This window comes from Pedobacter sp. PLR, from assembly GCF_026239675.1.
GTDB lineage: Bacteria > Bacteroidota > Bacteroidia > Sphingobacteriales > Sphingobacteriaceae > Pedobacter.
In genome coordinates, this window is the sequence record NZ_JAPIVQ010000010.1 from 115,344 (window position 1) to 173,014 (window position 57,671).

40 protein-coding genes (2 of these 40 cut by a window edge) are annotated in these 57,671 nt (G+C 42.8%); 9 read left to right on the forward strand and 31 right to left on the reverse strand.

Features of this window, described 5'->3' with window-relative positions; all coding sequences use genetic code 11:
* The 4 genes from OQX61_RS22000 to OQX61_RS22015 all read right to left on the reverse strand — a co-directional run.
* A protein-coding gene (locus tag OQX61_RS22000; protein WP_265843977.1) for an alkaline phosphatase family protein crosses the window boundary here: on the reverse strand, window positions 1-936 show its 5' portion. It extends 1,005 nt beyond the left edge of the window; 936 of the gene's 1,941 nt are visible here — the first part of the coding sequence; its start codon is at window positions 934-936; its stop codon lies beyond the left edge, outside the window.
* A gap of 217 nt (window positions 937-1,153) precedes the next feature.
* On the reverse strand, window positions 1,154-1,492 hold the full coding sequence (locus tag OQX61_RS22005; protein WP_265843978.1) for a helix-turn-helix transcriptional regulator: 339 nt from the start codon (window positions 1,490-1,492) through the stop codon (window positions 1,154-1,156).
* Between the two features lie 254 nt (window positions 1,493-1,746).
* Window positions 1,747-1,956, reverse strand: coding sequence for a hypothetical protein (locus OQX61_RS22010; RefSeq protein WP_265843979.1), 210 nt, complete (start codon window positions 1,954-1,956; stop codon window positions 1,747-1,749).
* Between the two features lie 209 nt (window positions 1,957-2,165).
* Window positions 2,166-3,518, reverse strand: a complete 1,353-nt coding sequence (locus tag OQX61_RS22015; protein ID WP_265843980.1) for a Gfo/Idh/MocA family oxidoreductase — start codon at window positions 3,516-3,518, stop codon at window positions 2,166-2,168.
* Between the two features lie 446 nt (window positions 3,519-3,964).
* Here OQX61_RS22015 and OQX61_RS22020 point away from each other — a divergent pair, with 446 nt between their 5' ends.
* Complete coding sequence (locus OQX61_RS22020; protein ID WP_265843981.1) at window positions 3,965-4,984, forward strand: LacI family DNA-binding transcriptional regulator; 1,020 nt, start codon at window positions 3,965-3,967, stop codon at window positions 4,982-4,984.
* A 79-nt stretch (window positions 4,985-5,063) separates the two neighbouring features.
* On the forward strand, window positions 5,064-6,143 hold the full coding sequence (locus tag OQX61_RS22025; RefSeq protein ID WP_265843982.1) for an aminoglycoside phosphotransferase family protein: 1,080 nt from the start codon (window positions 5,064-5,066) through the stop codon (window positions 6,141-6,143).
* Here the strand turns inward: OQX61_RS22025 and OQX61_RS22030 are convergent.
* From OQX61_RS22030 to OQX61_RS22060, 7 genes are all read right to left on the reverse strand, one after another.
* Window positions 6,088-7,803 (reverse strand): GMC family oxidoreductase, encoded by a 1,716-nt coding sequence (locus tag OQX61_RS22030; RefSeq protein WP_265843983.1) that lies wholly within the window; start codon window positions 7,801-7,803, stop codon window positions 6,088-6,090. The genes OQX61_RS22025 and OQX61_RS22030 overlap by 56 nt on opposite strands.
* A 12-nt stretch (window positions 7,804-7,815) precedes the next feature.
* Window positions 7,816-8,313, reverse strand: coding sequence for a gluconate 2-dehydrogenase subunit 3 family protein (locus tag OQX61_RS22035; protein ID WP_265843984.1), 498 nt, complete (start codon window positions 8,311-8,313; stop codon window positions 7,816-7,818).
* A gap of 74 nt (window positions 8,314-8,387) precedes the next feature.
* On the reverse strand, window positions 8,388-9,584 hold the full coding sequence (locus tag OQX61_RS22040) for an SGNH/GDSL hydrolase family protein (RefSeq protein WP_265843986.1): 1,197 nt from the start codon (window positions 9,582-9,584) through the stop codon (window positions 8,388-8,390).
* A gap of 37 nt (window positions 9,585-9,621) precedes the next feature.
* Entirely contained in the window at window positions 9,622-10,818 is a 1,197-nt protein-coding gene (locus OQX61_RS22045) for a hypothetical protein (RefSeq protein ID WP_265843987.1), read from the reverse strand.
* A 143-nt stretch (window positions 10,819-10,961) separates the two neighbouring features.
* Window positions 10,962-14,324 (reverse strand): DEAD/DEAH box helicase, encoded by a 3,363-nt coding sequence (locus tag OQX61_RS22050; protein ID WP_265843988.1) that lies wholly within the window; start codon window positions 14,322-14,324, stop codon window positions 10,962-10,964.
* A gap of 47 nt (window positions 14,325-14,371) precedes the next feature.
* The gene (locus tag OQX61_RS22055; protein ID WP_265843989.1) at window positions 14,372-14,956 is read right to left on the reverse strand and encodes a class I SAM-dependent methyltransferase; all 585 of its coding nucleotides are present in this window, start codon (window positions 14,954-14,956) and stop codon (window positions 14,372-14,374) included.
* A 72-nt stretch (window positions 14,957-15,028) separates the two neighbouring features.
* Window positions 15,029-15,604, reverse strand: a complete 576-nt coding sequence (locus tag OQX61_RS22060) for a 5'(3')-deoxyribonucleotidase (RefSeq protein WP_265843990.1) — start codon at window positions 15,602-15,604, stop codon at window positions 15,029-15,031.
* A gap of 91 nt (window positions 15,605-15,695) precedes the next feature.
* Between OQX61_RS22060 and OQX61_RS22065 the strand changes: the two genes are divergently transcribed.
* The gene (locus OQX61_RS22065) at window positions 15,696-16,445 is read left to right on the forward strand and encodes a DeoR/GlpR family DNA-binding transcription regulator (RefSeq protein ID WP_265843991.1); all 750 of its coding nucleotides are present in this window, start codon (window positions 15,696-15,698) and stop codon (window positions 16,443-16,445) included.
* 55 nt (window positions 16,446-16,500) lie between these two features.
* On the opposite strand, the gene OQX61_RS22070 is transcribed toward OQX61_RS22065, so the two are convergent.
* The 18 genes from OQX61_RS22070 to OQX61_RS22155 all read right to left on the reverse strand — a co-directional run bounded on the left by OQX61_RS22070 (window position 16,501) and on the right by OQX61_RS22155 (window position 43,118).
* Window positions 16,501-18,126, reverse strand: a complete 1,626-nt coding sequence (locus OQX61_RS22070; RefSeq protein WP_265843992.1) for an NADP-dependent glyceraldehyde-3-phosphate dehydrogenase — start codon at window positions 18,124-18,126, stop codon at window positions 16,501-16,503.
* 32 nt (window positions 18,127-18,158) lie between these two features.
* Window positions 18,159-19,526 (reverse strand): MFS transporter, encoded by a 1,368-nt coding sequence (locus tag OQX61_RS22075; RefSeq protein WP_265843993.1) that lies wholly within the window; start codon window positions 19,524-19,526, stop codon window positions 18,159-18,161.
* Window positions 19,527-19,568: 42 nt separating this feature from the next.
* Window positions 19,569-20,228 carry a bifunctional 4-hydroxy-2-oxoglutarate aldolase/2-dehydro-3-deoxy-phosphogluconate aldolase gene (locus OQX61_RS22080; RefSeq protein ID WP_265843994.1) on the reverse strand — a complete coding sequence of 220 codons (660 nt, stop codon included), beginning with the start codon at window positions 20,226-20,228 and terminating at the stop codon, window positions 19,569-19,571.
* Between the two features lie 57 nt (window positions 20,229-20,285).
* Complete coding sequence (locus tag OQX61_RS22085) at window positions 20,286-21,314, reverse strand: sugar kinase (protein WP_265843995.1); 1,029 nt, start codon at window positions 21,312-21,314, stop codon at window positions 20,286-20,288.
* Window positions 21,315-21,319: 5 nt separating this feature from the next.
* Window positions 21,320-22,720 (reverse strand): glucuronate isomerase, encoded by a 1,401-nt coding sequence (uxaC, locus tag OQX61_RS22090; protein ID WP_265843996.1) that lies wholly within the window; start codon window positions 22,718-22,720, stop codon window positions 21,320-21,322.
* Window positions 22,721-22,746: 26 nt separating this feature from the next.
* Window positions 22,747-24,399: an altronate dehydratase family protein gene (locus OQX61_RS22095; protein WP_265843997.1), complete on the reverse strand. Its 1,653-nt coding sequence runs from the start codon at window positions 24,397-24,399 to the stop codon at window positions 22,747-22,749.
* A complete protein-coding gene (locus OQX61_RS22100; protein ID WP_265843998.1) occupies window positions 24,399-25,931 on the reverse strand; it encodes a tagaturonate reductase in 1,533 nt (510 codons plus the stop codon). The genes OQX61_RS22095 and OQX61_RS22100 overlap by 1 nt, the downstream gene beginning before the upstream one ends.
* A 302-nt stretch (window positions 25,932-26,233) precedes the next feature.
* Complete coding sequence (pelA, locus tag OQX61_RS22105; RefSeq protein WP_265843999.1) at window positions 26,234-27,274, reverse strand: pectate lyase; 1,041 nt, start codon at window positions 27,272-27,274, stop codon at window positions 26,234-26,236.
* Window positions 27,274-29,217 (reverse strand): DUF4350 domain-containing protein, encoded by a 1,944-nt coding sequence (locus OQX61_RS22110; RefSeq protein WP_265844000.1) that lies wholly within the window; start codon window positions 29,215-29,217, stop codon window positions 27,274-27,276. Before OQX61_RS22110 ends, pelA begins: the two co-directional genes overlap by 1 nt.
* A gap of 132 nt (window positions 29,218-29,349) precedes the next feature.
* The gene (locus tag OQX61_RS22115; protein ID WP_265844001.1) at window positions 29,350-31,035 is read right to left on the reverse strand and encodes a glycoside hydrolase family 28 protein; all 1,686 of its coding nucleotides are present in this window, start codon (window positions 31,033-31,035) and stop codon (window positions 29,350-29,352) included.
* A gap of 126 nt (window positions 31,036-31,161) precedes the next feature.
* Window positions 31,162-32,931, reverse strand: a complete 1,770-nt coding sequence (locus tag OQX61_RS22120; protein ID WP_322973639.1) for a glycoside hydrolase 43 family protein — start codon at window positions 32,929-32,931, stop codon at window positions 31,162-31,164.
* Window positions 32,913-33,911 carry a pectinesterase family protein gene (locus tag OQX61_RS22125; RefSeq protein WP_265844002.1) on the reverse strand — a complete coding sequence of 333 codons (999 nt, stop codon included), beginning with the start codon at window positions 33,909-33,911 and terminating at the stop codon, window positions 32,913-32,915. The genes OQX61_RS22120 and OQX61_RS22125 overlap by 19 nt, the downstream gene beginning before the upstream one ends.
* Window positions 33,890-34,846 (reverse strand): pectinesterase family protein, encoded by a 957-nt coding sequence (locus OQX61_RS22130; RefSeq protein WP_265844003.1) that lies wholly within the window; start codon window positions 34,844-34,846, stop codon window positions 33,890-33,892. The genes OQX61_RS22125 and OQX61_RS22130 overlap by 22 nt, the downstream gene beginning before the upstream one ends.
* Entirely contained in the window at window positions 34,843-35,628 is a 786-nt protein-coding gene (locus OQX61_RS22135) for a rhamnogalacturonan acetylesterase (RefSeq protein WP_265844004.1), read from the reverse strand. The genes OQX61_RS22130 and OQX61_RS22135 overlap by 4 nt, the downstream gene beginning before the upstream one ends.
* Before the next feature lie 3 nt (window positions 35,629-35,631).
* Window positions 35,632-36,384, reverse strand: a complete 753-nt coding sequence (locus tag OQX61_RS22140) for a rhamnogalacturonan acetylesterase (RefSeq protein ID WP_265844005.1) — start codon at window positions 36,382-36,384, stop codon at window positions 35,632-35,634.
* A 9-nt stretch (window positions 36,385-36,393) separates the two neighbouring features.
* Window positions 36,394-38,001 carry a DUF4957 domain-containing protein gene (locus OQX61_RS22145; RefSeq protein WP_265844007.1) on the reverse strand — a complete coding sequence of 536 codons (1,608 nt, stop codon included), beginning with the start codon at window positions 37,999-38,001 and terminating at the stop codon, window positions 36,394-36,396.
* Between the two features lie 12 nt (window positions 38,002-38,013).
* Window positions 38,014-39,867: a RagB/SusD family nutrient uptake outer membrane protein gene (locus OQX61_RS22150; RefSeq protein WP_265844008.1), complete on the reverse strand. Its 1,854-nt coding sequence runs from the start codon at window positions 39,865-39,867 to the stop codon at window positions 38,014-38,016.
* 20 nt (window positions 39,868-39,887) lie between these two features.
* Window positions 39,888-43,118, reverse strand: a complete 3,231-nt coding sequence (locus OQX61_RS22155; protein ID WP_265844009.1) for a TonB-dependent receptor — start codon at window positions 43,116-43,118, stop codon at window positions 39,888-39,890.
* Between the two features lie 251 nt (window positions 43,119-43,369).
* On the opposite strand from OQX61_RS22155, the gene OQX61_RS22160 reads away from it, so the two are divergent.
* Window positions 43,370-44,383, forward strand: a complete 1,014-nt coding sequence (locus tag OQX61_RS22160; protein WP_265844010.1) for a LacI family DNA-binding transcriptional regulator — start codon at window positions 43,370-43,372, stop codon at window positions 44,381-44,383.
* Here OQX61_RS22160 and OQX61_RS22165 read toward each other — a convergent pair.
* Window positions 44,380-45,000, reverse strand: coding sequence for a metalloregulator ArsR/SmtB family transcription factor (locus OQX61_RS22165; RefSeq protein WP_265844011.1), 621 nt, complete (start codon window positions 44,998-45,000; stop codon window positions 44,380-44,382). The two genes, OQX61_RS22160 and OQX61_RS22165, sit on opposite strands and share 4 nt — an antisense overlap.
* Window positions 45,001-45,382: 382 nt before the next feature.
* Here OQX61_RS22165 and OQX61_RS22170 point away from each other — a divergent pair, with 382 nt between their 5' ends.
* The 5 genes from OQX61_RS22170 (at window position 45,383) to OQX61_RS22190 (ending at window position 56,234) form a co-directional block, all read left to right on the forward strand.
* Complete coding sequence (locus OQX61_RS22170; RefSeq protein WP_265844012.1) at window positions 45,383-46,543, forward strand: efflux RND transporter periplasmic adaptor subunit; 1,161 nt, start codon at window positions 45,383-45,385, stop codon at window positions 46,541-46,543.
* A 6-nt stretch (window positions 46,544-46,549) separates the two neighbouring features.
* The gene (locus OQX61_RS22175) at window positions 46,550-49,708 is read left to right on the forward strand and encodes an efflux RND transporter permease subunit (RefSeq protein ID WP_265844013.1); all 3,159 of its coding nucleotides are present in this window, start codon (window positions 46,550-46,552) and stop codon (window positions 49,706-49,708) included.
* Window positions 49,709-49,718: 10 nt separating this feature from the next.
* Window positions 49,719-51,110, forward strand: coding sequence for an efflux transporter outer membrane subunit (locus OQX61_RS22180; protein ID WP_265844014.1), 1,392 nt, complete (start codon window positions 49,719-49,721; stop codon window positions 51,108-51,110).
* 509 nt (window positions 51,111-51,619) lie between these two features.
* Window positions 51,620-54,712: a TonB-dependent receptor gene (locus OQX61_RS22185; RefSeq protein WP_265844015.1), complete on the forward strand. Its 3,093-nt coding sequence runs from the start codon at window positions 51,620-51,622 to the stop codon at window positions 54,710-54,712.
* Window positions 54,713-54,728: 16 nt separating this feature from the next.
* Window positions 54,729-56,234: a RagB/SusD family nutrient uptake outer membrane protein gene (locus OQX61_RS22190; RefSeq protein ID WP_265844016.1), complete on the forward strand. Its 1,506-nt coding sequence runs from the start codon at window positions 54,729-54,731 to the stop codon at window positions 56,232-56,234.
* 207 nt (window positions 56,235-56,441) lie between these two features.
* On the opposite strand, the gene OQX61_RS22195 is transcribed toward OQX61_RS22190, so the two are convergent.
* Window positions 56,442-57,671: the 3' portion of a TldD/PmbA family protein gene (locus OQX61_RS22195; protein ID WP_265844017.1), read on the reverse strand. Its footprint extends 108 nt past the window's final position; only the last 1,230 of its 1,338 coding nucleotides appear in the window; its start codon lies beyond the right edge, outside the window; the stop codon is at window positions 56,442-56,444.

Genomic DNA, 57,671 nt, shown 5'->3' on the forward strand with positions numbered 1-57,671 from the left:
CGTGGAATACATATTGGTAAACAACAAATTGGTATTTGCTAAAGAATCCAGGACTGGTGTTAAACCTTCCTTATTCCCAAAATGTGCCATAAAATCAGCGCTTAAACTCTCCACCGTAATCATGATCACATTCGGTTTACAGCCAGTCCCGGTTCCGCTAATATTTCTTTTTATGCTGGCATCAGCAGCTAAAAACCGTCCGTTACCCTCCTGTAGGGAAGACCTGATGACCCGGTAAGCTTCCGGTTTATCCAGCATCTTATAAAAATGATTGTAATTGAGTTCGTTGTTTTTGAAGGCAGAAAAAATAGAATATATACCGGCTTTAGCCAGTTCATTATGGTAACGGTTTGAACCTTCTTCTGCCCATGAATCGGGGACAAAAAATCCGTAAAAAAGACAGCTCAAAAAGATCATGCCGGTGATCGTGACTCTTTTCTTAAAAGTAGTAGCTGACTGAAAATGATGTTTAAATGCACCTGTTTTCATAAAACCAAACAACACCAACAGACTAATCAACACTACTCCACCGATCAACAAGGGCAAAGGATAGGATTCATTGATATTGTGGATCACCTCGTAAGTATAAACCAGGTAATCTACAGCGATAAAGTTAAATCGACTTTCAAATTCCTGCCAAAAAGTAAGTTCTGCAAAGAAAGAGAACATGGCAATTACCGTCATCAGGAATAAAACTGCATAGCTGAGCAAAATATTAAACCAGGACCTGACAAAGCGCTGCGGCAGAAAACATAAATAAAGGGCGTAAAATAGCACCAGAAACATGGCTACACCGAAATCGTACACTAAACCCTGACCGAAGATGCGCAGGATGGAAAGGAAGGAAAAACCAGTGTTTTCCAATGTAGCAACCATCAATCCAAGACGAATCAGGAACGACCCGGCAATAAACGTTGCCACATAGGAAAAAAGCACACTGTACCTTGATTTAAACAAAAAAGAAAGGCCCATAAAAACTATAAAATATAGTCAAATGTAATCGCCTATTCTGTAGTAAAACTGAAGATAAAAAACAGGAAGTATCAGCGTCTTTAAAAGCTTCTAAACAACTAATTGCTCATTAAATAAACAAGTAACAATCAATGAGTTAAGAGAACAATAAAGACACCGATACCTACAAATCTGCTAAAGATTAAACGCTTTTATTGCGCTGATCTTCTTTATCATATAAATCAATCAGTTTACTTTGCAAACGGATCACAGAACTCTCTAATTGACTGATTTTTTCCTTCAATTGTTCGATGATCTGAATGTGTTCACTTACGCCTTCTTCCCCAACGTCCAGAAACTCTCTTAAGCTCAATCCATGTACTTCAGCGATCTGATTGATGCGGCTAAAGTTCGGATCAGTAATACTGGTTTCCAATTTTGAGTATGCTGGAATTGAGATATCCAACAGATCGGCCATCGCTTTTTGGTTGACCCCTTTTTTTTGACGTAAAATTCTAAATTTCTCCCCTAATGTTTTCATAATGAATATTATTATTTTTTAATAACCCCTAATTGAAATAAATTTAAGAAATATTAAATATAATATTATCATATTATTACAAAATTTTGAAATAAATAATCGAAACTGTTTTTCGGAACTAAATATATTAGCAAGAAAAGAGCCAAAAAGCATCAATTTTCCGGTGTTTTTTTACGCTTTAAAGGGCAAAAAAACATCGGAAAAGCACCAGGCAATACCTGGTTAAGTCGCTGCACAGTAGTCAGATAGGTCGATTACTTTTTACTCTGTCTAAAGATAAAAGCACCCAGCATTAATGCCACTGCCAAACCCGAAAAACCAGGAAAAAGAATAAATAAATAAAATACCCCAGCAACGACAGCTAAAGCCACAATAAATAGAAATCCTTGTAAAAAGGACTCCATTTTAAAAGCTGCGATCAAAGCGAACAATAAAAACGTTAAAGCAAGAATGGTTAAAAACATATACAAAGATGCGTTTCCAATGTTAAGTTAACGTTAAGAAAATCGTTTTCTTCCTTTTTTTTTGTCAAAAAAAAGGAGCAATTATGAAAAATCATACTGCTCCTTTTATGAAAATATGCGAATTGAGGCTTTAGCAAATCCGGAGAATTTTGAGACTAAATTAATTCAGCTTCAAAATCCCCCGAAAACATGGCTAAAATTCAATAAGATTAATAATCGTCGTTTAAGGCGAAAATTGGTTTTCTAGTCATCCAGCTACCGCTGGTAAAATCAGGGAAATCAACTGTTTCATTTCCTAATTCTATAGATTGCTCACTTAATGGCGTAATTGCACTCCATGCTGCTGCATCATAAACGTCCATTGGTGTAGGCTCGTTTCTTTTTGCTGCTTCAATGAAAGCATGGATTACGAAGAAGTCCATACCACCATGACCTGCACCTTGTGCGTCATTACCGTATTTTTTCCAAAGTGGGTGATCATATTTCTCTAACCACTCTTTTGCTGGATCCCAGGCATGAGGCTTGCTTACACCTTCTACATATATGCTCTTGTTAACATCCATCCAAAGGCCTTTAGTGCCCTGAACTCTGAAACCAATAGAATAAGGTCTTGGAAGGTTAGTATCGTGCTGTAAGATAATCGTTTCGCCGTTTGCACAGTCGATAGTCGTAGTCACGATATCGCCCAGACGGAAGTTTACTTTCGCATTTGGATGGTTCTCGCCACCTTTCTCTACAATATAGTTATGTAAACCTCTTGCTTTAGTTGCAAAAGAGTTCAATTTTAAGAATTTGTTACCTCTGTTGATGTTGATACAATGTGCAACCGGACCGATACCATGTGTTGGGTATAAATCTCCATTACGGTGTACCGAGTGGTTAGTTCTCCATTTTGCTTCAGAGAAACCTTTCTCATTAAATTCTACACCACCACCATAAGGGCCTTTACCATCATTAAACTTAACCTCTCTAAGGTCATGTTGGTAACCACCTTGTAAGTGCATGATTTCACCAAACACCCCTTGACGTACCATATTTAACGCTGCTAACACATCTCTTCTGTAACAAACGTTTTCCAACATCATCACATGAGCATTGTGTTTTTCTGACGCTTGTACTACATCCCAGTGATCCTGAAGTGTAATACCTAACATTACTTCAGTAGCGATATATTTAAGACCAGCTTCCATTGATTTAATGATCATTGGCTTGTGCAATTCCCATGGTGTAGAAATTACAATTGCTTTTAATCCTTTTGTTTCCAAAAGTTTTTTCCAGGCATTTTCATCACCAGTGTAAATCTTTGGCATTGGTTTTCCTGATTTTGCAATCAGGGCTTTTGCAGAATTTAACATTCTTTCATCTACATCACAGATCGCAACCAAATCCACATCATCTCTCTTCAATAAAAGATCAAGGTGATTTTGGCCTCTCATTCCCACTCCAATCATTGCTACCTTAATCTTTTCACCCTTAGTGCCCGCAAAAACAGATTGCTCAGGTAAAACAGTTATAGCGGCGGCAGTGATGCCGCTATTTCTAACAAATTGTCTTCTATTCATAATATTCAGTTCATTATATATGTTCGGTTCAAAAGTATCGCTTTTATGACATACCATACGCGATTTTTCGATTACAAGGTATAGACTATATCCACAACCCATGCAAATTGCCCTTCAAAAAATACACGCAAACGTTTGATATTTAAAGATTCTATAATTTAAAAAATGGAATTGCCGGTAAAAATCAGCCATTCCCTCATTTGTAACAATTTCATGATCGTTATACTAAGCAAACCTTACATAAATTAACAAAATACGGCGATTAGACTCAATGAAATGCGATTTTCACTAAAAAAACACCCCTTGAAACCTAAATTCAGGCTTATATTTTCAAACAAACGTTTGCGCACATTTTACTCCTAAGCATCAAACAATTGGGTTTTATGCGAATTGTTTTTTCAAAATAATTGAAGGTTATTGAAAGTTTATACCAATATTTGAACATCATGTCTGATAAACCAACCACGATAAAAGAAATAGCCAAAATACTTAAGATTTCGGTTTCTACCGTTTCAAGGGCTTTAAATGACCATTCCAGTATCGGTTTAACAACAAAGATGAGGGTCAAAAAGCTAGCTGCAGAGCTAAATTATGAGCCAAATCAGAAAGCGATCCAATTTCTACAAGGGAAGTCACATATAATAGGTGTGATTTTACCGGAATTATCTGAATCTTTCTTTTCAACTGCCATTAGTGGCATTGAAGATGTTGCCTATAAAAGAAACTATACCGTTTTACTTGCACAATCGCATGATGATGCTGACCGCGAGAAACTATTGGTAGAGAAAATGAAAACCCAACGTGTAGACGGGCTTTTGGTATCTGTCTCTAAGACAACCAGTACTTATGAACATTTTGAGGTATTTAAGAAACTGAATATCCCTGTTGTATTTTTTGACCGCATCCCCCCTATTAAAGACATCCACTATGTGGCCTCTAACCTGGAGAACGGAACCTATGAAGCGGTAAACTTTTTGCTAAAGAAAGGTCACCGTACCATCGGGATGATCAACGGGCCTACCACACTGGTAGCCAGTCACGAGCGGAAAGAAGGCTATATTAAAGCCATGATCTCCAACCGCCTGAAATTTGACCCTTCTTTAATTGTGAGCTGCGATCTTTCCGAAAGCGGTACCATTGAAGTGATGAACACCATGCTGAACCACAGACGTAAACCGACAGCCATCGTTACCTTTAATGATTATGTCGCTTTATTTGCGATGAGACATACCCGTTCTCTGGAACTGGAAGGAATCGACTTTGTCAGTTACGCGAATCTGCCGATTATTAATTACATGGATTACACGCCGATTGCCTCTGTAGAACAGTTTCCATACAAACAAGGTAAGAAAGCTGCAGATATTCTAATAGATCTGATCAACAGACCTAAAAATGAAACCGGTACAGAACAGGCTTATTTCAACGTAGTTGTGGAGTCAGAATTAATTATTCCGAATCCTAAGTAATTTTGCGCAAACGTTTGCTCACTGGTTTTGATCACATAAATAATTACGTTTGAATTTGTAACCAATCTTGAAAAGACGCATGTTCGAAAATATCTTACCATTGTATGGCCTGAATTCTGATGACACGACTGTTAATTTATTTGGCGATGGCCTGATAAACCATACCTGGAAAGTGACTGCCGCTGAGCAAAGCTATATCCTGCAAAAGGTGAATACTGATGTATTTAAAGAGCCTTCAAATATTGATAAAAACCTAAGTCTGTTAAAAGACTTTTTAAATAAGAAAGACCCGGAGTACCTGTTTGTATCGCCAGTAAAGGCTTTATCAGGGGAATCTCTGCTAAATACCCCATCCGGATATTTCCGCATGACGCCATTTATCGAAGGCTCAGTTTCTTTAAACGCCCTGACAAAAAGAGAAGAAGCTTATGAAGCAGCCAAACAGTTTGGAAAATTCTCTGCGCTGCTGGCAGATTTTGACGCTGCAACCTTAAACATCACCATTCCTGACTTCCATAACCTGAGTCTGAGGTATGAGCAGTTTAAAACCGCCTGTGCCAATGCCAATCCGGAACGTCTGGAGCAAGCCAAAGAATATATTGATTTCATCAATGAGCACAAAAGCATTGTAAACACTTATCTTGATATTGTAGCCAATGACGAGGTGCCTTTGAGAGTGATTCATCACGATACAAAGATCAGCAACGTACTTTTTGATGCCAACAACAAAGGAATCTGTGTAATTGACCTGGATACGGTAATGCCTGGTTATTTCATCAGTGATGTGGGTGATATGATGAGAACCTATCTATGTGCTGCAAGTGAAGAAGAAACTGATTTGACGAAGATCAGCATCAGAAAAGACTTCTTTAAAGCCATTTACGAAGGTTATATGGAAGAAATGGCTGCTGTATTGAGTGATACGGAGAAACAGTATTTCACTTATGCAGGTAAGTTTATCATCTATATGCAGGCGATTCGCTTCCTGGCAGATCACTTACAGAATGATATCTATTATGGTGCTAAATATGAAGGCCATAATTTTAACAGAGCAATCAATCAGATCGCCCTGTTAAAAGAATATTTAAAAATGGAAGAAGAGTTTACAGCTCCCCTTTCTTCATCGAAAGAACCGCGTAATCAACCGCACGCGCTGTAAGCGCCATATAAGTTAATGATGGGTTTTGTGTTGACGTAGAGGTCATGCAAGCCCCATCAGTAACGAATACATTCTTGCAATCATGTAACTGATTCCATTTGTTGAGTACAGAAGTCTTAGGATCATGTCCCATTCTTGCCCCACCCATTTCATGGATATCTAATCCCGGTGATTGCGAGCCATCATCCGCTTTGATGTTCTTAAATCCGGCTTCCGTAAACATTTCAGTCATCTGTTCCAGGTAATCCTTTTTCATTTTCACATCATTGTCGTCATAATCAACGGAAATCCTTAACAATGGAATGCCCCATGCATCTTTTTGATCTGCATCTAACTTTACATAATTGCTTTCCTTAGGGATTGTTTCCCCCATCATGTGCGAACCCACCTGCCATGGACCGGGATTTTTATTGAGTAACTGCACTTTTAAAGCTGCCCCCATACCGGAAGTATCTCTCTCCGGACTACGGTAAGCAGAAAAACCAGCCGCATAACCGCGTTTAAAGTTGGTCTCCTGCTTCAGGAGGTTTCTAAACCTTGGGATGTAACCGCCTCCGGCAGGATTTCTGCCGTCAGTGCTAAATTCTTTTAATCCATCATATTCTGCACCAATTCTTGCGCTATAATTGTGGAAAGCCACATATTTCCCTAGCGTTCCACTGTCATTTCCCAGACCATTCGGGAAACGTGAAGAGGTAGAGTTCAATAAAATCAGGTTGGTATTGATCGCCGCTGCATTTACAAAGATCACTTTCGCATAATATTCGCGCACTTCTTTGGTATTGGTATCGACCACGCGAACGCCGGAAGCTCTGCCCAATTTTTCGTCATAAATTACAGATTCCACAACTGAAAACGGCTTCAAGGTCAGGTTTCCTGTTTTTTGTGCCCATGGTAAAGTAGAAGAATTGCTACTGAAATAACCGCCAAACGGACAACCCCGCTGACATAAGTTACGGTTCTGACATTTCCCTCTGCCCTGGTCAAAATGCACCTGTTTAGGTTGAGATAAATGTGCGCATCTGGCGCTGATCACATGGCGGCCTTCATACTTTTCGCGCATGGTATTCCTGAAGTAATCTTCGACTGCATTGAGTGGAAAAGCTGGTAAGAAATCACCGTCCGGCAAAGCTACCAAACCATCTTTATTACCGGAAATTCCTGCAAATTGCTCTGCATAAGTATACCAGGCGTCAAGGTCTTTGTACCTGATTGGCCAGTCTACCGCAAAATCATCACGCTTCGGTCCTTCAAAATCAAGGTCGCTCCAACGTTGGGTTTGTCTGGCCCAAAGTAGCGACTTACCACCCACCTGATACCCTCGAATCCAGTCAAAAGGCTTCTCCTGTACATAAGGATGCTCCTTATCTTTCACGAAAAAATGCATGGCATCTTCTCTGAAAGCATAACATTTACTCACCACCGGGTTTTCCTTTTTGATTGCCAGCGTAAGTTCTCCACGATGTTCAAATTCGTAGGGATATTTATTGGTTGTCGGATAATCGACGATGTGCTTTACGTCTTTTCCTCTTTCCAGCACCAGGGTCTTTAACCCCTTTTCTGTAAATTCTTTGGCTGCCCAGCCACCGCTAATCCCTGAGCCAATAACAATGGCATCATAGGTATGTTCTTTTATACTATCTATATTCAGATTTGACATGTGTGCTGTAAATTATGCTGATTTAACCCTGAAATAACCATTGTACCTGCCTGGAACGAGTTCCCAGATCAGCAGATTACTCATCACATATTTCGAGTTCAGGTATCCGCCAATCGTTCTTGATTTCATGATTTTGTAAAACTTAGAGACGGCTTCCGGAGTTCCGGATTTACCGTTGTTGGCATCCGATACCAATTGGGCAAGTTCTTTACCTGCTTTGTTTTCAAAAGTCTTCAATCCTGCGATAAATTGTTGCTGCTCTTCCGGTTCGTAGCAGTCGTCCAGCATCTTTAATACAAAAAGGTGGAGCTTTAGGTCTTTTGCGCCTGAGGTATCGGTTTTAGGAATAATCAGCTCTGCAATCTCTGCCAGCAGATTTTCCTGTGCGGTAGAAATATCGAGGTTTTTGAGTTGAATGGAGACTTTCCCTTCCTCTCTCAAACAAGAAGGCAACAATGCCACTCCTCCTGCAAATATCAATACCTGTTTTATGGCTAATCGTCTATTCATAGTTCATTTGTGTGGCGCTAAAATAATCCAAAATATGGAAACTCCTATGCCAGGTGTGGATTTTAAAAATGATTTCAATTACCCAGAAAATAAGCAATCCGGCAGGAATTCCCCAGACTGGATTCATTTTTTGAAGCGCTGATTTTCAATTTGAGCTGATGCGGCCCGTCATTCAGGTCAGTATCCAGTAAAAGGTACCAGGGTAAATGAAGGGATTTACTCCATTTGGTATACAAGTCCAGCTGCTTTTCCGGCCCATTATCAATTGAATAAGTCAGGATTCCGGCATCCGGACCGGAAACTACGGCAAGGCCGATGGCATTCCCTGTAAAGTCAAGGCTTAATTCGGATCCGGGCTCTGTACTACACAACATCGGGATATGTACAAAACCTTTGCGGGTACTCTTGCCATCTTCAGGCTTCCAGTTTTGCTGTAATGACCAGCGGTTAGAGATCTTTGCATTTTCGATACCTATATAATGTCCGTTTGAAAAGCTACCCTGGTTTAAGGCTGCTGGAATAAAGATCTTTGGTTTTTCATCCGTATCCGTCTGCATCTTAATTGCGTCTTGTAGCAGCCGCTGGATGGCCTTAAAATAGAGCTCCTGACCAAATGGCGAAGGATGTAAATCTTTGAAATCCTGTGCCCAGCTAAACTCCTGATTGGCCATCCGGTCGTGCACCGCTTTCGCCAGGTTAATGGAAGGCAATCCATAATGTCCCGCTACCAGCTCATGGTTATTAACGGGTACCGGAATTTTACCTTCACTGTAAGTTTTTGTTTTATCAGGATCGGCAAAAGACATCATCACAATGTCTATATCTGGTTGATTTTCTTTAGCATGTCTAACGATCCCTTCCAGTGAACGAACCTGGGTAAGGCTGTCTGTGCCATTGGCTTCATCATTTACTGCGGCTTCGAGAAATAACAGATCTACCTTTCCGAAGTCCAGCACATCGCGTTTAAAGCGAAATGCATGGGGCAAACTGCCTAAGGATGGGATTCCAGCTGCGATAAAATGAAATTTAGTTGCCGGGAAACGGCTTTGCAATTCTGCAGCTACCTTATTTCTCCAACCGGGATTGTAAGTTATCGATCCCCCTAAAAAGGCAACTGTTGCTGTTTTCTGCTGTTTAAAAACTTTAATGGCCCTGGCCAGACCAGCTCTTTGCTGAATGTAGTTTCCATCATCCAATGGTTTTACCTGAGCATATCCCATTACTATACTGTACAGCAAACTGCTGCAAAAACAAAAAAGTACTTTACGCATAAATATTTCCGGATTTTTCCGCTATTAAGATAGGAATTTAATGGTTTGGATCATACTGATAAACAACCTGGTAAGGAATACGCTTTAGCCTGGCAGAAATTGTCCCGATTGGAAGGTCTTCCTTTTGAGGCGTAGGCTCACATACCGAGTATAATTTTCCTTTATACACAATGGCATCCCCTATTGGCTGGTCAAACTGAACGCCCATGGTGATGTGTGTCGGGTACAGCATCGCGATCATAGGCAGGTTGTAGATTTCCTTCACCAGGTAGAAAAACAGCGCCACACGGTCGTCACAGTCGCTGTGACTGGCAAATAAGGTCTCTTCCGGAGAAAGGCGTTTCTCTGCACCAAAATTCTCCTCGTCATCTTCATAAAGAAAAGCATAACGCGTAAAGCGCATTAAGTAGTCCACGCCTTTTTTCTGATTCATCCCCGCTGTGTTTTTCTTAAGCAGGGGAATCAATGAACCATAGGTTTCTTTACTCAAAGGGATGTTGAAATAGGTTTCAAAATCTACACCCGGATAATTGGCAAATATGGCTTCCACATCTTTACTCAGCTTCACGTTGAAGTGATAGGCTTTATGTTTGTACACAAACTCCAGTTTTTTCTCCTGGTAGTTTTCCGGACTAAAATCAGGCAATTTTGTCACTTTATAAGAGAAAGATTTCGTCGCTTCAGGGATATTAATCTGCACTGGAACCGGTGGATCCAGGTTAAGGTCGGCTTTAGGATAATCATGGTAGTTTAAGCACATGAATTTCTTTTGATCAACCATAAAAAATGGAATATCAGAGATGTCTTCATCATTAAAGACGTAGAAAATGATCTTGTCCCGACTCAATGCCAAACGGGCATCATACCCTGATTTTGCCAATAGAAACCATTTGTAGAGTGTATAACGGCTATAGTTGATCACTTTCGGACTCAGTTGCTCCGCGGTTTTCCGGATCAATTGATAATATAACCAGTCGTTCAGCTCCTGTTTCTTCTTGTAAGCTAAAAGAGAGTCTATGATGGGTTGGTAATCTCCGGAATTTAAGCGTTGGTAAGCCTGTTTGATGGAGGAAGCAGAAAGCTCAGGAGCAGCAACAATGATCGAGGTATCAAGGTTGGTATGAAACTTTCCTCCGTAAAACTCAAAAGAAATGTCTTGTTTACGCTGGCCGTAAGTAGTGCTTAATGTCAGTAGTAAAGATAAAGTCCCGAATATTTTTAAGATATGGCCCATAGTCCCGGATTGCTTCTTATTAAATATACGTAAATTTAGTATTAAACTAAAGTAAATTTTACCGGAATATTCTCCCGAAGTACGGCAGCACCCGGGCGCATTCAAAAGCCATCAATTTCCACACAAACGTTTGCATGGGACCCTTAACTGAATAAGGCCAGCAGGTCTTTTTTCGATAAAGATTTAAAGATCGAAGTATCCGTTTTGATGAGGTCTTTGACCAGCTCCTTTTTAGAAGACTGAAGTTTCATGATTTTCTCTTCTATGGTGTCAGGACAGATCAGGCGCACTGCAATTACATTCTTCTGCTGCCCGATACGATAGGTACGGTCGATGGCTTGATTTTCTACTGCCGGATTCCACCAGGGATCAACCAAAAACACATAATCGGCCTGGGTAAGGTTTAATCCTACTCCACCTGCTTTTAAGCTGATCAAAAACACCCTGATTTCCGGATTATTCTGGAAGGAATCTACTACGGCTTCCCGGTTTTTAGTCTGCCCGGTCAGGTAGGCAAAAGCGATTCCACGGTCCTTCAATTCTTTTCTGATCAGATCCAGCATCCCTACAAATTGAGAGAAAACCAGAATCTTGTGATTGGAAGATTTGTTTTCAATCTGTTCCAGGAGTACTTCCATTTTAGCAGAAGAACTGCCGTAAAACTCATCTTCGCTGAGTAAGGCCGGAGAATTACAAATCTGTCTTAGTTTGGTGATTCCCTTCAATACATTCATGGTATTGCTTGCCACTTCTTCATCCGTTTGGTTGGTCAGGTAATCGCGGATTTCTTTTTCATAACCCTCATAGACTTTACGCTGATCAGCTTCCATCTCACAATAAATCACCATTTCCGTCTTATCCGGCAGTTCTTTTGCCACCTGTTCTTTGGTTCTGCGCAATAAAAACGGACTAATGCGCTGCTGTAATTGCATCGCTGCCCTCCGGTCTTTAAACTGATCAATCGGTGTAGAATAGATCTCCCTGAAATGCTGTTTGCTGCCCAATAAGCCCGGACAGGCAAAGGACAATTGTCCATACAGGTCAAAAGTATTGTTCTCTATCGGCGTACCGGTTAGCACCACTTTATTCCTGGACTGCAGTAATCGGACGGATTTATAGCGCTGTGATTCCGGGTTCTTGATGGTCTGAGATTCATCTAAAAAGATGTAATTAAATCTATAATCTTTTAAGAACCTGACATCGGTAAGCATCGTGCCATAGGAAGTCAATACCACTTCATACCGGTCAAAGTCTTTATGACTTTTTATCCGGTCGGCGCCGTAAATCGTCATGACTTTGATAGAAGGTGCAAATTTCTGGATTTCCTGCTGCCAGTTGAATATTAAAGAAGCCGGCACCACGATTAAGTTGGTATTGTGGTGTCCTTTTTCTCTTTGTGCCAGAATAAAGGCGATAATTTGTATGGTTTTTCCGAGTCCCATGTCGTCTGCCAGACAAGCGCCGAAATTAAACTCATCCAAGAAGCTCAGCCAGTTCAGCCCTTCTTTTTGGTATTGTCTTAAGGTGGCATTCAATCCTTCAGGAACTTTTATGTCGGTAATTTTGGCTGCAGAGCCGGAAAGTTTGCTTTTATACAAGGCCAGCTGGTCTTTTACAGATTCATCCAGCAACTGCGTTTCGTACAATTCTTCAATCGCCGTAAAACTGATTCTTGGGGTTTGAATGTGTTCTTCTACCACTTCTCCGGCATTAAAATACTTGCTAAACTTTTCAATCCATTCGTCGGGAAGAATCCCCAACGTACCATCGTCGAGCTTTACAAATTTGTTTTTATTGCGGATAGATTTATGCAAATGCCTCAGCGAAACCACCTGATTGCCATACTTAAGCTTCACGGCGGTTTTAAACCAGTCGATTCCACTCATCACATTGATTGAAATATTGGCCTTATGTGGATTAAGGTTATTGTCTTTTAACTGATTGAAACCAAGGATACTGATATTCTTATTCCTCCATTCTTCAAAAGCATGAAGAAACCACTGGTCTTCTAAAAGTCTGGTTTTATGCAGATAGAAGCAGTCGTTACTTTCCATTTGATCCTGGAAGTATGGGTGTTGCCGGATGATATTGGTAATAAATTGCAGCTCGGTTTCCGAATCCCTGTTAAGGGTAAATAAATTACCATTTCTATCCCGCGACTGGATTTGCTTCCTGGACAAGACCGGTATTTCCAGATTTCCATACCTCATTACCGGTGTCAGTAAAACAAAATCTTCAGATTCGGAGAGGTAAATGATTTGTTCATTCTCCAGGTCAAAGCCTTTCTCTACCAGCTGTTTCTTTGTAGCAGGTTTCAGGTAATCGTAAGTCACCTTAATCTTGTTTTCCAGTTTGGAAAGGATTTCCACCTGGAAGGCTTCAAATTTAGAATGGTGGATCAACATCTTATCATGATGTTGCTTAAAAAAATCTATGATCCGTAAAAAATTGGGATTATCAATCAGATGAAGACATTGGTCCATCTGGATAAAATAGTTGTATTTGAGCTGAATCTGATCCAGGGCATAAGCAGTTCCATTGAGGGTTAATTTTCCGGAAACCTCATAGAATTCGTGCCTCTGACTCACATGGAGTGCCATATCTACACTTAACATGTTTAGCTGTACCGGAATGATTGCATTGGCCGTTATGTTGGTTGATATTTTGGCATCATGCAGGAAGACTTCCATTTTCATGGGATTCTTTGCCACGGCCCTCAGGGCATCCAGGTCAGAATCGCTCCGCTCCGCATTATAATTGTTCTGAAACTTTAAGATGCCGCTATAGAATTTTATCGCTGCGTTGTCTTCCGTTTTCCAGAGTAGATCTGATGGGCTAATGGTTTGAACAGGGTTTTTAAACTTCCCGTCCAGTGTGGTTTGGGCTTCGATTAATTCCAGGGTCATGTGACTATAGAAACGATGCTGACCAAACACCAGCCCCATTTTATGCTTAGGTTTTAGTCCTCCGGAAGCCGGTAATTGCAGTCCTTCTTTAGGCAGAAGGTTCTTTTTAAGATCTTGCTTACTTATTCCGTTTAGGGGGTATAACTCCCTCATTTTTGCTTTAATCAGCGTCTGACCTTGCTGATATTCCAGTTCAAAGAAGTCACTGAAGTTTGTTTCTGCTTCCAGCCCATAGTCTTTGGCTTGCAGTTTCATCTTTTCTGCACGTAACTTCTGGTCAAAGAAAAGACGCAAAGCAGAACGGTTCAGGATATTATGGAGGGCTTGAGCCTGATGGCTGCATAGTTTCGGATTGGCATCCGTACAACCGCAGGTAATCACCGTTTGGCGACCCCTCTGACTAATGCCTACCCCCGGAAAAGGAATAATGCTATTGGGTTGGGTAAAAAAAACAACGTCAATGTCTAGGTGTTCCGGAAGCAGGTCATAAAACCCTTTTATCCCTGTGTCTACCCGCTCATTGACGTGTTTTAATATATATAAATCTGTTAATTCTGAGAAATCAAAATCTGTTAATACGTATTCTTTTCTAACCTCCATTTGCTCCGGCAATTCCAAGCCTTAAAGGTAATTGAATTTTGAATGTACTAGGGTGCTTTTTTTGTGGCAATTACAATTCCCGTTGCCCAGCATTGTTTGGTCAGGACCAGATCTTCGCGTTGCTCCAGGTCTTCGATGAGGCGGAGGGCCTTCTCTGCATGTCCTTCCGGCCAGTTTTCCTGAGGAAGCATGTCATCAATAATGTAAAATGCACCAGGTTTTAACATGTCCAGTACTTCATTCAGCAAGAGGTATTTCCCATGCCAGGTATCCGCAAAAATATAGTCGAACTTCTGGCCTTTATTTTGAAGTACCCAGTCCTCTCCTTCTATACATTCCAGTTTTAAACGGTTATCCTGTCCGAGAAAAAGTTCGGCGATCGCTAAAAACTGCGCATCATTATCAATAGAGGTTAGTGTAGCCTTCGTGTCCATTCCTTCCAGAATCCAGGACGTCGACAGCCCGGTTCCTGTACCCAGTTCGAGAAAAGCACCACCAGGTTTTGAAGCAGCCAGTGTTTTTAATAAGGAACAGGTCATTGTTGCAGAGGCCATCGTAAAACCTGCATCCCTTGTCGCTTCATCGATGGCCAAATAGGCCTCAGGGTACTTTTGTTTTATTTCTTCTATCATATAGCTGTGGTTCCTTTAGGAATTTGAAATATAGATAAAAGAAATAATAGTCAGTAACTTATTGGGTATTAATTAGGCAATTGCAGCATTTACTGTGTTTTCTTCGCTTGATTTCTCCTGCTCTAAAAAGGCTAATATTTCTGTCCAGCTATTTACTCTCAGGTGATGATGTTGGTTCACATTATGAGAAGCATCAAACATGATTGCCTTTCCTTTACAGAAATCCAGGTTTTTACAGTGATCATCAATCAGGTAATCGGTCACTACCACACGCTTATCTCCACAGAATATGATGTTTCTCCAGCTGATGGAAGGGAAATGTTCCGCTAACCATTCCTGTTTTTCTGATAAACATTGTGGGAATTCCATTGCAGCAGACACGATATAAACGTCGTAATCTTCCATCAATTTCTTCACCGCTTCTATTGCGCCTTCCATTACCGGAATGGTCCTGAAAAAACCAGGTGTGTTTACATAACGTCTGATTGCACCTTTTTCAGGGAAGCCTTCTGGTTCTAAAACACCTAAACGCTCTGCTCTTGGCACTCTCACACCATACTCATTTTCGTACCAGTCCATGAATTGTTGTTCTATATCTGCAAGAACCCCATCCATGTCAATTCCTATAGTCTTTCTTATCTTGTTCATATGTTATTGTAATATCTTGCAACAAAGATAGCATTATTTTGCAAGATATTGCATTATATTGCTCAGATTATTTACTTACATTTGCAACAAGATGATAAAGGAAGAAAGATTACAACTCATCATAGAGCACATTCGTAAAGAGAGAAAAGTGCTGTTGGGAGACTTGAGCACCCTATTGGGGGTTTCTGAGGACACGGTAAGACGTGACATCAAGGAGCTTTCTGACCAGGGTTTACTAAAAGCCGTACGTGGCGGTGCAATTTCCAGATCACCTATCCCCCGCCATTTTCGGGAACGTGAGCATTATGATGTGAGTCATAAAGGGATTATTGCGGAAAAAGCGTTAAAACTGATTAAGAACGGCCAGGTAGTTTTGTTCGATTCAGGAACTTCAGCATTGGCAATTGCCACCCTGCTACCCCGTGATTTACAAATTACAGTCATCACCAATAGTTTCCCTGTCGCGACCGTTTTAGAAGATCACCCTTGTATAGAAGTGATATTTTTGGGTGGCCGACTGAACAAAACCTCCTTCTCGACTACCGGTTTCGAAGTGATTCAAACCATTCGTGGCATTCGTCCGGACCTTTGTTTTCTGGGTATTTGCAGCATAGACCTGATTTCTGGTATCACCGGAATAAACTATGAAGATTGCCAGGTTAAAAAAGCAATGGTAGAGACCTCTAAACAGATCGTAGCATTGGCCACAGTTGAAAAACTAGGTACAACAGAACCTTATTATATTACCAGTATCAGCGATATTGACATGATTATCACGGATATCGATCCTGATGATGAAAGCCTGAAAGGTTATAAAGAAGCCGGAATCAAAATGGAATAAAATCCATTGATTCCGGCTTGCTGTCCTGCTTTTAAGTAAAAACCAGTATTTATTACTAAAACAAGTACTTAGTACTTAAAAAGTTAGAATTGTTACTGTCTACAATTTCATTGATCAGGTGTTTATTGTTTTCATTTAGTTTCGTTGCTACTAGAGAACGGATAGAAAACGACCGCAATGCATCCACTACAGAAAGCGTGCCTTCGGCACTATCTTTTCTTCCGGTAAATGGGAACACGTCTGGCCCACGCTGGCACTGACAATTGATATTTACGCGACTCACCTGGTTAACTAATGGATCAATCAGGGAGGCGATTTCCTCATTGTCATTGCTGAATATGCTCACCTGTTGTCCGTGAGTAGATTCAATCAGGTACTCGATCGTTTCTTCCAGGTCATCAAAAGGCACAACTGGAATCACCGGTCCAAATTGCTCTTCGGTATACAGTTTCATATCTTTCGTAACCGGATACACAATAGCCGGGTAGACAAAGGATTCGTTTACCGCACCTCCGTTTTCATTGATTACACGGGCACCATGGGCGATTGCATCTGCAATACATTCCTGTAAATAAGCCGGTTTATGAGGTTCTGGCAGCGGTGTCAGTGACACCCCGTTTTCCCATGGCATTCCGTACTTTAATTGCTCCACAGCCGCAGTCAGTTCTTTTAAAAACACATCTGCCAGACTGCGGTGCACAAATATGATTTTCAATGCTGTGCAACGTTGTCCGTTAAATGACAAGGAACCTAATACCGTTTCCTGCACTGCTAACTGTACGTCTGCATTGGCCGTGATGATCGCTGCATTCTTTGCATCCAGCCCTAAAATAGCACGTAAACGATTTACTTTTGGATGTAGTTTTTTTAATTCATTGGCTACTTTACTCGATCCGATTAATGTCAGCACATTGATCTGTCCGGATTTCATCAAATCAGGAATAATCTTATTCCCACGACCATAAATCGTATTGACCACACCTTTAGGAAAACAGTCGCGGAAAGCCTCCAACAGTGGATAATGCAATAGCGTTCCATGCTTAGGTGGTTTGAACAACAGGGTATTCCCCATGATCAAAGCCGGAATTAATGTGGTAAAAGTCTCATTCAACGGATAATTGAAAGGGCCCATACACAACACTACGCCCAATGGAGAACGTCTGATCTGTGCTACAATTCCCTGCTCAATACTGAACCTCGACGATTGTCTGTCCAGATCTTTTAATGCATCAATCGTAGCATGAATGTATTCTACAGTACGGTCAAACTCCTTCACTGAATCGGCGTAAGATTTGCCAATTTCCCACATCAGGAGCTTCACTACAGTCGCTTTCTTCTCAATAATCCGGTGTGTGAATTTCTCCACACAGTGAATACGGTCTGCAACGCTCATGGTTGGCCATTCGCCTCTGCCATTGTTATACGCTGCTACTGCCGCCGCTAATGCTTCAGCAGCTTCTTTTTCACTACACAAAGGGTATGTTCCAATCACCTTACGCTTCAATCCCTCAGGGGTTTTGATGCAGATTGGCGATAAAACTTCATGTATTTCTCCATCCCATGCACGTAGTTCCCCATTGCTCAAATACTCGCGTTGGTGAACCTCTTCTGCCAGTTTAAATTCCTCCGGAATCTGATGCTCCTCTACAAAAATAGATTGGAGCTGGTCATTAAAATTCATAGTAATATGGTCGGTTAGGTAAATAAAACGAATTATAGGTCAGTAATCGGCGCGTATTTTGGAACCAATGATTTCATTACGATCCAGGCTAATAAATAAGCTACTGCACAAATTGCAAACATGATGGTATAGCCGGTCTGTGTATGCCCCAATTCCTTATAGTGGTCAAATAGTGCTCCACCAAGTTTAGACATCACTACGCCGCCCAATCCACCTGCCATGCCACCTATACCGATCACCGAAGCGATACTTTTCTTAGGAAACATATCTGAAACTGTGGTGAAAATATTTGCCGACCAGGCCTGGTGCGCTGAAGCACCGATACCGATCAGGATTACCGGAATCCAATAACTGTAATGGCCCAGCGGTTGTGCCAATAACACCAATAGCGGAAACAAAGCGATCACAAACATGGCACGCATACGACCGTCATACGGAGAATATCCTTTATTAATGAAGTACATTGGAAACCAACCTCCGCCAACACTACCAATCATGGTCATGCTATATAACACGGTTAATGGCAACATAATGTCTGTTCCCTGCAAATTGTACTGCACTTTCAGGTAAGAAGGCAACCAAAACAGGAAGAACCACCATACGCCATCAGTCATGAACTTACCAAAAGCAAATGCCCAGGTTTGTTTATAACCTAACAACTTAGTCCATGGTACTTTTTTACCTTCATCAACAACCTCTACAGGTGCTTCATCTGCCTGATCACTATTCACATAGGCCAGTTCGCCAGCACACATTCTCTTTTGATTTTCTGGTTTTTCATAGAAAACACCCCAAAAGCCCAACCAGATAAATCCTACAGCACCGATGATTAAGAAAGCAGCTTCCCAACCCCAAACGGTAGCGATCCAGGGCACGGTCAATGGTGCCAAAATAGCACCGACGTTAGCGCCAGAATTGAATATACCCGTTGCGAAGGAACGTTCTTTTTTAGGAAAATACTCGGCTGTAGCTTTAATAGCTGCCGGAAAGTTAGCTGATTCCCCAAAAGCAAGGACTGCTCTGGCGATGATAAATCCGACAACGGAAACCGGCATTGCGCCCAGTCCTACCCAAGCCAGGATTGTATTTGCACCTTCTCCGATCGGAATGGCCACGGCATGCATAATGGCACCGATAGACCAGATAATCAAGGCGATGATATAGCCCCATTTCGTTCCTAATTTATCTACAAATCGCCCTGCAAAAAGCATAGAGATCGCATATACGAATTGAAAAGCGGCTGTTATATTGGCATAATCACTGTTGGTCCAGTTAAATTCTTTCTCCAGCATGGGATGCAGGAGACTTAATACTTGTCTGTCAAGGTAATTGACGGTAGTTGCGAAAAACAGTAATGCACAGATTGTCCATCTGTAATTACTCATTTTATTCTCTTTCATTATATTTGGTTTTTGGTTGGTTGTGGTTCGATTGTAGGGGTATTATCTACCCGCTTTTACCAGTTCAATCGTTTTGCTGGTGAGGTTCGCTAGTTCGTTATAGTCTTTGTTTTCTAAAATGTCTTTACTGATTAGTTTGCTACCCATTCCAACGGCACATACGCCTGATTTGAACCAGTTGCTGATGTTGGTTTGCTCAATTTCAACACCACCGGTAGGAATGAAAAGCTGACCAGGAAAAAGGTCTTTAATAGCTGCCATATAGGATGGACCAAGGATATTTGCAGGAAATAATTTGATCAATCCAGCACCCATTTGATGTGCAGTATTGATTTCTGTCGGGGTAAAACAACCCGGAACCCATAACATGCCTTTTTCATGAACCAGATTCCCCACTGCTTCGTTTACAATCGGAGAAACAATAAAATGAGCACCAACAGCAATAAATGCTTCTGCTTCTGCTACAGTTTTGATGGTTCCTATACCCAGGTACAGGTCTTGCATTTCCGTTTTTAATGCTTCAATCAGCAGTTTGAAATTAGGCAATGCCGCCGGACCGCGGTTCGTGTATTCCAATACCCTGATTCCTGCTTTGTATAACGTCCTGATGATCTCCAGGCTCACCTGCGCATCTTCAAAGTAGAACAAAGGAAGTATTCCCTGATCTGTAATGGCCTTTAAAGAGTTTTCTTTCGTTTTCATTTCTCTATCGTTTTGTAAGGGTTCCTATTGTGGTTTATTCGTATGGTGTGTTGTTTGTTAAATAGCAGCTTCGTACATCCTGGCTACTTTAGGAATATCTTCCAGTTTGGTAGTGGTAAAGTCGGTATGGGTAAAGAGCTTCGAGAAGGCTGCTCTGGTGGCAAAACCAAGAATTTCTTCTTTGCTGTGCTCATGGTAGAAACCATAAATAAGGCCTGCCATAAAGCAATCGCCACTACCTATTTTTCCAATAATTCTTTCCGCACGGTATTCTTTGGAAACGATGTTTTCTGTAGCGGTATGTAAAGTACAATAGTATTTAACGCCCTTTTCTTTGAAATCAAACCGGAACGTATTGGCCACAGCGGTACATTTTGGAAATTGCTGCATGATGGCTTCAGCACTCTTTTTAGCTTGCTCCAGGTAAACCTCTTTGCGGTCTTCTTCAACTATTCCAGGTGCTACAGGGATACCTAACATGTTTTCTGCCGCCCATACATTACCCATGATCAGGTTACAGTATCTCGCCAGCGCAGGCATCACTTCTATCGGTTTTTTACCGTACTGCCACAGCTTACTTCTGAAATTGAGGTCCAGAGAAATCTGGATATTACGTTCGGAAGCAGCGATTAAAGCCTCTTCACAAACAGCCACAACATCCTCATTTAATGCCGGACAAATGGCGCTAAAGTGCAACCAGGAAACATCCTGAAAAACCTTATCCCAATCGATTACCCCTGTTTTTAAGGTAGAAAAAGAGGAATGGGCGCGATCGTAGATCACTCCTGCATTCTTCAGATCCTTGCCATTTGGCAGGTAATACAAGCCGATACGTTCGCCCGTATATTGCATCTGACTGGTATCAATATTCAGTTTATCCAGGTAGCTCACCACCTGTTTACTCATAAAATTGTCTGGCACTGCCGAAAGGTAGGACGATGGGACGCCCCAAAGCGCGAGTGCAGCAGCGACATTGGCCTCTGCACCTCCTACATAAAAGGACAGGTTGTTTTCTTTGAGCCAGTTCCCATCCAAATCCGGAGAGATTCTCAATAACAGTTCACCAAAGTTTAAAACCTTTCCCATATCTATTAAAATTTAAAGTACTCTTTTGCGTTGTTGTAACAGATGTCCTGAATGATTTTACCCAGCCATTCCTGATCATCAGGCAATTCGCCGTTCTCCACGTCATCACCAAAAAGATTACATAAAATCCTTCTGAAATATTCATGACGCGGGTAAGAAAGGAAACTTCTGCTGTCGGTCAGCATCCCTACAAACCGGCTCAGTAAGCCCATGTTTGACAAGGTATTCAGCTGTTTGATCATGCCGTCTTTCTGATCCAGGAACCACCATCCAGATCCCCATTGCACTTTTCCTGCAACCGTTCCGTCATTGTAATTCCCGATCATAGTCGCCATGAGTTCATTGTCGGCAGGATTTAGATTGTACAGGATTGTTTTTGCCAGACAGTTCTTGCTATCCAATCTGTTTAAGAATTTAGCTAAGGCTTTCCCCTGACTAAAATCACCTATAGAATCGAAACCGGTATCCGGCCCTAACTGACTCAATAAACGGTCATTATTATTTCTTAAAGCACCTAAGTGATATTGCTGAACCCATCCTTTTTCATGATCCCATAAAGCAAATTGAAACAGCAAGGCTGATTTAAACTGCCCGGTCTCTACCGGAGTTAAAGCAGATTGCTTTCTGATTTTAAGGTAAATTGCTTTAATTTCTTCATCTGTATAGTCATCGGCATAGATTTGCTCTAAACCATGATCAGAAACTGAACATCCGTTTTCTGCGAAATAGTCATGTCTTGATTTAAGCGCCGCTAAATAAGCATCTAAATCATCTAAAGAAGCCCCTGTTAAAGCCGCCAGCTGGTCGATATATTTATTTAACACCGTCGTGTCGTCTGCATTCATCGCTTTATCAGGACGGAAGGCAGGCAGGACTTTAATATCCAGTTGATCTCTTTTGATTTGCTGGTGATATTCCAAAGAATCCAAAGGATCATCTGTAGTACATAAAGCCTTCACATTCATTTTACGCAACAGGTTTTGTACAGAATATTCTGGTGTTTGCAATTTAGCGGTACATTCTTCATAAATCCGCTCTGCATTTTCAGGACAAAGCACTTCATGAATATCGAAGTAACGTTGTAATTCCAGGTGTGTCCAGTGGTATAAAGGATTTCTTAGGGTATAAGGCACTGTTTCTGCCCATTTCTTGAACTTTTCAAGGTCGGTAGCCCCTCCGGTGATGTAATACTCATCAATACCGTTGGCACGCATAGCACGCCATTTATAGTGGTCGCCATACAACCAGACCTGGGTAATATTTTCAAATATGAAATCGTTTGCAATCTGATCCGGCATTAAATGATTATGATAATCAATAATGGGCATCTGTTTTGCAAAATTATGATACAGCGATTGTGCTGTCTTTGTCTGTAGTAAGAAGTTGCTATCTAAAAAGTTTTTCACAGTAATATTTCTAAATGTATAAAATTTTATAAAGAAACGCCCCTTTTCCAGGGAATAAAATCATCTTGCCTGTGGCGTAAGGCACTCACCTCCACGTTCCCACTGGCCACTTCGATCACGTATTCCAATATACGGGCACCTGCGGCTTCAATACTTTCTTCGCCATCGATGATAGACCCGGTGTCCAGATCAATAATGTCCCTCATTTTATTAAACAAGCGGGTATTACTGGCAATTTTCACTACCGGAGCAATCGGATTTCCTGTCGGAGTTCCCAGTCCAGTGGTAAATAAAACCACATTTGCGCCTGACCCTACCTCTGCAGTAGTCGATTCTACATCATTACCTGGTGTACATAAAAGGTTCAATCCGGGCTTTGTCACTTTTTCGGGATAATCTAATACGGCCACTACCGGAGAGGTGCCGCCTTTTTTAGCTGCACCAGCAGATTTAATGGCATCGGTGATCAATCCGTCTTTAATATTCCCGGGCGAAGGGTTCATATCAAAGCCTGATCCTGCGGCTGTTGCCCTGCTGCTATAGGTAGTCATCAGTTCAGAAAAACGGCTTGCATCTGCACGCTCCACGCACCTGTCGCTAAGATTTTGCTCTACCCCACACAATTCAGGAAATTCTGCCAGAATTACGGAGCCGCCTAAAGCGACCAACAAGTCGGATGTATAGCCAATTGCCGGGTTTGCAGAAATTCCCGAGAAGCCATCGGAACCACCACATTCCAATCCGATACACAATTTGCTCAGAGGGGCAGCCTGGCGAACGTTTTTATTCGCCTGCATTAAACCTGCAAACGTTTGCTTAATTGCCTGACTCAGCAACTCCGATTCTTTACCAATCGTCTGTTGATCCAGGATGTATAACGGCTTATCAAAGTTGGGTACCCGCTGCTCTATTTCTTCCTGCAAGATGCTCACCTGAGCATTCTGACAACCCAGACTAAGGATGGTTGCACCAGCAACATTCGGATGTGTGATGTATCCGGCCAATAATCCGCATAAAGTCTGGGAATCTTGTCTGGTACCACCGCAACCGCCGGTATGCGTCAGGAACTTGATCCCGTCAACATTAGGAAATAAACGGTTTGCCTTCTCCTTTTGTTCTGTATAGATCAATTGTGCGTTCAGGATCTCATCCAGACTTTTTCCCTGCTCATATAAGGAGATCAGTTCTTTTGCCTGCTGCTGGTAAGTTTCATTACGGCCATAGCCCAGATTATTCAATAAAGCTTCCTGAATCACCTCCAGATTCCTGTTTTCACAGAAAACCATCGGAATCACCAACCAATAATTCGCGGTTCCCACCTGTCCGTCGTTGCGATGAAAACCATTGAATGTGCGATCTTTCCAGCCCTGGATATCTGGCTTATTCCAGGACAAATGCGCTTCATTGGTTTCAAAACCAGTCGCAGCATGTTTGATGTTTGAAGTAGTCAACAGGGAGCCAGGGGGAATATCCGCCTGGGCTTTACCCACCAATACGCCATACATGATCAGCTCGTCTCCGGATTTCATCGCTTCAGTATTGAACTTATGTTTTGCCGCTACATTGTCCTGCAACAGGTAATCTAAACCCGCATAGCTCAAAACTTCCCCTTTCGACAGGTCCGTTAATGCCACCAACACATTATCTTTTGGATGGACCTTTAATATTCTTTGCTTCATCAATTGCTTTGTAAATGTTTTTCTGACTGTTGAAATGCCTGTCGCAATGTTTCCTGCATTCCTGCTGATAAAATCAGTTTATACTGTGCTGTTATGGTCTCTTTTAGCCCTGGTAATACCGATAAGTCCGTAGACCATAATCCTGTATCTGCCAGTACCTGTTGTACATACTCTTCTGCTGACAGTCCGCTTTTTGCCTGGAAATAACCGGCCTGATCGTCTGTAATCTGGTATTCTTTACCTTCAAACACGCCAAAGTACTGGCCATTCGAGGAAGCTCTGCTCACCCTCATAAACACCAGATAGGCCGCAAAACCAAGGGCAATATGTGGCGGAACCTGGTGGTATTTCTTAAAATAGTTGAGCAACACCGGAACCACTCTGATCTTGATTTTCATCGTATACTGGAAGGTAATATTGATCCAGAAATGAGCGATAAAAGGATTCGAGAAGCGATCGATTACCGTATTTGAAAATGCGCTGGAAAGTGCTATTGCCACTTCGTAAGGAATTGCCGGTGCGATCTCTTTCTGCATCACCTTGGTGATATAACGCTTTAAAGGTTGTTCAGACATCGCTTCTGCTACCGTAGGAATTCCGGAAAGGAAGGCTATTGCCGCTGCAAGCGTATGTGAGCCGTTTAACAAACGAACTTTCAGCTCTCTGTAAACCTCAATATCGGGCTTTACAATAATTCCTTCATCTACTCCAGTTAGCCCCAGCAATCTTTCTACTTCTGCTCCACCTTCTATTGCCCAAAGGCGATAAGGTTCGGCCATGATTAACAATTGATCAGTATAACCCAGCTCCTGCTCCAGTTCAGTGAGTACTTCCGCATCAGGTTTCCCAGGGACAATCCTGTCTACCAGTGAATTGCAGAAATGAATGTGTTGTTTTAGCCATTCTTTAAATGCTATGTCTAAACCCTGGTGATCAGCTAGTTCATACACGATCGCTTCCAGTCTTTTTCCATTATCAGGGATGAGCTCTGTAGCAATCACCACTAAATCTGCATCACCATCATTCGCGGCAAAAGCTTTGAACCTCGCATACAATACAGCTAGTAATTTTGCCGGAAATGAGCGTGGCGGACGCTGGTGAATATCTTCCTTCAGGAGTTGTATGCCTACTTCAGTGGTATTGGAAACGATTAGTCTTAAGTCTTTGCTGGTTGCGATTTCCAGGATACTGTCCCAGTCCTCATCTGCAGTCAACACACGGCTGATTGCAGATGAAATGATATTTTCTTTGATATCCTCTCCTTGTTCAATCCCCCTGACACATATGGTGTACAAACTATCTTGTGCAGTAAAAGCGTTGGTATTTCCTTTACTGGTTGATTTCACCACAGCAATTCTGCCGTTAAAGGTGCCCATCAGATTTGCTTTGTTGATGAAATAATCCGGAAGTCCACGTAAAAGTACGCCGGTTCCAAATTGCAAGACCCTTTCAGGAAGGTTAAAATGCCGCTGATCAGGAACAGTTAGCTTCCCTGATCCCATACCATTTAAGGTGTTTTTGGATAGTATCATGTCTTAATTTACATTCGGTTGAAAACAATTCTACATAATAATTATAAGGAAAGTCCGGCTTAGGTGGAAATTATTTGCGCAATCGTTATCGGGAACGTTATCGTGCGCCACTCATTAGGCTATTTCATCAGAAAGGCCATTATTTGAAAAAACACAAGAAAATCAGGGATCAGGATTACATCGGCAAGACTGGTTGTGAGGTCTGGTTAATAGCTGATATTTAAGAAAATCCCGGGATTACCGGGGGATAACCGCCTGATGAAATCAGGTCGGCAGACAGGCAGGAAGGATTCAAGATATGGCTACAGGGTTTTTAACCATTTCGGATATTTCTTATCAATCAGATTTACAGGCCATTTACCATACCAGGCATACCCTACCCGTCTTTCCACTTCAATCTCTGCTACTGTTTTTTTAGGAATACTCTCCCTCCCCATAAAAATAGGCGTATTGGTAGACAGGTCATAAAACCGGGCCCATATCACACCCAATGCGTCCGCTTTCAGCACGCGGTCTTTACCACCGACTTGCTTCGGATCACTAATGAATACAAAATCATAGCCGGTAATTTTTGCCTTACCGAACCATTGAATCGCAGACTTTACGGCGCTTATGATCGCGGTAGAAGGGTTTTTCTGTCGCATTAAGAATTCTACTATCGCAACAGATTCCATGGCTGTCAATGAAACCGGCTCAAAGGCCCGTGCCTGAGCAGGTTTCAGGGTATGCTGGTCATATTGCGCACACCATACGGTTGACTTTCCATCCTGGACTACCTGCGTTTTTAAAATGCAGGATATTCCTTTATCAACGGCAACTAAAGCCCGTTTACGGTCTTCTTCGGACAGTGCCTCAAAGCCTTCTTTTCCTTCTGCCAGATCCTGCAGCACATTCAACACATTGACCATGGCATTGTCGTTGTAAGTAACTTGTCCGCGGTACAAATGGTGATCCGGGAAATATTGCGGCCAGCCACCGTTCTCATATTGTGCCTTAAAAAGATAGGCAATCCCCTTTTTTACCGCAGCCAGGTAACGTGGGTTTCTGGTGTTGGTATAGGCTGTGGCCAGATAACGCAATTCTCTTGTCGTTGCTTTGTTGTCAATTGTGGCATCGTCATGCAGGGAATCTGCCCTAATCTCTAATCGTTGGAGTGTAGAAAGTTCCCGGTTGTAATCAATAGCTACTTTGCCAACTGCTTTCGGCCATCCTCCCACACTACGTTGATAAACCAACATTTTTTCTGCTGTACTATCCAAATTTGAAGGGCGCTCGTTGAGGTTCTGCGCAACAGCACAGGAACTCAGCATCACAGCCATAAAAGCGATGGTTAATATTTTCATTATTTGTTTGAGGGTAATTGCTTAACCAACCATTGTACCAGATCAGTTGCTGCTGTGAAATTATCGTATCCGGCAGGTAACTTCCTGCCATCTACATACTCGTTATATAGCCAGGGATCACCAATAACAAAGACCGTTCCTTTGCCGTATTTTGAAATGGCAATGACGTTATTCCCTGCTTTATCTTTGACAACCGGAGTTGCAGTATCACTTAACAACAAACTACTAAACTCCTTCACAAACAGCTGTTTTGTATTTTCGAAGATAGAATTTCTTGCAGGTACATCGATCCTTGCGGTTTCATATTCGTTCTTGTTGACCCTACCCTTACTGTCTTTGTTAAACTGAATGCCAAAAGGCTTTGCCAGCTGGTTAAAATGATCCAGCTCGGTGTTGCCTGTATCATTTGCCATCAGTACCAATAACCCTCCTGCTTTAACCCAGGAACTGAGGTCTTTGATGTGAGTAGCACCAATATAATTAGGTTTTGGGCTTTCTTTTTCGGTATCCGGATCCACGATGATGTATACCGCAGCATTGCTGAGGTTTTTCAAGGTTGGTCCTGCTCCAAGCTCCTTTGTTTTAAAACCATTTCTTTCAAAAACACCTGCCCACATCGAAAAACCGCCATTTGCGCGTTCTGCCCATTTGTAATGCCAGGAGAGGTCATTTCCACTTTGGTCTTTCTTAATTTCATGGTTGAAGTAATTGTCCAGCAGCACGGTTTTTCCCTTTCCGGGTTTTGGTGCTAATGCCCATTCCATTTCGTTCGCAGCCAATAAAAAGGCACCTACACCTTTAGGGTCATTGGTAATCACCGGCTCAGACATATAGTAAGCAAAACTGCCATCGCGGTATGGTTTGCCGCCTAATCCAGACACACTAACCGTGCCTTTCAGGCTCACTGTTCCATCACCATTCTGCTCTATAAACACTTTTTCTATTCCACGATAACCTAACTCTGCAACAACAAGATAAGAGTCTGATAAATCTCCATTCCTTACCCCCTTGGCAAGGCTATAGACAAACATGGAGGAAGCAGAAGCTTCGGGATAATTTCCTTTCGCATCCGGTTGATCCAGAATGTCGTACCATAGTCCGGTTTTAGGATCCTGGTACTTTTTGATCGCCACAGCGGTCCTGTTTAAAATCTCCAGGAGTGTCTTTCTTTTTGGATGGTCTTTAGGGAAATACTCCAGTGCATCAACGAGCGCCATTGCATACCAGCCCATGGCGCGTCCCCAGAAATTTGGCGACTGCCCTGTTACCTGGTTTGCCCATTTTTGTTCTTTTGATTCATCCCAGCCATGGTACAACAAACCCGTTTTAGGATCCTTGCTATGTTTTTCCATCAGGATGAACTGATTTGCGATATCGTCAAAAGCGGCCTGGTCATTAACCAATGCCGCATATTCTGCGTAAAAAGGTTGCCCCATGTACAAGCCATCCAGCCACATTTGATGTGGATAGATCTTTTTATGCCAGAAACCACCCTCTTTAGTTCTTGGATGTCCTTTAAGCTGCTCCCTTAATGCGGTAGCGGCTATAAAATATTTCATCTGACCGGTCACTTTGTATAAAGTAAGGAGTGAACGGCCATTTTTAATATGGTCAATATTATAGTCCTGAGGCTTGTAGCGTTGAATAAGGCCTTCTTTGGTGACAAAAAAGTCCATACTTTTCTGCATGTACTTAAAATATTCGCCTTTTCCGGTTCTTTTCCAAAGCCCGTCAATTCCTTCCAGGATCACGCCCTGATCATAAGCCCATTTAACCGGCTTAGGCTGCTCAGGATTGAGGTTTAATGAGTCTGCCCATATTTCCATCACTTTAGCCGCCATACGCTCTGAGAGCGGCTTATCTGACTGTGCATAGGCTACAGAAGAGCAGCTTGCCTGTAGAACCAGCAAAGCTACCGCAGTATTTATCCAGGTTATTTTCATTTTGTTTCTTTAATCAGGTACAAGCTTATTTCCAAACCCCCGGGTAAAAATCACATAACAGAATTAAAACCAAATACTTAAAACAATTAAGCTTAATTTTTAATCCAACATATGCGATCCATCCGGCGCTTATTATTTCTTCATTTCGAGTACCGCAGACTTAGCCCCATGCGTAAATTCCGAGATCCCTTTTGCTTTACCAGTGGCCGTACCAGAGATTTTAAGGTCTTTATTCTGGTCGCCGGAAACGCGTATCAGCAGTTCTGCATTCGTATAGTCGATATTGTCAAAAAAGATCGATTTCCCGTTTTGCACATACAGTAATGGCTTTGCTTTAGGAATGTCCAGGTGTGCATTTGTCAAATGAATATTTTTAGCTTCCTGAATGTCTACACCTTCATCGGCTTTGATCACCAGATTATCCAGATAGATGTCAGAAATACTCATTTCCGGCAATCCACGAACGAATACTGCTTTGGCAGCTCCATCACAAACGACATTCTGGATATAAAACTTCCTGAAAACAGGTGTCTCCTCAGTCACAGGCAGTAATTCTACTTTAGGCGCTTCGCGCTGCTCTCCCGTTAGAGGAACCGGATCAACCGCAGCATAGTACATATCAAAAAGAATGGCCTCGCCGGCAATGTCTTTCATATTGATGTTTTTAGCATAGATGTTTTCTACCACACCGCCTCTTCCTCTGGTTGTTTTAAAACGCAGACCGATGTCTGTGCCAATGAAAGTACAATCAGAGATGAAGATATTTTTAGCACCGCCTGACATTTCACTGCCGATTACAAAACCGCCATGGGCATGGTAAACGGTACTATTTCTGATGATCACATTTTCGGTAGGCACTCCACGTTCCCTTCCTGCAGCATCACGACCGGATTTAATACAAATCCCGTCATCACCAACATCGAAAGTACTTCCTTCAATCAGCACATTTTTACAGGACTCAATGTCTATCCCGTCTCCGTTTTGTGCATACCATGGGTTTTTAACATATACATTTCTAACAGTTATATCCTCACTCATTAATGGGTGAAGGTTCCACGCCGGAGAGTTTTGAAAGGTTACTCCTTCCAGTAAAACCTGCTTACAACGGTACAATACCATTAGATTAGGTCGTAAGAAATCCTTGATACTTTCATAGAATTCCGGCGTTTTCTCTGCACTGATTTTTCCTGGATCTTTCATTTTTGATCCTTTAAGCGTTAAAGCAGAAGGATACCAGATTTTCTTGTCTTCAGACACTAAACCGCCCGAAGCCAGTAATTTCTTCCACTGGCTTTCTGTTAATTTATCTTTTTTGACCATTCTCCAGGCATCACCAGCACCATCAATGATTCCGAAACCGGTTATTGCAATATTTACCTCGTTATTTGCCCAGATTGGCGATTGATTGCGCATCTGCGAAAGTCCTTCCCAGTTTCCTTTCACCAGTTCATATTGCCTGAAGTCTTTGCTAAACTGTAACAGGGAGTTTTTCTGTAGGTGAAGATTCACATTACTTTTCAACTCCACAGGACCTGTCAGCCATAATCCCGCAGGAATAACGACTACACCGCCACCTTTTTTGCTCATCGCCTGAATGGCCGAATTGATGCTTTTAGTGTTTAGTGTGATGCCGTCATTTTTGGCTCCATAGCTAAGAATATTGATGGTGTCTTTTTTAAACTGCGTTCCTTTTACTTTCGGTAGGTTATCAAAGGAATATTGCTGCGCTTTGGTTGATCCCTGTCCTTTTGAAACCATAGGGTTCCATAACAAAAGGGAAAAAGACAAAGTCCATAGCATAGGGGTAATTTTGCTCATACAAGGCTGGTTTAGGTATCTTAAATATATTTGGTTACCGCTGTTTCCAGCTGGTACACAATTCTACATAGTTTTGTGAGAGAATAAAACAAAAGCGCTCAAAATAACTGCGCAATCGTTCCCGTATTACTGAGCTGCTTCCACACGGAACCAATCAACATCGGCATAACCGGAATCATTGCTTTTTCCTTTTTTAACGGCAAACAGCCCCATTTTAGCACCGATCCATTGTCCTTCTTCCGCGGGAAAAGACCCTGGAATGGAGGTGTAATCCGATCCATCAAGGCTATAGCTAAAAGTACAAAGTGCACCCTTTCCTACTTTAACACGCAAATACACTTCCCCTGCTTGCTCTTTCCAGTCTGTAATCGTGATTTCCTGTTCCTTTTTTCCTTTAGCAGCACCTATACATGTGGTATAAACTAAGGATACCTGTCCGTTTTTACTTTTTAAAGCAAGATTAGCATAGCTTCTGCCCATGACAATTAATCCTGCTTTTTCCTCTTCCAACTTCAGATTAGGACTGAATTTCATTTTAACAGTAGCCATAAACTCTTCCGCAGGGAATTTTTGCAGGAGCAGATTTGGCACTTCCCAGTAACTGTTCATCTCTTCGGGAGCTTGTTGCGTAAAAAGTCTTAGGCTTCCTTTTGCAGGGTTCATAATAGCCCAGGTGGCTTCCGGATTGGCCTGCCATTGCCATTGAAGGCCCATACTGTTTTCATTAAATTCGTCACTTTCTGCGGGTGTGAGGATTTGAAAAACCTTAGCCATAGCCGGCTTTTTGTATTCAGATACGGGAGTACCTACTCCTGTTCCCGCTGGATCCAATCCGATGACCGGCCAATCTTTGACCCATTTCATAGGTTGTAAATGTACCACCCGGCCATAAGGGCCTTTATCCTGAAAATGCAGGAACCAATCTTCTCCCCCGGGTGTATCAACCCAGGCACCCTGATGTGGACCGTTTACCAGGGATTTCCCCTGATCCATCACTACCTTTCTTTCATAAGGACCATAGATGTTTTTAGAACGTAGTACGAGTTGCCATCCGGTAGCTACGCCGCCTGCCGGAGCAAACAGGTAATAGTATCCGTTACGTTTATAAAATTTGGGCCCCTCGATGGTCGGATCTTCCTCATGACCATCATAAACCAGTTGCCCCTGATCTATCGCCTGATCTCCGGCCTCATTCAGCCTTTTAACCGCCAGGACACTTTTAATTCCCGCCCTGCTGCCTGCATAGGCATAAGCCAGATAAACTTTACCATCCTCATCCCAAAACGGACAAGGGTCAATCAGTCCTTTTCCTTCGGCCACCATAACTGGTGCAGACCATTTGCCGGCCGGATCCTTTGCTTTAATCAGGTAGATTCCGAAATCCGGATCCGGGTAATAGATATAAAACTCTCCTTTATGAAAACGAATGGCAGGTGCCCATACGCCATTACCGTGCTGAGTCTTAGAGAAATGAGCTTCAGGAATTTGTCGGGTTAAGGCATGGCCGATAATTGACCAGTTCACCAGATCTTTGGAGTGTAGGATCGGGATTCCGGGAACACCATCAAAACTAGAGGCAATCATATAAAAATCATCACCCACTCTGATCGCGTCAGGATCTGAATAATCGGCATTCAATACCGGATTTTTATACTTTCCATTACCAAGATCGGCCACCCAGACTTTACTGATGGCGGACTTATTAAGCATTGAATTTCCGTTTAAATCCTTCCGGAGTTGTGCATTTGCATATCCTCCACAGAAGAACAAACTACCCAGCCATAGACTTCCTATCCATAAACGGGTAATCCCTGTCTGCTTAACCATTGTGGTTTCTTTAGCTACTGCTGATTGTTTAACTACTGCTGATCGTTTAACTATTGTTCCGGCTTCCATAAACTTTTTCCTGAAAATATCTTGATTAATGTATAGGCTTTAACTTCTTTCTTAGACAATTGCTTTGACCATGGGATTCTTGCTGTAGTTGCTCCACCTGGTCCTTTAGAACCGTATTCCGCATAAAAACTGGTCTTATGATTGTCGTTCGCATTCCAGGCAGACCAGCCCGCAGGCAAGATATGCGAACCCATTTCTGTGTTTATAAATACGGTATTGGCATAGGGCCGCCAGGGCCTGCCGAGATAAACTTTTGTGATGCCGGGGGATGCAGTCAGCTCACAATCCAGGAACACAAAACCATAAGGTTGTGCCGGAGTCGTTGAAGCTGCTGTGAGGTAAGAATTCCTTTTGCTGTGGATATGGCAACGTTCAAAGACTACTGTCGCCGCCCCAAAGATGAAATCGGTGGTTCCTTCTATATAGCAATCCACATAATACTGTCTGCTGGTATCTACAGCAGGAAACAGCGTATCCTGATTCCCGGTTATCCGGCAATTCTTAACCAGCATACGATCTCCTTCTGCATGAAGCGCGACTGCTTGTCCAACCGGACCAGCAGTATTTTCAATGGTCAGGTTCTCTGCCCTGAAATCATTCCCCTGCACCAGTAACGTATAGGAATTGAAAGTATTGATTCCTGCTTTGCCTGAATAATCCCCGTTAGAGATCACAGTCTGCTCTTTATCTTCTCCGAGAAGAAACACTTTTGTTTTCCAGGAGGGTACGACTAGTTTCTCTTTGTACACTCCCTTTTTGATGTGGATGGTGACTACGGGAACTGAGAAATCGCGGACGGCATTAATTGCAGCCTGAATAGATTGAAAGTCCCCGCTTCCATCTTTACTTACCGTAAAAGAGGCCGGAAAGGTTTGACTAACCTGAGCCGGGGTGTTTTGGCCAGCAGTGTTTTGAGCTATTGTCCGAAAACACGCTCCCAACAACATCAGGAACAATATTAACTTTTTGCTGGTATCCATCCTTTAAATATCTTTTCTAGTGTATAATCCGCAGCTTCCTGATCATTTAGTTGCTTCGCCCAGCTCACTCTTTTTCCTGGAGTACTGCCAATTCCTTTGTTCTGGTACTCCGCATAAAAAGCAGTTTGCTCATTGCTGGTTTTACCCCAGTTGTTCCAGCCTTCTGCTTTAATCATTTCACCAAGGTCACAATTCAAAAAAACTGCTTGTGAATATGGACGCCAGGGTCTCCCCAGGTAAACGGATTGTGCAGGCGCAGTTCCTGTAATTTTACAGTTCAAAAATACATAGCCATGTTTTACAGAATCCGGTGCCGAGGAAGCAGTTACAAAACCCGGTTGTTTACAGAATAGCTCACAATCTTCAAAGACAGCGGTGGCTGATCCGAAGATGAAATCTACCGTTCCGCTAATGAAGCAGTGGTAAAAGTATTGCTTGCTTCCGGGACCATAAGTATACAGCGTATCCTGAAAGCCTAACATCCTGCAATTCAAAAAGCTGGCTTTGTCTCCGGCTATCCATAATGCCACGGCCTGACCTACCGGGCCAGCCGTGTTTTCAAAGGTGATGTTCTTAGCGGTAAAGTCATCGCCATAAATGTAGAATCCGGAAGAACCGGAGGTTCCCATTTCTTCGCCAAAGCGGTTCTTCTTTTGCGCGTAATCGTCGTAAAAAAGAATGGTCTTCTCCACACTTTCTCCGATCATCGTCACCATCTTTTTGGAGGCCGACAGGTTTAACTTCTCTTTATAGCGTCCGTTTTTAATAAAAATAGTAGTGGTTACTTTTCTAAAATCAGGAACGGCATTGATTGCTTCCTGAACCGTTTTAAAATCACCGCTTCCATCCTGAGCAACCACCAACGTTTTATCTTGTGCTTTTAACTGTCCCGGGCCTAAAAGACCAAAAACAGCGAGCCATAATATCATTTTCATTTCTTTGTTGCTTTAGGTTGTACGATATAATTACACAAATCCAATTGCTGCTTTTTCATTTCTGAAAGCACAAGCTGGGCGATTTTCCTGGCTCCAAACTCATTAAAATGAGTATTGTCTTTTTTACCTTCCGGATAATTCGGATGAACACCAGGTTCCAGCTGCATAAACAGTTTTTTAGCGGCCAATGGACCCATTTTTTCATACATCGCCCTGCTGTCTCTATCAAGATCAATCAGGGGGACATCATACGCTTTCGCTACTTCATATACCGCAGCGGTATATTCCGTATGCGTTTCTTTTGCATGATCGCTTTTATCGAAACTCAATCTGGATACCGGAGTAATGAGCACAGGAATGGCATTTTTCGCCCTACTTTCTTTGATAAACCTGGCAAGGTTAGTCTTGTAATCTGCTACAGAAGTGTAGCGCTCTTTATATTTCTCTCCTTTAGCGGCATCATTGTGACCAAACTGAATCAGCACATAATCACCTTTACTTAAGCTATCCGATACATTTGACCATCGTTTTTCTGCGATGAACGTTCTGGTACTCCTTCCTCCTTTTGCGCGGTTATTCAGTTCCACATCAGCGGTAAAAAAACCGGCAAAGGGCATTCCCCATCCTGTTAAGGGCGCTCTGGAACTTTCATAATCACACATTGTGGAATCACCAATCATCCAGACCTTTATTGGCGTTTGCCCGTTTATAAAAGCAGTACATAAACAGACTAAGCCAACTGCAACTATCTTTAACTTTCTAAATTGAGTGATTTGCATCATTTCTTAATTAATCTTGTTTTTAACCAGAAACCTTAATACCGGTAAATTTAATGTGCTCATTTCCTGTAAAACCAGTTGTGCCATTTCTCTTGCACCGAGTTCATTAAAATGCGTATCATCTTTTTTCCCTTCCGGATAATTTGGATGTTCTCCTGGTTCTAAATGGTTGAACAACAATTTAGATTGCTCCGGACCATATTGCTGCAATAAGACCTGACTTTTCAAATCGAGGTCAATCAAAGGAACCCCGGAAGATTTGGCTAATTCCCTAACCAGCGCTGCGTATACCCCATGGGTTTCCTTAACTTTTCCGGAATCATCAAAACTTCTTCTGGCTACTGGCGTGATCAACACCGGGAAAGCACCTTTTGCCCGGGTTTCCTGAACAAATTTCAACAGGTTCTTTACGAAATCTGCTTCCGGTGTATAGCTGGCTTTGGTTTTCACTTCATCATTATGACCAAACTGAATCAACACATAATCGCCTTTTTGAAGTCCTGAGGCCACTGGCGCCCATAAATTCTCTGAGATAAAGGTTTTGGTACTCCTCCCATTCTTCGCGCGGTTATCGACTAAAACAGCTTCGCTAAAAAAATTAGCAAAAGGCATTCCCCATCCAGTTTCAGGGAAAGCGCCTGCTGATTTAACAGCAAGCGTAGAATCCCCGATCAGGTATATTTTCATTTTTTGCGGAGGTGTTGAAACAAAAGACATCAATACCAGGGCCATTAAAGCAAACCAGCTATATTTTCTCATTCCTGTGATTTAAAGTGCCCATCGCGGGTCGCCAACTTGTCCACCGCTGCTATTGCTTTTCAACAATACAGATCCGGCAGGCAAAGTGAATTGAGTGGTATTCGCATTCCAGCCCGGATCTACCGTTTGTCCCAGTTTAGCTCCGGCAGGTAAAGGCAAGTCAGTTCCATTGGTATTGCTTGTTTTCAGGTTAAAAGTATTGTTGTATTCAAAAGTTGTAACAGAAGCGCCTGAAGTAATCGAGGTTAGTCCTGCCACCGTACCAGAACGCGGTGCATTGGCAATAATAGAGTTTTTCATGCTAAAGGTAACCGGGTTTGCAGCCGCAATGATCAATGTATACATCCCGGCAAAGCCGATATTATTGATGGAACACTCACTGATGCTTACCTCTGGCGCGGCACCAGCCATCGTGGTTTTACAATTTACCAAACCTGGCGAACTGTTATAGATGGTACTCTTCGTAATTTTCAATGATTTAAAGGCAAGTTTATCCAGGTGGAACAGGTAATAACTGGTACCAGAAATATCATAGATCTTACATCTGTTGATCTCCAGTTCATTCATGACGAACAAAGTATTCCGATCCGCACGTACAATAGCCGTGCTGATCCCATGAATCCAGGAGTTTTCAAACCTGACATTTTTAAATGTAGAAGCAACGCCTGTACCGGAGCTAATCAAATCGCAGAAATACAAGGAACTGTAGGCTGTTCCATCAAAGTTAATTCCTGAAAACGAAAGACCAGCTCCCGTACCAGTCAGGGTAAAGCCTTTTCCGTTTACTTTTACCTTCTCCGGATTATCATTCACTGATCTTAAAGTGATCATTTTACCGGCAAGATTTACTAAGGCCGGCAATTCATAGGTACCATCTTCCAGACCAATCACCGCATTATCCGCAGCCGTAGCAATGATGCCCGCCAGGTTATCAGCCGGTGTAATCTTTACCGTATAGACAACCGGTGCTGATGTTGTAAAAGTCAGGTAGCCATTGCTACTTGTTCCTGAAAACAACTCCGCAGTATATTTGGTGCTGGCCATAAGACCCGGAATAGTCACCGATTTTTTGGCCAGATCGGCTGTACCTAAAGTTACTGTAATTGCAGTTCCGGTTTCCGGAGTCAGGACAATTTTAGAACCCGCCGGAACTTCCAAAAAGCCAAGGTCTACACTATTGTCCCTAACCGTTATTTTGTCGGCCCTAAACAATTGTTTACCCACAATCTTAAATCCTGAACTCAACATATATTTAGATTCCGGCTGTGTAGCGGTTGCATTTGCTTTGATACGGGCAAAATATTTGAGCCTTAATTTAAGCTCTCCCTCCTTAACCGTAAAACCAGCAGAATCGGTTTTACCGGAAAACTCCGTAGTAGAGAACAAGGAATCTGTAGAAAAATCTACGGTATAACTATATGGATTGTCACCGGTAAACAAAGGAGCTTTCCAGCTTAACCATGCGGAGCTTTCTGAGGCTACCACTTTAATTTCTGAGGGCTTAAAAATTCTTGGGGCCGCTGTTGGTGTTTCGTCCTTTTTGCAGGAGGAGACAAACAAGGCTGAACTTGCAAATAGAAAACAATGGCAAGCGATCGTTAAAAGATTTCTTTTCATGACTGTATAGACTTAATAACCATTATTTTGAACCATATTGGTAGTTTCGATGAGCACCGTTTTAGGGTAAGGTAACAGCTCGCGTTCATTTGCTTTGAAGTACGTTGCGAAACCATTTGCAGTACCAGAGATAGATCCGGAAACCTTATCATCATTCACTGCCATGCGCCATGCTTTAACAGTATATCCACCCGCAGGTGCTGCCGGAGTTCCAAGACCTGCACTATAAAATACCGTATTTGGCGTACCGCCATAAAAGTCCAGGTTGGCCACTTCCGCTACGCTGCCGCCTTTCAGGTAATTGTTCTCTTTTACATAAATATAAAGCGGCACATTGGCATACGCGCCAACACCGTTCATAAAATCCTTCAACTTATTACGTGTTTCATTAAACTTCGTCTCCATCAGGTTCCAGCGGATCAGGTCATATTTACGAATCCCTTCCCCACCAAATTCCAGTAAGCGTTCTTTTACAATCGCCTCAAAGAATCCAGCTTTATCTTGTGGAGTTACAGGGATAACCGTTTCGAAACCCAGGTAAGCACGCTTACGCACTCTTTCTAAAGCCAGTTTAGCATCAGCAGAAGGCCCGCCATTAACCTCATTATCAGCCTCTGCAAACATCAGCAGTACATCTGAAAAGCGCAATATAGGCCAGTTGATGGCGAAATTCTGAGAAGTGGAAGTGTTGTTAAAGGCTGTCCATGCTTTTCTGAATTTCCCATCGGTCATGGTAGTCGCTACATTCAGGATTTTCTTAGAATTGTCATTGATCTCGTATACACCGATGGTCACATCTCTCCGGCTATCTTTAGCAGGATCAAACTCATAAAAGTAGGTAGGAATTGCGTTCATACCACCACCACCTTGTCCAAAGGTAGATTTAGCAGAGTATCTTAAGCCATTATAATAACCCAGTTTACTATCTGTAGAAGCATTACCTCCAAATGCACCAACCTCGAACATTAACTCATGAGCATCATCCAGACGCGCACCATGCAAAGTCTTAAACACATTTTCATAACTTGGATTTAAATCATGTTCTGCTGCCTCAGCAATCACCTCAGCGCATTCTTTTGCTGCGATCTTATAATAAGTTAAATAATCTGCTCTTCTTTCCATTCGACGGGTATCAATACGTAAAGCGTATCCACCTCTGGCTAAAGCAATCCTTGCCCTTAGCCCCTTTATTGCTCCTTTGGTAAAACGGAAGCTCCCGTAATCGGCGATCTTTGATCTCCATGGCACCAGCGTTTGTGCCAGTTCCAGGTCTTTCAAGAGCTGATCATAAGTTTCATCGCGGTTGCTATTGAAAAAGTTCAGGGTAGGCGCATCAGAAGCCGGAACAAAAGTTCCCGGAACATCTCCCCAGTTGCGGATCAGTTCCTGGTAAAACTGAGCTCTTAAGGCCAGTGCTTCCCCATAATACCTGCCCATTTCTTCTTTCTGAGCAGCAGTACCACTGGTATATAATTTTGACAACGGGATATATTTAATACAAATGTTGGCACGTTCTACACCTGCAAACAATTGCGCAAAAGGTTTGGTCAATTCTGTATTGTCGGAGCTTGCCCCATACATACTTACCCCTCTACGATCTGAAGAGCTGTAACTGCCTGATGTTTTAAAATCATCGGCACTCAGGTTCAGGATTGTTGCCAACCGGTTTCCATATCCGTCGTCACCAACCAATCTATTGTACACCCCAATCAGGGCAGAGTTGGTATACACCGTACTTTCGAAGACCGTTGAAGGCGAGGAAACAGAAGGAGATTCAAATTCCAACGCTTTTTTACAGGAAGGAAGTATGCTTAAAGTGCCAATCGTAAAAGCCATAATGGCAGCTGATAATATTTTCGTTTTCATTTCTTTCGTAGCTGAATGGATTAAAAGACAAGATTAATACCTGCAAGGATATATCGGCTACGCGGATAAGCGGCGTAATCAATCCCTGGTGTTAGCGGGTTACTTCTGCGGGTATTGGCTTCCGGATCATATCCTGAATAACCAGTAATCGTCAATAGATTATTTACCGTACCATACACCCTAAGTCTGGAAATAAATCCTGTGCGTTTCATTAGTTGCTCAGGAAGTGTATAACCCAGGGTCACATTCGTGATGCGCAGGAAAGAACCGTTTTCAATCGCAAAAGAAGTTAAGGCATAGTTTCCAGGCGTAGGTGTCCAGAAAGTGGTGTTCTCATTTAACGCGGCTAATGCTACCGGATCAGTTACTTTGACTCCATTTGCATCAAAATTCTTCCAGCGTTGCGTCATGATCTCCAACAAATTGTTGTCTTTCACATTATACTGAGAAGTAAACTCTAAACGATTCGCATTGTAGACCTTGTTTCCTACGGAAAAGTTAAGGAATACAGTCATGTCAAAATTCTTATACGTAAACTGGTTGTTGAATCCACCGGTAAACTTTGGTTGGGCATTGCCCAATACGGTACGGTCGTCTTCAGTAATCACCATACTTTCCGAAGAAGAAAGCTTTTTCAGTTTCATATCTCCGGGTTGTGGCTCTCTGTTTCCGATTAAAGATTTGCTGTTGGGCACATCGGATTTTAAAGTATAAGTATATACACCGGTATTGGTGTTTTGTACATAGTCGAAATCATTTACAGTGTATCTGCCATCAGAAATATACCCATAGAATTGCCCGACAGGCTTCCCTACTTCTACCTTCACATCTGCAAGGCTATTTACCCATCCCGACTGCGTCAGATAAGAATTCACCCCACTTTGCAATTCCAGAATTTTGTTCCTGTTGAAGGAAATGTTGAAACTGGTGTTATAGCTGAAATCTCTGCTTTTCACCGCAAGGAAGCCCAATTGTAGCTCAATCCCTTTGTTTTGTGTTTTACCTATATTTTGTTGTTGAGAAATATAACCCGAGATCGGTGAAATGTTAGCATCCAGCAATAAATCTTTTGTTTTATTCTCATACAGGTCGATGCTTGCGGTTAAACGGTTACTGAAAAGCTCCATATCAACCCCAATGTTGGTAGAAAGATTGGTTTCCCATTTAATGTTAGGGTTAGCCAGTTTCGTCGAAATCAAGCCGGTGCTTACCGCAGCATCATTAGCTGCATAGCCACCTGCGGTAGAATTCGCCAGGAATATCGTTCTGAACAAATCCTGACCGATTCTGCTATTTCCGGCAGCACCATAACTCAACCTGAATTTCAAGCTGTTTATCCATTTAATATTCGCTTGCTTAAAAAATTCTTCCTCAGAAGCACGCCATGCAACTTGTCCGGATGGAAAATTACCATAACGATTGCCAGCTGCAAATACAGAAATACCATCTCTTCTAAAATTGAAAGTAGCCAGGTATTTCCCTTTGTAAGCATAGGCAGCACGGGCGAATACAGAAAGGTTTCTTGTTCCGCTTACCAAAGAAGTTGGCTTATCCTGAACAGCGCCATTCGGCAAATCTGTTTTCTGAATGTTAGAGAAAGCCTCATCCGGAGTAATATTTGCAGGGAACCATTTAATCAGCATGTTGTCTGCATTCACATCATCATTGCGCAACTCTTGTCCCGCAAGGAGATCCAGACTATGGTCTGAGCCTAAATCCGGTTTGTAATTTAAGGTATTGGTATTGATGAAAGTCGTGCTATAAGAGTTCTCCAGCTGAATAGCAGGTCTGTTTGCATTATTTCTTGAGATATTCGTCAGCAAGCCATTGAAGGTATCCACATGACGGTCGTTATAATTCAAACCGATGGTGCTTTTCAAGGTCAGGTTTTTTAAAATCTGATAGCTTAGGTAAGCGCTGGTGATCAGATCATTGCGGTAATCATATTTCAATTCATTATGCGCTAAACTAATCGGATTGGTCAGGTTGGTTGCCTGAAAATCTGCATCAAACAAATCTCCTGAATCTCCACCACCCAGATAAGGCTGATAACGTACTGCATTCCTTAAACGGTTGGCACTTTGCGATTGCGTATTGCTGGTCCCTACTCCGTCTACACGCTGGCGACTATACCTCGCATTCAATCCGAACCTTAACTTATCAGAGATCTTATGGTCAAAACGAAAAGAAGCAAATGTTCTTTTATAAGCAGATTCCAACATAATCCCGTCTTCTTTGGTATTGTTAAGCGAGAAGTTGAAAGTTGTTTTATCAGTTCCTCCGGAAATATTCAGAATCTGGGTAGCTGACCAGGCCTGGCGACCGAAGACTTTATCCTGCCAATCTACTTTTGGAATATGCTTATAAATCTCTAAATCTTCAAAGGTTCCGTAAGCTTTGGTGAAATCGTCCTTTACCTGTAGAGAAGTGTTGTTATTGTACAATTCATATTGATAAGTTACAAAATCGAAAGGGTCCATCACTTCTAACTTGTTGACGATCTGACGAGCACCCCCGAATACATCAAATGAAATGATTGTTTTACCCGATTTTCCGGCTTTAGTGGTAATGATCATTACCCCATTTGATCCTCTGGAACCATAAATCGCAGTCGAGGCCACGTCTTTTAACAAGTTGATCGACTCAATCTCACCGGGAGATAAAATGGAAAGCGCATTGTCTACCGGAATCCCGTCTACAATATATAAAGGAGAATTGTCGCCGGTAAGCGAACTTCCACCACGCACTTTAACCTGGATATCAGCACCTGGATTACCTTCTGGCGTAGTCACCGATAAGCCGGCCATTTTACCCGATAACGCCTGTGCCAATGTTCCGACCGGAAAATCAGCCACATCCTTACCAGACAATACTGATACAGAACCCGTCAGCATTTCCTTCCTTACCGAGCCATAACCAATATTGATCATCACCTCATTCAGTTGGGATACATCTTCCTGTAAAATAAAATTGATTTTAGATTGTTTGCCTACCGGGATTTCCTGGGGCACATAGCCGATATATCTGGCGATTAAAACAGTTTCTCCCTGATCAGGAACAGAAATCCTAAACTGGCCTTTCTCATCCGTACTCACCACAATGGCGGTACCTTTAATAGAAACGCTCACGCCAGGAATAGATTCCTTGCTTGCTTTGTCGGTTACCTTGCCTGTTACCTGGCGAATTTTCTGTGCGTCCGCCCGGAAAACTACAATAGCCAACAATACAAACAGTAGTAAAATTCTTTTCATACTCGGTTTGGTTAATACTCCCCTTTTTTGGGATAAGGGGGTTTTGGTTTAATTTGGTTAGTATGGAAAATGCTCAGTCTTCCATTAACAATTCTACATTGTTTTTTTAATAAAGGAATCTCCGGGGCCAGATAAATTTGCGCAATCGTTCCCGACAACGTTGCCGACCTGAAAATCAGATACTTTTAATTAGAAGGAAAATCCTTATATTGCCCTATATAGACCGATTATTAAAACTTTCCATCTTTTTCATGTTCGAACCAACTACTTTAAAAGACATTGCAAAGGCCTTAGGCCTATCTACCTCCACTGTTTCAAGGGCATTAAGAGATACTCACGAAATCAGTTCTGAAACGAAAAAGATAGTATTGGAATATGCACAAAGGATCAACTACAGACCCAACCCTATTGCTTTAAGCTTAAAAGAAAGACGGACAAAATCCATAGGGGTTTTGGTGAGTGAGGTGGCCAACCATTATTTCTCTCAGGCCATTGGAGGAATTGAATCTATTGCCTACGACAGGGGCTATCATGTCATCATTACACAAACCCATGAATCTTACGAAAGAGAGAAGATAAATATTCAACATTTAGCCTCCAGAGGTGTAGATGGATTATTGGTTTCGCTATCTGCGGAGACTAGTGATACTGCTCATTTGAGTCTTTTACATGACCGCGGTTTACCGATGGTGTTTTTCGACCGTGTAGCCAAAGACATTGAAACTCATAAGATCAGTGCAAATAATGAACAAGGCGCCTATGATGCGACCATACAGCTGCTGGAATCCGGACGCCGGAAAATCGCACACCTGACCAGTTCTGACCACCTTTCTATCAGTATCGAACGATTGGCTGGTTATACCGCAGCATTGAACAAATATGGGATTCCGGTACAGCAGGAGTATATCAAACATTGTCCGCATGGCGGCATGTTTTCCGAAGAAACGGAACAGGCCATCAAAGAACTCATGTCCTTAAAAGATAAACCTGATGCTATTTTTGTTGCCGGAGACCGCCTGAGCATCGGATGTTTAACGGTGTTGAAGAAATTCAATATTTCCGTACCCGAAGAAATCTCTCTCTCCGGTTTTAGCAATTCCGATGTGCTGGACTTGTTTAAATCTCCATTAAGCTCCGTAAGGCAGCCTGCTTATGAAATGGGACGCCTGGCTACAGAAATGCTGATCAAGCTGATTGAAAGCAAATATCCGGTTACTGAATTTGAAAACCGCGTATTGGATACCGAACTGGTGATCCGTAGTTAGTCTTCGATTTTAGCAATCCGGTACGCACATCTCCGGTCTCCACTTACAATATGATCCATACGATGGATGCTCACAGCTTCTCCCAGAACGTGTTTAAATACGTTAAGCTCGGCGGTACAAAAGCCCTGACAGGTTTTTGCTGCCGCACAAATCGGACAATGGTTCTCCACTAACAGGTAACCGGATTCATCTTTACTATACTCCGCCATATACCCTTCTCTGGTCCTGATTTCCGCGAGTTTCGCAATACGATCTTCTAAATCAGCCAACGGTTCCAATTCCTCGAAATAACGTTGTTTTCCAGCCTGTTCGGTCACATCAATCACTTTCTGCAATGCTTCATCTCCCAAAGCATCGCGCATTCCGGCAATCAGCTTTACGGTTAATTCGGCATGAGTATCCGGAAACTTCGCATGGCCATCCTCCGTTAAATTAAAGAATTGTTTTGGCCTCCCCACTCCTGTAGATTCATTAAATGAGCTCACCAGGCCCTCCTCTGTATACTTCAATAACTGCAATCTTGCCCCTTCATTGGTGATACCCAGCTCCTTCGCTATCGAAGCCGAAGTCAAAGCTCCCCTGGTTTTCAGCAACATTAAAAATCTGTTTGTCTTCATAATCTAATAAACCAAGTATTTACTTGTTATATTAACAAAAGTACTAACTTTGCCGAACTTATCAAGCCCTAAAACCGATAATAATGGCCTTTGTCCGATCAGGTAAGCGGCAGATGAGCAATTATTCAATTATTCAACCCACAGGATTATGCCAATTAAGCTACTAAAGAATACCCTGACTGCTCCTTTTGCGACAGCTGACTTGCTGCCCGTCTATCTGGTTCCTTACTGGAACGTGCTTTTTAAGCAACACTAAGAAAACATTCCTGTTTAGCGCGATAATTCCCGCGTAACTTATTACTTCTGATCCCTCCGGATATCAGGAGCAGGAATCCTATGCCCAAATTTTTAAGCACAAAATCATTTAAAACACCGTCATCTAATGAACATTACCCGCACAAAACTACTCAGCTATCCCCTGTTATTAACCGCACTTTTCAGCGCCTGTACCGCAGCACAGCAACAAGAACAACAACAAGACCTTCCTGAATTTTCTACGCTCCTGATTGAACCCTCCGGAACTGCGGTTGCCGTAGAATACCCGGCCATCCTACAGGGTGAAGAAACTGTGGAAATCAGGTCCAAAGTAGATGGGTATATAGAAAAAGTATATGTGACCGAAGGAAGCCGCGTTACCAAAGGACAACCCTTGTTTATAATTGATGCCAACAGTTTCCAGCAGGACAGGAACAGCAAACAGGCTGCGGTACTTGCTGCCGAAGCAGATTTGGAAACAGCCAGCATCCAGGCAGAAAGAACTAAAGCCCTCGTAGATAAAAAGATTGTCAATGATTTCGAACATACTGCTGCAAAAAACATTGTCCGCGTTAAAAAAGCGGCCTTACTACAGGCAAAAGCAATTCTTTCCGCCGCGCAATCTAATCTTGCCTTTACCCATATCATAAGTCCGATCAACGGCGTAGTAGGTAGTCTTCCTCATAAGATAGGAAGTTTGGTGAGCAGTACTTCCGAAACGCCACTCACGAGCATTGCAAATACCGCAAAGATTTACGCGTTTTTCTCGCTTAGTCAGCAACAACTCGCCTCCTTCTTAAATAAGTATGATGGCAACCAGGCTACTGATAAATTTAAAAACATGCCGGAAGTTTCTTTAATCCTGGCGGATGGCAGCGCGTACCCAACCAAAGGGAAAATTGAAACGCTAAGTGGCGTATTGAATGCCAGTACCGGAGCGGCAAATTTCAAGGCAGTCTTCCCTAACCCCGAAGGAAAGTTATGGAGCGGCTCCAGTGCCGTATTACGCATCCCAACCCAACTGAACAATGCCCTAATGGTTCCTAAAAGTGCCACTTTCGAGCTGCAAGGCAAGCACTTTGTATTTACCATCGATCCTGAAAACACCGTTCATCACACCGCAATTGAAGTGATGGATGCCGGAACGGAGAAAGATTTCATTGTGAACAAGGGCTTAAAATCTGGAGATCAGATCGTGACCGAAGGACTCGATAACCTCAAAGACGGAATGAAAATCAAAACGGCAAAGCCGGTTAAAAAATTATCAACTGCGGCTGCACAATTATAAAAAGAGATGTTAAGAAAATTCATAGAAAACCCGGTACTGTCTACAGTCATATCGGTTATTATCGTCATACTTGGTCTTTTAGGCCTGCTCTCCCTTCCTATTTCTCAATATCCGGAAATTGCTCCGCCAACTGTTGCCGTTTCCGCAGCCTATCAGGGTGCCAATGCCGACGTAGTCATGAAAAGCGTGATTGTGCCCCTGGAAGAGCAAATCAACGGTGTAGAAAACATGACTTACATGACTTCCACCGCAAGTAACAACGGAAGTGCCACCATCACCATTTTCTTTAAGCAGGGCACTGACCCTGATCAGGCCGCAGTAAACGTGCAAAACCGCGTCACTAAAGCCACCAGTTTATTACCCAATGAGGTGATTAAAGCCGGAATTACGACCAGTAAAAAACTGAGCAGTACTGCTTTTAGCTTTTTACTATTCAGTAAAGACGGTGCTTACGACCAGAAATTCTTAGACAATTACCTGCGGATAAACATCATGCCACAGATGAAACGTGTGGAAGGTGTGGGCGAAGCCGTCATTTACGGAAATCAGGAATACTCAATGAGGATCTGGTTGAAACCGGATGCGATGGCCAGTTACCACCTGGTACCTGATGATATTACAGCTGCCTTAAAAGAACAAAACATAGAAGCAGCTCCCGGTAAAATCGGAGAGAACAGCAGACAGTCTGTCCAGTATGCCTTAAAATATACCGGCAGATTGGAAGAAGCTGCCGGGTTTGAAAACATCATTCTCCGCAGTGCACAGCAAGGCGGATTGGTCAGGTTAAAAGATGTGGCCAGCGTAGAGTTTGGCGCATTAGACTATACAACCAGTCTGGTAACCCAGGGAAAAGTGTCTTCCGGTGGTGCCATAAGCCAGTCTTCCGGCTCCAATGCCAGAGAACTGATCATTGCCTGTGAAAACATTTTGAAAGAAGCCTCGAAGGATTTTCCTCCGGGTGTGGAGTACCAAACCTTTTTAAATGCCAATGAATTTCTGGATGCCTCCATTGAAAAAGTGATCTATACCATTATAGAAGCCTTTATCCTGGTATTCATTGTGGTGTTTATCTTCTTACAGGACTTCAGGTCTACCTTAATTCCGGCTATTGCCGTACCAGTCGCCATCATTGGTACCTTTTTCTTCTTAAAGCTTTTCGGTTTTACGATTAACTTACTGACACTTTTCGCGCTGGTGCTGGCGATAGGGATTGTGGTAGATGATGCGATTGTAGTGGTCGAGGCCGTCCATGCGAAGCTGGATCAGGGGGCTAAATCTGCGAAAAAAGCAACCATCCATGCGATGAGTGAAATCAGCGGAGCAATTGTTTCGATTACCCTGATCATGTCAGCAGTATTTGTGCCGGTTACTTTTATCACCGGATCCGCAGGTGTATTTTACAAGCAGTTCGGATTAACCTTAGCTGTGGCGATTGTGATCTCTGCCGTTAACGCCCTTACTTTAAGTCCGGCGCTTTGTGCGATACTCTTAAAACCGCACCACCCAGAGAAAGACCATCCAAAACAAGGTTTTATGCCGCGGTTCTATGCCGGATTTAATGCTTCATTTGAATCCTTAACCGGTAAATATATGTCGGCAGTAAGGTTTTTGATTCGAAGAAAATGGGTTTCTGTGATAGGTATTGCGCTTTTCGGAATGATTTTCTATTCCTTATTGAAAACTACACCTACCGGTTTTGTGCCCAATGAAGATGGTGGTGCCATTTATGGCGATGTGATCCTCCCTCCTGCGGCAACCTTAGAACGTACCGAAGAAATCACCAATCTGGTAGACAGTATCGCCAGAAGCATTCCGGAAGTAGAACTTTCTTCCCGACTGGCAGGAATGGACCTGATCAATGGTTTTGGTGGTTCTTATGGCGCCTTGTTTATCCGTTTAAAACCATGGAATGAGCGTAAAGGACCGCAACAGGATGTGGGGAGCATCGTAAACCAGCTTTTCGCAAAAACTGCGCATATCAAAGGAGCAAAAGTAATATTTTTTGCTGCGCCAACCTTACAGGGCTTCGGAAACAGCAATGGTTTCGAAGTACAGTTACAGGATAAAACCGGCGGCAATTATGAAGCGTTTGCCAAATCTATCGGGAAGTTCATGGCTGGCATCAACCAACGTCCGGAGATTATGTATGCCACCAGTCCATTCAACATTGGTTTTCCGGAATTGGAAGTTAACGTCAATGTGGCCCGTTGTAAAGATGCAGGCGTATCTGTAAACACCGTATTGAACACGCTTCAAGGTTATTTTGGTGGGGTTTATGCTTCCGATTTCAACAAATTCGGCAAGCAATACCGCGTCATGATGCAAAGTCACCCGGATTTCAGAGAGAAAGAAACCGACCTGAACAAGGTATTTGTTAAAACGGATCAGGGAGTCATGGCACCGATTTCCGAATTTGTGACCTTAAAGAAAACCTATGGTCCGGAGTTCATCAACAGGTTCAATCTCTTTACTTCCACCATGGTGACCGGTGTTCCCAATAAGGGATACAGTTCCGGTGATGCCATAAAGGCCATTGAAGAAGTTGCGGCCCGGACTTTAAGTCGCGGTTACACTTACGAATTTTCAGGCTTAACCAGAGAAGAACTGTCCAGCGGTAGTCAGACGATCATGATTTTCGCCTTATGTCTGGTCTTTATCTATTTCCTGCTCAGTGCGCAGTATAAGAGTTATATCCTGCCCTTCTCGGTCTTATTTTCCTTACCAATAGGTTTAGCCGGTGCCTTTATTTTTGCCAACCTGTTTGGAGTGGACAACAATATCTTCCTTCAAATCAGCCTGATCATGTTAATCGGCTTGCTCGCCAAGAACGCTATTCTGATTGTAGAATTCGCCTTGATGCACAGGTTAAGTGGTAGAAGCATCGTACAAGCAGCCTTGTTAGGTGCAAAAGCAAGATTACGCCCAATCCTGATGACTTCCTTCGCCTTCATTTTCGGATTGATTCCATTGATGCTGGCTACTGGTGCAGGTGCATTGAGTAATAAATCCATTGGTACTGCCGCCGTTGGTGGGATGCTGATCGGAACCTTATTTGGCGTATTTGTAATCCCGGTATTGTTTGTCATTTTCCAATCCCTGCAGGAGAAAATATCAGGGGTACCGACTCCGAATCACCCTCCACGTCCAATTCCAGAAATCAATTAATTGAAACCTTATGAAATTATTTCCACATAAAACCCTTTTGTTGCTGTTGGTGGCAGCAGTATGGAGTTCCTGTAAAGTCACCAAAACTTATCAGCAACCCAATACACTTAAGCAAGGTGCTTATCGCAGTTCACAGCAAACGGATACGGTAAACATGGCCGGTATGCAATGGTCTTCTCTTTTTACGGATACCGTTTTACAACAGCTGATCAGAGCAGGACTGGCTGCCAATCTGGACCTGAAAATTGCAGTAGAACGCATCAATCAGTCGAAAGCTGTATTTAGAAGAAGTAAGGCAGCTTACCTTCCCGATTTAAAAGGAAATGTTGGGCTGAAAGAATCCAAATTATCCTATCCTCAGGGATTTGGCCTTTTCAGTAATACCACACAGTACGACTTTGGCATCAGCAGCAATTGGGAGCTGGACATCTGGGGCAAATTAGGAAGTGCAAAAAGCGGAGCAATGGCAGAGCTGTTGGCCAGTGATGCCGCCAAAAGAGCCATACAGACACAGCTGATTGCTGATATTGCCAACCATTACTACGACTTGCTGACACTGGATGAGCAATTATTGCTCACCAGAAAAACCGCCCTGAACAGAGGTCAGGATGCCGCAACCATTAAACTGTTATTTGAAAACTCGATCTTAAATGGTGTTGCCGTCGTACAAAGTGAGGCGAATTACTATGAAGCGGAGCTGTCAATCCCGGACCTGGAACAAGAAATCAGCGCAAAGGAAAACGCATTAACCGTATTGCTGGCGAGGGCTCCCGGCCCCATTCCCAGAACTTCCCTTAGACAACAACAACTTACTTATGATTTGAAACCTGGAATACCGGCGCAATTGCTGGCGCATCGTCCTGATGTACAGCAGGCAGAATACCGGTTTCGCGCAGCATTTGAAAACAGCAATGTAGCCAGAACCCAGTTCTACCCGGGATTGAACATCACTGCAATGGGCGGATTTTCAAGTTTCAGTCTTAAAGACTGGTTTAGCAATGGCAGTTTATTCGGCAACATTGCCGCTGGATTAACCCAGCCTATCTTTAACAAAGGGCAAAATAAAGCGGGTTTAACCATCGCGCTTTCTAAGCAGCAAGAAGCGTTGCATGGCTTTGAACTGTCCTTACTGAAAGCAAGTCAGGAAGTATCAGATGCGCTTTCTGCTTATCAGGCAGCTACACAAAAAGAAGAAAAGCGAGCAAAACAACTGAAAGCTTTAACCCTGGCTGTTGAATTTAATAAAGAGCTGTTAAACAACAGCAACAATACCAATTATACGGATGTACTTGCTGCAGAGCAAAACCTGCTGACCGCGGAACTGAAAGGAATCAACGACCAGAGTCAGAAATTACATGCAGTAGTAAATCTATACCGCGCATTAGGCGGAGGTTGGAACTAATACTGTAGAAATGCTGGTTTGGAGGACTGCTACGGCATTTTCTCCAAACCAGCTATCACAAACCTCCTCTTCACATACCGCCCTGTTTTAAACACCAGCTTGCTATCAGATGAAAAATTAAAGCTATTCAGATCAAGCTATTATGACAATAGCCTGAAATAATTCAGGTAAAGTCTAGGGATTTAGTAGTGTTTTTAATTACCTTTGCAAGCGAAACGATTATATGTTCAAGTAAAGACACGGTTATGTATCAAATTCTACTTCAAATTTTTCCTCAGGCTGAGTCCTTCGCCTGTTTAATCTTCAATGTTCCAGCAACACGCCGAATGTGTTGTTGCCCGGCCTAATCCCGTAGAAATATTTTAATATTGACCTAAGCACCGGTTCCCGGTGAAGGAAAACTATTGCCCAAAATTTCTGCCCGAAACCTAATTTATTCCCCTTTTCCTGATCCTTGTGGTCCGGGAATCAGCGGAGCTAAATCCTATTATCAACAATAAAATATTCAAATGAAAACAAGATTATCAATTTTATTCCTTTTGTTGTTCATTCAATTCGCAGATGCCCAGGAACTTTATAAAGTCAGCGGTAAAGTAATTGAAAAAGGAACACAACTTCCCCTTCCCGGGGTAAGCGTGCTGATCAAAGGCTCGAAAGTCGGTACCACCACCGACCAGTCCGGAAACTTCAGTATCCAGTTACCGAAAGAACAGGAAACCCTGAGCTTTTCTTTCCTTGGCTTTAGCAGCCAGGAAATTCCTGCACATGCCGGACAAAATTTAAAAGTGTCCCTTGCCGATGCATCCAATGATCTGGATGAAGTCGTTGTGGTGGCTTATGGTACGACAAAAAAGAGAGACATTACCGGAGCAGTATCCCGTATTAACGGCGAACAACTACAAAACCGACAGGTTTCCAACATCACTAAAGCGCTGCAAGGTCTGGCACCAGGTGTTCAGGCAGTTGCTTCCAGCGGACAACCGGGAACCTCAGCAACCATCCGTATCCGCGGTATTGGTTCTATTAACGCTTCCAGCTCGCCACTATATGTAGTAGATGGAAATCCTTATTCCGGAGATCTGAGTTCGATCAACCCCAGCGATGTTGAATCTATCAGTGTGTTAAAAGACGCTGCTTCCAGTGCTTTATATGGTTCCAGAGGTGCAAATGGTGTGATCATCATCACCACCAAATCCGGCAAAAAGAACCGCGAAACACAGATTAATGCCAGCTTTTCACAAGGAATTTCTGATCGCTCTGTAAAGGATTACGAACAGGTAACCACCGATCAGTATTTTGAAAATTACTGGTTAGCGGTAAAAAACAAGCAACTGAGTTCTAATCCGACTTTCACAGATCAACAAGCAGGCGAAGCGGCCAGCAGACAATTGATCGGTGATTTAGGGATTAACCCTTACGGAATCAACTTCCCGAATCCTGTTGGATTGGATGGTAAAATCGTACCCGGAGCACAGGCGTTATGGAACGACAACTGGGGAGAGGCCACCGAACAAACAGCCAGAAGAACACAGGCAGACCTGAGTTTTAGTGGTGGTAGCGAAAAAAGCCAGTATTACATCTCCGGTGGTTACCTGAACGATAAAGGTATCGCCCTTGGCTCAGGATTTAAACGCTATAATACCAGAATAAACCTGACTACACAGGCAAAAAAATGGCTCACAGCTGGTTTGAATATCTCCGCTTCAAGTAGCCTGCAAGACTATCCAACTTCGGAAGACAGTAAAACTTCCAATGTGATTCAATATTCAAGAGCCATTCCAGGCTTTTATCCCATCTATCAACACAACCCGGATGGTTCTTTTAAACTGGATGGCAACAATCAAAAGATCTATGATTTCGGTGATTACCGCCCAAGTTCGGCCCTCCCAAAAAGTAACCTTCCTGCAACTGTTGGGCTGGATAAATCACAGATCATGAAAGACAATGTTTCTGCCAGAACATTCTTAGAAGCGACTATCCTACCGGAATTAACGTTCAAAACCACTTATAGCGGCGATTTCCAGAACTATAATTCTCATTCCTATACCAATCCATTGCTGGGCGACGGAAAAGAAACCGGTGGTGATGTTTCCAAATCAAACAGCAGAACCTATTCCTGGACCTGGAACAACATCGCGACCTACGATAAAAGTTTCGGCGATCATCACCTGAATGTTTTAGGTGGACAGGAGCTTTACAAATACAATTACAGCGTAATTTCCGGCTCCCGTCAGCGCTTTGTGCTTCCGGATTTATATGAGCCTGATGCTGCGGCACAGTTAACCGGTTTTGGCGGAAATTCCATTGACTATACCTTACTGAGTTTCCTTGGAAGAGCAGAATATGACTACAAAAAGAAATACCTGTTATCAGCCTCTTTAAGAACTGACGGAACATCAAGATTCTCACCAGAGCAACGATGGGGTACCTTCTGGTCGCTGGGTGCTTCCTGGAAAGTATCAGAAGAAGCCTTCCTGAAAAACACACCATGGTTGAGTACCTTAACCCTAAGAACCAGTTATGGCGCACAGGGTAATGACAATATCGGTACTTACTACGCTTACAAAGGGTTGTACAGCATCAAAAGTAACCTTGGCGAAAACGGATTGGTGACCTCAAGGCTCCCTACACCGGACCTGAAATGGGAATCTAATTTAAACCTGAATGTCGGTATCGACTTTGGTATCTTCAACGACCGCATCAATGGTACGATTGAATATTTCGACAGAAGGTCAAAAGACCTGTTGTTTAGTCGCCCGATAGCGCCATCCCTTGGATTTAGCTCCATAGATGAAAACATTGGCGCCCTAAAAAATCAAGGTATCGAGCTGCAAATCAATGCCATTCCGGTTCGTACAACGGATTTCAGGTGGACCATCAGTCTGAATGCAACTCATTACAAAAACACCATTACCGCATTACCAGGTAATAAGGATATCCCGACAGCTACCAAAATTATGCGTGTAGGTGGGACAATCTCCGACTTCTTCCTTAAAGAATGGGCTGGTGTAAACCCTGACAACGGAGATCCCCTTTGGTATAAAAATGATGCAAGTGGCAACAGAATCACCACAAACGATTATAGTTCGGCTACACAATACTACCAGGGCACTTCATTACCTGACCTGACCGGTGGTATTTCCAATACTTTCAACTACAAAGAATTTGAGATCTCTGCTTTACTCAGCTATAGCATTGGTGGTAAAATCCTTGACAATGATTATGTAGGTTTAATGCACACTGGTAATGCGATTGGCCGCCCCTGGTCTACAGAAATTCTGAACCACTGGACACCGGAAAACCGCAATACAGACGTCCCTAAACTGACAACAGATGATAAAGGATGGACGCAACCCTCTACCCGCTTCCTGTACAGTGGCACTTATGCCAGATTGAAAAATGTGACACTAGGCTACAGTCTGCCAAAAGCGCTGGCCAACAGATGGGGTTTAGCGAATCTTAAACTGACCCTAACCGGAGAAAACCTGTTGACGTTTTACGGTCATAAAGGAATGGATCCTGAACAAACCATTGAAGGAACTACCTATTACCGTTATCCGGCAATGCGCACCCTATCTGCTGGTTTAAACCTTACTTTCTAATTTTAATTCTACGACAATGAACATCAAAAATATCACCTATATCGCGGTTACAGCCCTATTGCTCCCATTTCTGGGTTGCAAGAAAGAGCTAACCACCAGTCCTACGGCATCCGTAGATGAAACCCTGGTGTATGCGAATGTTGACAATATCGAGACGGTCCTGAACGGGACATGGGCTTATATGCACGATACTTTTTTCACCTATGCCAATCCCGGATATTCTACCATTTTAAGGAACAGTGATGCTATGGGGAATGATGTAGCGATCATCCAAAATAAATATGGATACAAAGATTCTTACAACTTTACCATCGCCAATAATCAGACCCGCTTAGGCGCGATCTGGTCACTGCTTTACAAGGTGATCGACAACAGCAATAACATCATCACCAAGATTGATGCCTCAGCAGGTGCAGCAGATAAAAAAGCAAGGATTAAAGGTCAGGCACTAGCCTTAAGGGCCAACAGTTATTTAAACCTGGTTACTTACTACCAGTTCAATTATCAGTTGAATCCACAGGCAAAAGCGGTTCCTTTGTACACTACGCCAACTGTTCCAGGTTCGGTAGCGAATCCAAAAGCCACGTTGGAGCAGATCTATCAGGTCATTGTAGCCGATTTAACAGAGGCTGCGGCTTTATTGCCGGACTATAACCGCCCGAATACCACTAAATACAAGATCAACATTGATGTGGTTCATGGTCTTTTAGCGAGAACCTACCTGAATATGGGAAAATGGGATCTGGCAGCAGAGCACGCTTTAGCGGCAAAGAAGAACTATACTTATATGGCTGCCGATGAGTATGCGAATGGCTTTAATGAGTTAAAGAACAGTGAATGGATCTGGGGACAAGGACAGCAGGCAGATCAAAGTACGGCCAGTTATTCCTTCCATTTCCTGGATGTCAGCAGCCCTTCTTCCTACTATTACAGCTTCATGGCTGATCCGAATTTCAAAAAGCTATTTGACGCCACCGACATCAGAACAAAACTGTTTTTATGGGATGGATTACCAGGCAGAGAAGGTTATTTAAGGTACCAGAAGTTTAAGTTCCGTCCGGATGTAACCGCAGATATTGTGATGATGCGTTCTGCAGAAATGACATTAATCGCAGCAGAAGGTTATGCAAGAGCAGGAAACCTGCCTAAAGCATCAGAAACCTTAAATGAACTGCTTACTGCCAGAAAAGCTACGCCATTTGATTTGGGTTCAAAATCAAAAGAAGAAGTGATAGCCAGCATCCTGACCGAAAGAAGAAAAGAACTTTGGGGAGAAGGTTTTGCCTTATCAGATATCCTGAGAACACAGGCATCTGTGATCAGAAAACCTGCATTAGGACCAGATGGACAACCTTTAAAAGTGACGGTGATTACGCCTGATGGTACGCCTAAAGAAGTATTTGCCAAACAGCATACCACTTTAAGGTTCCCGAACAGCACTGATTTCGTACCCAACAGCCCTTATTATTTAATTCCACTACCATTAACGGAATTATCCAACAATGGCAACCTGGGGAAATAAAAGATAATACCCTACAATACCCCTACCTATGAAAAAGGGCTGCTCCGATCAATTCGGACAGCCCTTTGTTTGTATTTACAGCTTATTCTAATAAAAGCTACCTGCTACATTGAAACAAGAGCAAGCATTGCTTGCTTGCTTGCTTGCTTGCTTGCTTGCTTGCTTGCTTGCTTGCTTGCTTGCTTGCTTGCTTGCTTGCTTGCTTGATTAAACCGCGTCTGATAAAGACGTAAAGGTAAAATCCCTGATCTTCAAGGGAGGAAGTAAGTAGTTTGAATTTGATTCTGCACTGACTGTTCTTTCCGTTTTACCCATTTCATCCAGATTGTTGAGCATAATAATCGGGCTCTCATTGAACCTGAAGTTCTTTACCGGAAACTTGATCTCTCCGTTCTCAATATAAAAAGTACCATCTCTGGTAAGTCCTGTCAGCAGTAATGTTTGCGGATCTACAGAACGGATATACCATAACCTCGTGACCAAAATCCCCTTTTCCGTTCCTTTAATCAGCTCTTCCAGCGATTTATCGCCACCCAACATGATGAGCCCATCCGGTGAAGGAAGCGCTTTAATCCCGGTCTTTTCTGCCCAATATCTGGACGAATACAGGTTTTTAACCACCCCTTTTTCTATCCAGTTGACTTTCTGCTGCGGTCTTCCATCACCCGACCAGGTGGCTCCCGGCAGCTCTTTATTCCATGGATCTGAAAAAACATTGACACGTTCATCCAGCAATTGCTCACCTACTTTAGTCTTTCCACCAGGCTTGCTCATCGAGCTCCTGCCCTCATCAGCCCTACGGGCGTCCAGGTCGAAAAACAGGTTTTCCAGCATCACGGCCACCGCCGTAGGCTCCAGGATCACCGTATACTTACCTGGCTCGATGGCCTTCGCTGTCACAGAAGCCATGGCTTTCTTTGCTGCCACTGCGGTATCCGTCCGGGCATCCAGCTTACTAAAATCATTATAACCTCTGGTCGCATAACCAGATCCTTTCCCGTCTTCTGTGCGGATGGTGATGTTGAAAGCCACGTCAGTGCCTTTATTATAGGCAAACAAGCCCTTACTGTTCATCATTGCGGAGAAACCTGACTGATTAGAAAGGAAACCCGCTGCATTCAGCTTATTTTTCTTTGCCTGCTCCAGACTTGCCGCTACGGCATCCGCTCTTTCTTTCGGCCCTACAGCCGCGGTTACTTCCGAGAAAGTTGGCGAATCCGGACCATATTCCTGAGGTCCCAGAAAGGACATAAACTCCGGATTTTCCGGAGCCAGCCGGGCCAGCTCCTCTGCCCTGCGCACTACTTTTTCCAGGGAAGCATCGTCAAACTCATTGATGGTAGCCACCCCTGATTTCTTTCCAAAAGCGGAGCTCACCACCAGACTTTGAGTACTGGACCCTCCGCTGGTAGAGACAGAACTTCTCGCATACCGGAT

Bases quoted from the DNA above. Each gene is read 5' to 3' on its own strand.
- OQX61_RS22115 (WP_265844001.1), bottom strand. From the start codon at position 31,035: ATGAGCAAAATTACCCCTATGCTATGGACTTTGTCTTTTTCCCTTTTG.
- OQX61_RS22085 (WP_265843995.1), bottom strand. From the start codon at position 21,314: ATGGGAAAGGTTTTAAACTTTGGTGAACTGTTATTGAGAATCTCTCCG.
- OQX61_RS22015 (WP_265843980.1), bottom strand. From the start codon at position 3,518: ATGAATAGAAGACAATTTGTTAGAAATAGCGGCATCACTGCCGCCGCT.
- OQX61_RS22095 (WP_265843997.1), bottom strand. From the start codon at position 24,399: ATGAAGCAAAGAATATTAAAGGTCCATCCAAAAGATAATGTGTTGGTG.
- OQX61_RS22075 (WP_265843993.1), bottom strand. From the start codon at position 19,526: ATGAAAGAGAATAAAATGAGTAATTACAGATGGACAATCTGTGCATTA.
- OQX61_RS22185 (WP_265844015.1), top strand. From the start codon at position 51,620: ATGAAAACAAGATTATCAATTTTATTCCTTTTGTTGTTCATTCAATTC.
- OQX61_RS22160 (WP_265844010.1), top strand. From the start codon at position 43,370: ATGTTCGAACCAACTACTTTAAAAGACATTGCAAAGGCCTTAGGCCTA.
- OQX61_RS22025 (WP_265843982.1), top strand. From the start codon at position 5,064: ATGTTCGAAAATATCTTACCATTGTATGGCCTGAATTCTGATGACACG.
- OQX61_RS22020 (WP_265843981.1), top strand. From the start codon at position 3,965: ATGTCTGATAAACCAACCACGATAAAAGAAATAGCCAAAATACTTAAG.
- OQX61_RS22070 (WP_265843992.1), bottom strand. From the start codon at position 18,126: ATGAATTTTAATGACCAGCTCCAATCTATTTTTGTAGAGGAGCATCAG.
- OQX61_RS22155 (WP_265844009.1), bottom strand. From the start codon at position 43,118: ATGAAAAGAATTTTACTACTGTTTGTATTGTTGGCTATTGTAGTTTTC.
- OQX61_RS22055 (WP_265843989.1), bottom strand. From the start codon at position 14,956: ATGATAGAAGAAATAAAACAAAAGTACCCTGAGGCCTATTTGGCCATC.
- OQX61_RS22035 (WP_265843984.1), bottom strand. From the start codon at position 8,313: ATGAATAGACGATTAGCCATAAAACAGGTATTGATATTTGCAGGAGGA.
- OQX61_RS22040 (WP_265843986.1), bottom strand. From the start codon at position 9,584: ATGCGTAAAGTACTTTTTTGTTTTTGCAGCAGTTTGCTGTACAGTATA.
- OQX61_RS22010 (WP_265843979.1), bottom strand. From the start codon at position 1,956: ATGTTTTTAACCATTCTTGCTTTAACGTTTTTATTGTTCGCTTTGATC.
- OQX61_RS22060 (WP_265843990.1), bottom strand. From the start codon at position 15,604: ATGAACAAGATAAGAAAGACTATAGGAATTGACATGGATGGGGTTCTT.
- OQX61_RS22045 (WP_265843987.1), bottom strand. From the start codon at position 10,818: ATGGGCCATATCTTAAAAATATTCGGGACTTTATCTTTACTACTGACA.
- OQX61_RS22120 (WP_322973639.1), bottom strand. From the start codon at position 32,931: ATGGAAGCCGGAACAATAGTTAAACGATCAGCAGTAGTTAAACAATCA.
- OQX61_RS22170 (WP_265844012.1), top strand. From the start codon at position 45,383: ATGAACATTACCCGCACAAAACTACTCAGCTATCCCCTGTTATTAACC.
- OQX61_RS22130 (WP_265844003.1), bottom strand. From the start codon at position 34,846: ATGAAAATGATATTATGGCTCGCTGTTTTTGGTCTTTTAGGCCCGGGA.
- OQX61_RS22140 (WP_265844005.1), bottom strand. From the start codon at position 36,384: ATGAGAAAATATAGCTGGTTTGCTTTAATGGCCCTGGTATTGATGTCT.
- OQX61_RS22165 (WP_265844011.1), bottom strand. From the start codon at position 45,000: ATGAAGACAAACAGATTTTTAATGTTGCTGAAAACCAGGGGAGCTTTG.
- OQX61_RS22065 (WP_265843991.1), top strand. From the start codon at position 15,696: ATGATAAAGGAAGAAAGATTACAACTCATCATAGAGCACATTCGTAAA.
- OQX61_RS22180 (WP_265844014.1), top strand. From the start codon at position 49,719: ATGAAATTATTTCCACATAAAACCCTTTTGTTGCTGTTGGTGGCAGCA.
- OQX61_RS22050 (WP_265843988.1), bottom strand. From the start codon at position 14,324: ATGGAGGTTAGAAAAGAATACGTATTAACAGATTTTGATTTCTCAGAA.
- OQX61_RS22080 (WP_265843994.1), bottom strand. From the start codon at position 20,228: ATGAAAACGAAAGAAAACTCTTTAAAGGCCATTACAGATCAGGGAATA.
- OQX61_RS22110 (WP_265844000.1), bottom strand. From the start codon at position 29,217: ATGAAAATAACCTGGATAAATACTGCGGTAGCTTTGCTGGTTCTACAG.
- OQX61_RS22030 (WP_265843983.1), bottom strand. From the start codon at position 7,803: ATGTCAAATCTGAATATAGATAGTATAAAAGAACATACCTATGATGCC.
- OQX61_RS22150 (WP_265844008.1), bottom strand. From the start codon at position 39,867: ATGAAAACGAAAATATTATCAGCTGCCATTATGGCTTTTACGATTGGC.
- OQX61_RS22145 (WP_265844007.1), bottom strand. From the start codon at position 38,001: ATGAAAAGAAATCTTTTAACGATCGCTTGCCATTGTTTTCTATTTGCA.
- pelA (WP_265843999.1), bottom strand. From the start codon at position 27,274: ATGAAAATATTAACCATCGCTTTTATGGCTGTGATGCTGAGTTCCTGT.
- OQX61_RS22100 (WP_265843998.1), bottom strand. From the start codon at position 25,931: ATGATACTATCCAAAAACACCTTAAATGGTATGGGATCAGGGAAGCTA.
- OQX61_RS22005 (WP_265843978.1), bottom strand. From the start codon at position 1,492: ATGAAAACATTAGGGGAGAAATTTAGAATTTTACGTCAAAAAAAAGGG.
- OQX61_RS22190 (WP_265844016.1), top strand. From the start codon at position 54,729: ATGAACATCAAAAATATCACCTATATCGCGGTTACAGCCCTATTGCTC.
- OQX61_RS22175 (WP_265844013.1), top strand. From the start codon at position 46,550: ATGTTAAGAAAATTCATAGAAAACCCGGTACTGTCTACAGTCATATCG.
- OQX61_RS22135 (WP_265844004.1), bottom strand. From the start codon at position 35,628: ATGATGCAAATCACTCAATTTAGAAAGTTAAAGATAGTTGCAGTTGGC.
- OQX61_RS22125 (WP_265844002.1), bottom strand. From the start codon at position 33,911: ATGGATACCAGCAAAAAGTTAATATTGTTCCTGATGTTGTTGGGAGCG.